We start from the raw sequence: 57,671 nt of genomic DNA, 5'->3' as shown, positions 1-57,671 counted from the left end.
CAGGCTGTTCGTGAAGTCTTCACTTCAATCTGGCCTTTCTTGGAAGCAAACCCTAAATACCGTTCAGAAGCTTTATTAGAGCGTTTAGTTGAGCCAGAGCGAGCATTCCAATTCCGTGTGGCATGGACTGATGATAAAGGCCAAGTTCAAGTAAACCGAGCTTTCCGCGTGCAATTCAACAGTGCAATTGGTCCTTTTAAAGGGGGAATGCGTTTTCATCCATCCGTTAACTTATCGATTTTAAAATTCTTAGGTTTTGAACAGATCTTTAAAAATGCCTTAACCACATTGCCAATGGGTGGTGCGAAAGGGGGATCAGATTTTGATCCTAAAGGAAAATCAGATGCTGAAGTGATGCGTTTCTGCCAAGCGTTAATGGCCGAATTGTATCGTCATGTTGGCCCAGATACCGATGTGCCTGCTGGTGATATTGGGGTTGGTGGCCGTGAAGTAGGATATCTTGCAGGCTATATGAAAAAATTATCAAACCAAGCGGCTTGTGTGTTTACTGGTCGTGGTCTTTCATTCGGTGGGAGCTTAATTCGCCCAGAGGCAACAGGTTATGGATTGGTTTATTTTGCCCAAGCAATGCTTGCAGAGAAAGGGGATAGCTTCCAAGGTAAAACGGTTTTAGTTTCCGGTTCGGGTAACGTGGCACAATATGCGATTGAAAAAGCGATGGCGCTTGGTGCAAAAGTCGTAACCTGCTCTGACTCTGCGGGTTATGTATATTTGCCTGAAGGATTTGATCGTGAAAAATTAGAGGCTTTATTAGAGCTTAAAAATGTAAAACGTGGTCGAGTAGAAGAATTTGCAAAACAATTTGGTCTTCAATATTTTGCAGGTAAACGCCCTTGGGAAGTGAAAGCTGATATTGCCCTTCCTTGCGCAACCCAAAACGAATTAGAGATTTCAGATGCGAAAGCTCTAATTGCAAACGGTGTGAAATTGGTTGCTGAGGGTGCAAACATGCCAACTACTATCGAAGCAACAGATGCATTCTTAGAGGCTGGTGTATTATTTGGTCCAGGTAAAGCAGCCAATGCTGGTGGCGTAGCAACCTCTGGCTTAGAAATGGCACAAAGTTCCCAACGCTTATATTGGACGGCAGAAGAAGTTGATGCCAAATTGCATCGTATTATGTTAGATATTCATGCTAACTGCAAAAAATATGGTTCTATCGCAGGTCAACAAAATATTAACTATGTGGTAGGAGCGAATATTGCAGGTTTTGTTAAAGTTGCTGATGCCATGTTGGCACAGGGTGTATATTAATTTAACACATACAACATAAACGTTTCTTATCAACCGCACTTTAATTAGTTAAAGTGCGGTTATTTCTTATCACTTAATTTGATACTACATTTCTATATCTGGAAACAACATTTTAATGACATTTTTAGTCAATCTTCTTGATTTACCTTGATAAGGGAAAATATGCATCATCATCATTGGATTAAAATTAGCTTCAATCACTCCCCAGGAGTTTAAGGATGGTTCAGCTTGCTTTGTTAAATCAGGAATAATTAAATCGACCCCGCAAACTTTAGCCCCCATTGCATGAGCAACCCCTACAGCAATCTGTTTATAACTCTCGTGCATTTTATCAGTCATATCAATAGAATCCCCCCCCGTACTGATATTAGAATTAGCACGTAACTGCACAATTTGGCCAGCCTGAGGTACACTATCTGGTGTTAATCCTTGTTCTTTTAACTGTAATAATTCTATGTCACCCAAAGCGATCTTTTTGAGAGGTGAACGAGAACCATCTCCCCGTAAAGGATCTGAATTTTTTATCTCGACCAATTCACGCACCGTATTCTTTCCATCACCTATAACATTTGCAGGTACACGCAACAACACTGCAAGCGTTTCATCCCCCAAAACAAAGAAGCGATATTCTGTACCAATTAAATAATCTTCAACCATCACTTCTTTATCTTCGCGAAAAGCAATCTCAATCGCTTTGACAAAATCCTCTCTATGTGTCACACCCTGTTTGAAAATTGTGATGCCTAAACCATAATTTGTGGATTTTGGTTTAATAACAACAGCGCGTCCTTCAAATAAAGCATAATGTGCAACGGCCTGTTCAATCGATGTAAACTCCAAGCTTTTTGGTACATTAAAACCAGCCTTTGATAATACTTTCTTTGTCACTACCTTATTTTCCATAATCAATGGAGAGATATATTGATCATGGCTAGTCATATTACCATTTTTAACATATTCAAGGTGTTCACCAAATTTAAGCGCAAGAAATTGATCATTCTCATCTAAAATTTCAGTCGTAACACCTTTTTGAATTAAATCAAATAATAAAGCTTGAGTGGAGAGTTCCATATTATCAAATGCAGATAAAGCATAAAAACGTTTAAAAGCTTGAGCTTTATATTGCTTCGCAAGTTTTACCCCCAAGGCTTTATAACTTCCCTCCTGCTCAATCGCTTTGAGCAATTTTCCATTTACTGTTAGACTTGGTTCTGCCAATTGTGCCAGTTTTTCTTCCGAAATTTTAACCGCTCTTTCATCTGCATTGATAATTTTCAACATATCAATAATTTGGCTTAATATTGCTTCACCTTCTTCTCTAAATGCTGTTTGCTCACGAGGGTCTTCAAGAGATACTTGATATAATCTTTGTTTACCAAGCTCTACTTCTTTTTGACCACTTGTCTCATCAAGCCATAACATTCCTAATAAGAAAATATGAATAAATTTTGCATCATCTAGACTGATACCATATGGCTCAAGTGGATTCAAATCAAACAAACGAAATTCTGCATATTGAACGCCTTTTTCTAGCAATTCACGAGCTTTTTTCGAACCTCGTAAACGAACATTAGAATAAAATTCTTTTTCTGCAATCAAATGACCAGATTTAACTTGAAACTCTAATGTTTCTACATAATTTTCAAGGTTATCATGATTCACCACAACATTAGATGAATTAACGTAACCATAAGGACTAGAACGTAAACTACGTACTAACAGCCCCTCTTTCAAAGGAAAATTCAGTACGCCATTTCGAGAAAAATAATTTGCTTCCACTGTCGGACTTGCTGCAAGTAAATAAACTAAAATCCACTGATAGCGTAGAAAATTATTAGCCAATTTCATATATAAGGCATTTTGAAAATCTTTAAGATGAGTATATTCATCTTGCAACAAGAATATAGCTTTCACAAATTCAGATGACAGTTGGAAATTGTAGTGAATTCCACTTACCATTTGCTTGTATTTACCATATTGTTTAGACAGATGCTCGCGATATTCAACATCTTCCTGTTTATCAAGCTGCGCCTCTTGAATCTCATTTTCTGATGGTAATCCCGCTGGCATACTAAATGGGAAAATGTATTCATTTTCAGGTAAAGAACGCAACACCACCTCATGAATTGCAGAAAGCCAACGTAGGCTATCTTCCAGTTTAGCATTTGGTGGCGTAATCAACTCAAGCTGGCTTTCGGCAAAATCTGTTTGAATATAGGGATGATAAGAACGATTACCAAATACACGTGGATGAGGCGTCGTTACAATATTTCCCTTATCGTCAATACGTTGACTTTCCTTTTCTAAACCAAATTGACCTTGCTGAAAAAGTAAACCTAGTTGATATTGTTTAACCCATTGTTGTAATTTCATTATGTACCCTTTCAAATAAAACTTTTGTTGAAATAATATCACACTAAAAGAGTCTGCTTTATGTTGAAATGGAACTGAATAGATGATTTAGTTATATAAAAATTAACTAAATAAACTAAAAGGGCCAAGTTCCTCAAATAACAGAACTCAGCCCTTAAATTATTTTTAATCTTCTATTTCATCCGTTTTCTCATTCGAATATTTATCATTTCGACCACAACGGAGAATCCCATTGCAAAATAAATATAACCTTTCGGGATGTGAATATCTAAACTTTCTGCAATTAAACTAATTCCCACTAAAACCAAGAAAGCTAAAGCTAGAATTTTCAACGTTGGGTGTGTATCTACAAAATCGCCGATTGGTTTTGCCGCAAACATCATCACGCCAACGGCAATAATAATCGCCAAAATCATAACCGGAAGGTGGCTTGCCATACCTACCGCAGTAATCACGGAATCTAAAGAAAATACAATATCTAGCACTGCAATTTGAATTAATACGCCAAGATAACTCACTTTATTTTTTCTTTCCGATTCATGATGGTCTTGATGATTGATTGCTTCTTTAATTTCGCCTGAACTTTTTACAATCAGGAATAAACCACCGATTAATAAAATCAAATCACGCCCAGAAATTTCTTGATTAAACACAGTAAATAACGGTGCAGTAAGTTTCATCATCCAAGCAAGTGACATTAAAAGTAAAATTCTTGTCAGCATTGCTAAACCAAGTCCAACAATACGACCAGACTGGCGTTGGCTTTCAGGTAAACGCCCAACTAGGATACTAATAAAAATAATATTATCGACCCCTAAAACGATCTCCAAAGCAGCAAGTGTCGCAAGTGATATCCACGCTTCAGGATCGGTAATCCATTCAAACATAATTTTTCCTATAATAGAGTTAAATAAATCCGAAAGTGCGGATCATAATGGCTTTATGATGAAAAGCAATCGTTATTTACATTTAAGAGATAATTGATTAATCGTTTTTGAGCGTTTCAAAAATCGTTTCGGCAAGTTTAAGGGAAATTCCAGGTACAGAGGCTATTTCATCTAAGGTCGCCTTTTTCACACCTTGTAAACCACCAAGATATTTCAGTAAAGCCTGACGACGTTTAGCGCCCACGCCTTCGGTGGTTTCTAAACCACTTTGTGTAAAGGCTTTTTGACGTTTTTTACGGTGCCCGCTTATTGCGTGATTATGGCTTTCATCACGGATGTATTGAATCAAATGCAATGCCAAACTATCATCAGGTAAATGAATTTCGCGGTCTTGTTTGCTGATGATTAGTACCTCCTGCCCTGCTCGACGATCCACACCTTTTGCTACGCCAATTAAGTGCGGTCTATTTTTATCCCATTTTACTTGAAGATGTTGGAACACATTCAATGCACGATTTAATTGTCCTTTTCCACCATCAATAAAAATAATATCGGGAATTTTATCTTCTTCTAAATCACGCTCATAACGTTTCTGCAACGCTTGTTCCATCGCAGCATAATCATCCCCGCCAGTAATCCCTTCAATATTAAAACGACGATAATCAGATTTTAGTGGACCTTCTTGATTAAAGACAACACAAGATGCTACTGTTTGATTTCCCATCGTGTGGCTTATATCGAAACATTCCATACGCTTAATTTCAGGAAGATTTAACAGCTCACACAACGCTTGATAACGCTCTGATATTCGTGAAGATTGTTTAAGTTGTACATTTAAAGCCGCTTTAGCATTAACCTGTGCGAGCTGTAAATATTTACTCTTATCGCCTTTTACACTTTCTTGAATCGTTACTTTTCTGCCCGCTTGATCAGTAAGAAGTTGCTCAAGCTCTGATTTTTCAGCTAATTGACGATCGACAATAATACTATTCGGGATACTTCGTCCTTGATGACCTTGTAAATAAAATTGCCCTACAAAAGTTTCTGTAAGTTCCGATAAATCCGTATTTGCGGGTACTTTTGGGAAATAACTGCGATTGCCGAGTACTTTTCCTTGACGAATAAACATCACTTGTACACAGGCTAAACCGTGTTGGTAAGCAATAGACATAATATCCATGTCATCTAAACGCTCATTGGATACAAATTGTTTTTCAATAACCGAACGCACCGCCTGAATTTGATCACGATAACGAGCTGCCTGTTCAAAATCTAAATTTCTGCTTGCCTGCTCCATTTTACCGATTAAATAATCTAACACCTGTTGATCTTTGCCTTGCAAAAATAAGCGCGCTAATTCAACTTGTTGATTATATTCTTCATCGGAAACATATCCCTGTACACAAGGCGCGGAACAACGCCCAATTTGATACTGCAAACAAGGACGAGAGCGGTTGGAATAAACAGAATTTTCACATTGGCGAACAGGGAAAAGTTTTTGCAAAAGCGATAACGTTTCACGCACGGCTCCCGCATGCGGATAAGGCCCGAAATATTCACCCGCAAATTTTTTAGAGCCACGATAGGAAGTGATTCTTGGATGACGTTCTTTGGTTAATAAAATAAATGGATAGGATTTATCATCACGCAATAATACGTTATAACGAGGCTGATAAAGCTTGATGAAATTATGCTCTAGCAGTAAAGCTTCCGTTTCAGATGAAGTTAAGGTGGTGTCAATATGATGAATTGACGCTACCAATGCCTCTGTTTTTTTACTGCTCAGATTTTTACGAAAATAGCTTGAAAGACGTTTTTTTAGATCCTTTGCTTTCCCAACATAAATAACCTGATCTTTATCGTCATACATACGATAAACACCAGGTTCATGAGAGACATCCGCTAAGAACTTTTTAGCATCAAACATTTTAATTCGCCGCTAAAATTGCCCGCACTTTTTCCAAATCTTCAGCGGTATCAACTCCTACTGCAGGCACTTCTTTCGCAAGCTCCACATGAATGCGTTCGCCGTTATATAACACGCGAAGCTGCTCAAGTTTTTCTAGATTTTCAAGTTGAGTTGGTGCCCATTGCACATATTGTTTTATGAAACCCGCACGATATGCGTAAATGCCAATATGACGTAAGTAAGCGTCCGCAAGCTGTACCTTCTGAACATCCTGTAAATTCATAAACTGATCACGATCGTAAGGAATAACCGAACGGGAAAAATACAATACATAGCCATCTTTATCTGTTAACACTTTTACTGCATTTGGATTGAATAATTCCTCTGCATCATGAATTTTTACCGCAAGGCTTGCCATATTGACATTAAATTTTGCTAAATTATCTGCCACTTGTCGCACGATAACGGGAGGAATCAAAGGCTCATCGCCTTGAATATTGACAATGATTTCATTGTCAGGAATCGCTAATTTTTCTACAACTTCCGCTAAACGTTCTGTACCAGAATTATGATGAACCGAAGTCATACACACTTCCGCGCCAAAACTTTTGGCAACATCAGCAACATTTTCATTATCGGTGGCAATAATCACTCGGCTCGCCCCAGACTGCAACGCTTTCTCAAATACATGTTGAATCATTGGCTTACCTGCAATATCAGCAAGAGGTTTTCCAGGTAAACGACTTGATGCAAAACGAGCGGGGATAATCACGGTAAATGACATAATTTATTCCTTATTCTTTAATATTTCAGCTTTATCGGCAAGCAACACTGGCACACCATTTTTAATAGGATAAGCAATCTGTTCATAACAACAAATTAATCGTTGATTTTCTTGATCATATTGCAATCGAGCTAAACAACGCGGGCAAGCTATCACTTCAAGCAACTGAGGATTAATCTTTTCAGACATTTCTATATTGCTCAACAAGTTTGTCTATTTTGGCCCAAAAGAGCGGTAAATTTTCACTTTGTTTTTCAGCCTCAATAATCTCCGCATCGACAGGGACATACCACCAATTATCTTTGGCAAAAGATTGGCATTTTACGGCATCTTTTTCCGTCATAAAGAGCGGTTGATTTTCAGAAAGTTTTTCTAATTGAGACGCTTCAAAATGTTGATGATCTTGAAATGCTTGAGTTTGCTGTAATTGAATCCCTAACTTTTCTAACATAGTAAAAAAACGCTGTGGGTTGCCAATCCCTGCAATGGCAACACCAGATTGAAATTCCTTTAATTGGCGTTTTTCATTAGTTTTTAAATTAATCGCGAAATGAGGCACAAGACGCATAACCACATCTGAATACTGATTTTGTCCACCATTAGTGATCACAAAATCTACGGATTTTAATCGACTTGGTAATTCACGCAATGGGCCAGCTGGTAATACAAAACCATTTCCCAACGCACGCTCAGCGTCCATTACGACAATTTCTAAATCACGCTGTAATTTATAATGCTGTAAACCATCGTCAGAAATAATAATATCGCACTCTATTTGGCTTAAGAGTAATTCAATCGCTTGCTGGCGATTCGGGGAAATCACTACTGGCGTATTGGTGCGTTTCGCGATCAATACTGGTTCATCACCACCTTCAATCGGATTTGTATTTTCAGTGACGAATAACGGATACGTTTTAGATTTACTGCCGTAACCACGAGAAATCACACCTACGCGCAAACCTCGTTTTTTTAATTCTTCCACAATCCAAATAACCACGGGCGTTTTGCCATTTCCACCAACAGACAAATTTCCCACAATTATCACTGGTTTTGGTGCGCGATAAGAAAACTTGAGCCCCAAAGAGAATAAGGCGCGACGAAGTTGGCTAATCAACCAAAACAATAAAGAAAAAGGCGATAAGAGCCAAATAAGTTTAGAGTTGGAATACCAGAAGGGCATAGAAAATCCTTTCTAATAAGTTCGGATAAAATAACGCGAGTTTTTCAACTCGCGTTTTCGATAATCAAAAAATTAGCCACTAAACTGCATACTGTGTAATTGTTTATAGGCGCCATTTTGTTCAAGCAATGCCTTATGGTTACCGCGCTCACGAATTTCTCCGTGATCAATCACAAGAATTTCATCCGCATTTTCAATGGTTGATAAACGATGGGCGATTACGATAACAGTACGATCTTTCTTCAATTCATCTAATGCAGATTGAATTGCTCGTTCTGACTCTGTATCTAGTGCAGATGTAGCTTCATCTAAAATTAATACTGGCGAATTACGCAATAAAGCACGAGCAATCGCTAAACGTTGACGCTGCCCACCAGATAAGCTCGCACCGTTTTCACCAATGACCGTATCAAAACCTTGTGGTAATTTTTCGATAAACTCTAAAGCATAAGCCGCTTTTGCTGCAGCAATAATTTCTTCACGAGAATACTTATCCTGCGCTGCATAAGCAATGTTATTCGCAATGGTATCGTTAAATAAATGGACTTGTTGAGAAACCACAGCGCAGTTTTCACGTAAATTGGATAAACGATAATCTTGAATATTTACACCATCCAGTAAAATTTCACCTTGCTCAATATCGTAAAAACGGGTCACCAAATTAGCAATGGTTGATTTACCCGATCCAGAACGTCCCACCAAAGCAACGGTTTTTCCTGCTGGCACGCTAAAAGAAATATTATTTAATGCAAGTTCATCTTTTCCTTGATATGCAAAACTCACATTCTTAAATTCTAATTCGCCTTTCGCGGGTTCAGCTTGGTAAGTGCCATTATCTTTTTCTGGTTCTAAATCTAAAATGGCAAATAGTGTTTGACATGCTGCCATTCCACGTTGGAATTGAGAATTTACGTTCGTTAAAGATTTTAATGGACGCATCATCGCCAACATAGATGAGAAAACCACCGTAAAAGAACCCGCACTTAGGTTATCTTCCGCAATCAACGGAGTCGTCGCTAAAAACAATACTGCCGCCAAAGCAAGAGATGCAATAATCTGCACAACAGGGTCGGAAATGGAATCAGCAGTAACCATTTTCATACCTTTACGACGCATATTGTTACTAACTTCATTAAAACGCTCTTCCTCGACAAGCTGACCACCAAACGAAAGCACGACTTTATGTCCTTTCAACATTTGCTCGGTCGTTGCTGTTAATTCTCCCATTGAATCTTGTAAATTCTTACTCAATTTACGGAAAATTTTTGACACGATAGTGATCAACACCGCAATAATTGGCCCGATAACAAATAAAACAAGGGTTAATTCCCAGCTTGTATAAAACATTACGGCCAATAGCGAAATAATATATGCCCCTTCTCGCACAATAGTAATTAAGGATCCTGAAGAAGAACTTGCAATCATCTCAGAATCATAAGTAATACGAGAAAGTAATTTGCCTGTTGAATTTCTGTCAAAGAAACTCACTGGCATAAACATCAAATGTTTAAACAAGCGGCGACGCATTGTCATGACAACTTTGCCTGATACCCACGCCAAACAATAATTAGAAATAAAGTTGGTAATGCCGCGTAAAATAATCATTCCAACGACGACAAAAGCCATAATTTTCAAAAATGAATTATTTGCCTTGCCAAAACCATCGTCCAACAAAGGTTTTAACAAATAAATCAAGCCTGAATCAGCCAATGCATTCAAAACTAATGCAATACCCGAAACAACAAGCCCCGCTTTAAAAGGTTTAATTGTTGGCCATAAACGCTTAAAAGTTTGTAAGGTTGAAAAATCATTTTCTTGTAATTTTTGCTCTTGCATAATCGCTATCTAATGGTAAAAATTGCGCGCATTGTACCTTTTATTCGCTCGAGAATCCAATTACACGCGCATACCAAGGGGAAAATTCTGTGCGTGCTTGTTGGATTTCTAATCGATCTTTAAAAAAATTTACCCGAACTTGCCCTGAAATAGCGGTATTTTCTACCGCACTTTTATAACGATGTAGCCTTTCCATAACCGAATAATGAGGGAATTTCCACGGATTCCAACGCCCACTAGAAATAATCGCTATATCTGGTCTAACCTGAGAAAGCAAGTATTCACTTGTCGATGTTTTACTACCGTGATGTCCTACTTGTAACACATCAATTTTTCCTAAAGTGCGGGCAAAAATTTGCTCATTTTTTGTTTCAGCATCGCCAGTTAGCAAAACTCGATGCTTTCCATCATCGACTAAAGTTACACAAGAATGGGGATTATCTGCTCGCTCCACAATAGAATATGGTGAAAGTATTTGAAAATGTAGCCCTTGCCAATCCCAATGACGTCCAGCAGTACAAAAAGTGCGGTGATTTTCCCCATATTTTTTTTGTGAAGGGGTAATAAATTCCACATTCGGATACGCCTTTAAAATTGTCGAAGCACCACCTGCATGATCGTTATCGTCGTGGCTCAAAATCAACTTTTCCAAAGTAATCCCTTCTCTATGTAAATAAGGCAAAATTTCTAATTCAGCCATATTTCCTCCTTGCCATGCAGGGCCTGTATCATAAAGAATCCCTTTGCCATTTTTCACAATCAACGTAGCTAAGCCCTGTCCCACATCTAAAGTATCTACCTGCCAAATTGGCTTGCTTAGTTGCTTGAACAACAAAATCATAAAACATAGCGACATAATGCCGAAAGAACATCTCAAAACCTTGATTCGATCATTTTTTGGCAAAGGTTTACTGAGATTTAATGTAAAAAATCTTGCCCGTTTTATTTGCCTGATTGATGATAAAACCTTGGGTTCTCGGTAAATACTCCAAATAATTAACATAAACATGCCACAACAAAGTGCGGTTAGAACCAGCGCTAAATTAAATGAAACACTGAACCAATTTCCTTGAAAAAGAGAAATTAACCAAGTAATTCCTTCGGCTAACTTATTCGCAAGTTGCCAAGAAAAAACCGCACCGTTGGTAAAAACAGCAAATAAAATCAAAGGAACAAGCAAAAAACTATAAAGTGGTACGGCAATAAGATTGGCTAAAAACCCGCTCAACGATAAGCCATTAAATAAAAAAAGTTGCAAAGGCGTAAAAAAGAGCAATAACCCAAATTGCAAATCAAATAAACTCAAAATCCACCGCACCTTTGATGAAAAGGGACGATTTTTCCATTGAAAAACTGAAAAAGGCACATAACGATACCAGACAATCAAACAACCAACTGCACCACAAGAAAGCCAAAAACTGACAGAAAGAGGCATTAATGGATCGCAGAAAAGCAAGAATCCGACAACCAGCATAAAAAGCTGAAGGGGTGAATAATGTCGCCTCATTATTTGAATGAAGAAAACGAAAACAAGTGCTGAAATGGCACGAAAAGTTGGCACGCTAAAACCAGCCAAATACGCATAAATTAAAGCAAATAAAACACCAAAAACTAAAGGAAAATAAGGATGAATAAAACGGGTGGGGAAAAATACTTGCAAAACACGCGCCAAGTAAAATCCAATTCCCATAGCCAACCCAATATGTAAGCCAGAAATAGCAATAAGATGTGCGGTATTGGTTTGTTGGTAAATTGACCAAGTAGTTTTATCTAACCAAGCCCGCTCACCAAAAGCTAATGCAATTAATAAACCTTGCAGTGATAACCCTTCCGTTTGCTTCTTTACTTGTTGCAATTTTTCTGCTCGCAATGATGAAAAATCAGCAATTTTTACCGCACTTTTTACAGTTCCGACAGCCGTAATCTCCTTTGAAAAATACCATTGTTGCCGATCAAATCCACCAAAATTTAATCTCGCAGAAAGGGGACGTAAAGAAATTTCCGCTTGCCAAATTTCTGATAATTTAGGCACCTCTTTTGCTTTCCAATTTAAAAAAATTCGTTGCTCTTGTAAGTTATCCGCCAATGTTGCTGTGGCGATAAGCGTTTGATAATCCTGTTGGTGCAAAATTTCTTGAATCTCAAAAGTCACCACTTGTTTTTGAGCGGTAATACTTTGAGCCTGTTGTAACAAGCTAAGTGCCGAATGGTGTGTATAACCTAGAGAAACAACAAAAAAGGCAAGATAAACTAAAACGTTTCTACGGAAAAAAATAAAAAGAAAAATCAAAACAAGCGCAATAACGAGAGCAACTTGCCAAGGCAATAGCAACGGTTGCGGTAGAAATAACAACGTTAAATCCGTAACAATTAACAAGACAGCTAAAGTTATTAAGTTTAATTTCATTTTTGTAAAAGATTAATCATAATCTCTCTAAGCCTAGGCTAGTTTTATTTAAATATGCAAACGGTTGCTTTAGATTTTGCGATCTGTATCGTAAAAATAAATTTTTCAGGAAAATTTACTTGCTAAAACAAACAACTTCTGATATTTATACCGCCCTCAAAAATTGGGTTCCTAAAAGTGCTGTCAGGAACAAACTAAAATAACAAGACAGGAAGTCGTGAAGTTCACGCTTAAATTCTGTATGTATTAGGAGTGAGAGATGTCAAAAGCATCGTTGAGCTTGCTAGATTTAGCAGGCGTAAAGCCTTATCAAATGAAAAAAGATGAAGAATATATGAGTGAAGATCAAATTCTTCATTTCAGAAAAATTCTTAATGCTTGGCACGAGCAAATCGTGGAAGAAGCTTCTCGCACCGTTGCACATATGCAGGATGAAGTGACCAATTTCCCCGATCCCGCAGACCGAGCAACTCAGGAAGAGGAATTCAGTCTAGAATTACGTAATCGTGATCGCGAACGTAAACTAATGAAAAAAATTGAAGCAACCTTGAAAAAACTTGATACCGATGATTTTGGTTACTGCGATTGTTGTGGTGAAGAAATTGGCATTCGCCGTTTAGAAGCACGCCCAACAGCAGATCTTTGCATTGATTGCAAAACTTTAGCTGAAATCCGCGAGAAACAAGTCGCTGGTTAATTCATTCTATTGAAAAATACAAAAGTGCGGTTAAAATTAGCCGCACTTTTTTGCATTTAAAAATGCGGAAAAATCCCCTTGCCTTTTTCTTTACAGAAAAAGAGCTAAGCCATTTATTTCCAACAAAAAAACGGAGTAAATTATTCTTACTTATATCAAAAATTTGTTTGGCAAGAAGACAAAAAAATCAAAAGAGGTTGCCAAAACAAGTGCTCATTCTAAACGAGTTGAGCGTTCTAATAGTCAAATGCCAAAAGCGCGGCCAAAAAAATCAGAACAAACACACCGCTACGATAAAAATGTGATTAAAGCGGCTCAATTTGATATTTCACCGCGTGATTTTAGCCGTAATGCTCTCACCGTAGTGGAAAAACTGCAACGTCAAGGTTTCGAAGCTTATATCGTCGGAGGATGTATCCGCGATTTATTGCTCGGTAAAAAACCAAAAGATTTTGATGTTGCAACAAACGCCCGTCCTGAGCAAATCCAAAACATTTTCCAACGCCAATGTCGTTTAGTGGGCCGCCGTTTCCGATTAGCACATATTATGTTTGGTCGAGATATTATTGAAGTTGCCACTTTCCGTGCCAATCACAGTGATGCTCGCAATGAAAATCAAGCGAAACAGAGCAATGAAGGCATGTTACTGCGCGATAATGTTTACGGTACTATTGAACAAGATGCAGAACGCCGAGACTTTACGGTCAATGCGCTATATTACAATCCGCAAGACAATACCTTACGTGATTATTTTGATGGTATTCATGATCTCAAAGCGGGAAAGCTACGCTTAATTGGTGATCCAGTTACGCGTTATCAAGAAGATCCTGTGCGTATGCTACGCTCAATTCGTTTTATGGCAAAACTTGATATGTTCCTTGAAAAACCGAGCGAACAACCAATTCGTGAACTTGCGCCTTTATTAAAAAATATTCCGCCAGCCCGCTTATTTGACGAAAGTTTAAAATTATTGCAGGCGGGACAAGGGGTAAAAACCTATCGTTTATTACGCCAATATGGTTTATTTGAACAACTTTTCCCTGCATTAAGCGCATATTTTACAGAGAAAGAAGATAGCTTTGCAGAACGCATGATCGTCACCGCTCTTAATTCTACGGATGAACGCGTTGCGGATAAACTTCGTATTAATCCTGCATTCTTATTTGCAGCATTTTTCTGGTATCCATTACGCGAAAAAGTGGAAATTTTGAAAAATGAAGGTGGTTTAAATAATCATGATGCTTATGCTTTGGCGGGGAATGAAGTTTTAGATTTATTCTGTCGCACTTTGGCTGCACCACGTCGTCATACTGCGGTCATTCGGGATATTTGGTTCTTACAACTGCAATTATTAAAACGTACTGGTTCAGCACCAATGCGTACCATGGAACATCCAAAATTCCGTGCTGGCTTTGATTTACTGGCGATGCGTGCGGAAATTGAAGGTGGCGAAACGATTGAATTAGCCAAATGGTGGCACGAATATCAATTCAGCAATGGTGAACAGCGCGAACAGTTGATACACGAGCAACAACGCCTACATCCCAAACCAAAGAAAAAATACTACCGCCCACGCCGTCGTAAAACAACGCGCTCAGCAGAATAAGGGAAGAGATGATTACTGCATATATTGCCCTTGGTAGCAATTTAAACACACCAGTAGAACAATTACATTCTGCGCTTAAAGCAATAAGTCAGTTACCCAACACGCATTTGGTAACGACGAGCGCTTTTTATAAAAGCAAACCGCTCGGCCCACAAGATCAACCCGATTATGTGAATGCCGTTGCAAAAATTAAAACCGAGCTTAGCCCGCTTGCTCTATTAGATGAATTGCAACGTATTGAAAATGAGCAAGGTCGAGTACGTTTACGTCGCTGGGGGGAGCGTACATTAGATTTGGATATTTTGCTTTACGGAAACGAAATCATTCAAAATGAGCGCTTAACGATTCCCCATTATGATATGTATAACCGTGAGTTTGTCATCGTGCCGTTGTTTGAAATCGCCTCGGATTTGGTCTTACCTAACACTCAACCGCTAACAGATTTGGTCAAACAATTCGATAACCATGAAATGATAAAATTAAATCCCTAGAAATTTCACCGCACTTTTATGAACCTAAAAAGTGCGGTAGAATCTGCCCACATTTTTCTTCATTCATGACCCGTTATGGAAAGCTTAACTCAATATATCCCTGATGAATTTTCTATGCTCCGCTTCGGCAAAAAATTCGCAGAAATTCTTTTAAAATTGCATACAGAAAAAGCCATTATGGTTTATCTTAACGGTGATCTTGGTGCAGGAAAAACAACGCTAACACGCGGAATGCTGCGAGGTATCGGTCATCAGGGTAATGTAAAAAGCCCAACTTATACGCTGGTTGAAGAATACAATATTGCAGGCAAAATGATTTATCATTTTGATTTATATCGTTTAGCAGATCCAGAAGAACTCGAATTTATGGGCATTAGAGATTATTTTAATACGGATAGCATCTGCTTAATTGAATGGTCTGAAAAAGGCCAAGGCATATTGCCTGAAGCGGATATTTTAGTAAATATTGATTATTACGATGATGCACGAAATATTGAATTAATCGCACAAACAAACTTAGGTAAAAATATTATAAAAGCATTCTCTAATTAATTTATTTATGAAAACAAAAATTTTATTTTTTCTTTTTTTCTCAACGTTTAGCTTCTCTCTTTTTGCAGCCCCAATTACGATTGCGATTGATCCAGGTCATGGGGGAAAAGATCCCGGTGCAATCAGCCGAAATTTGGGCATTTATGAAAAAAATGTCACTCTTTCGATTGCAAAAGAGTTAAAAGCCTTACTCGATAAAGACCCAAATTTTCGTGGCGTATTAACGCGCAGCGGTGATTACTATATTTCCGTGCCTGAGCGTTCAGAAATCGCACGTAAATTTAAAGCGAATTATCTCATTTCCATTCATGCGGATTCATCCGAATCACCTGAACGTCGCGGTGCATCAGTGTGGGTGTTGTCAAATCGTCGAGCTAATGATGAAATGGGTCAATGGTTAGAAGACGATGAAAAACGCTCCGAATTACTTGGTGGCGCAGGAAAAGTGCTTTCGCACAATAATGATAAATACCTAGATCAAACTGTACTTGATTTACAATTTGGTCATAGCCAACGTACAGGTTATGAACTTGGAAAACATATTTTAAGTCATTTTTCTAAAGTGACGACTTTAAGCCGCAGCGTTCCTCAACACGCAAGCCTTGGCGTTTTACGTTCTCCAGATATTCCTTCCGTATTAGTGGAGACAGGTTTTCTATCAAATTCTGATGAAGAACAAAAACTTAACTCACCAGCTTATCGTCGTCGTATCGCCTATATGATTTATGAGGGATTAGTGGTTTTCCGCGGCGGAAAAGCTAAATCTTTTATAAGTGATGATATTGTTCAGAATAGCAAACAAAGTGATACAAAAAATACTGAAAAAAATGACCGCACTTCCGATAAAAATACTAATGAGAACAGCGTAAAAGATAGCGGACTTCGCCATACAGTCAAAAATGGGGAAAGTTTAGGAAGCCTTGCGAATAAATATGATGTCAAAGTAGCAGACATTGTGACGTTAAATAAATTAAAACGCGAAGCACTTTGGATTGGTGAAACCATCAAAATTCCAGATAATGGAAAAACTCAGAAAGCACAAAATGAAAAAATAAATTCATCAAAAAATAAAGAAAGTGCGGTGAAAAAGACAGAGAAAACGACTGAGAAAACCAATACTGTAAAAGTAGAAAAATCAGAAAATAAAACGGATAAAAATACATCCTCAAATAAAACGAAACAAGAGGAAATCTCATCCACTAAAAAATCTGATGAGAAAAAAGAAATTCCGCTTTACCATGTCATTCAAAAAGATCAGACAATCTATGCTGTATCGCGAGAGTACAATATTTCAGTCAACCAAATTTTAAAACTGAATCCAAAATTAAAAGATGGTAAAGCCCTGAGCGGACAAAAAATTAAATTAAGAGAAAAATAAATGCCAATTAAAATTCTTTCCCCACAACTTGCTAACCAAATTGCTGCTGGTGAAGTGGTAGAACGCCCTGCGTCTGTGGTGAAAGAATTAGTGGAAAATAGCCTTGATGCAGGTGCAAATAAAATCCAAATCGATATCGAAAATGGTGGGGCAAATTTAATCCGCATTCGTGACAACGGCTGTGGCATTCCAAAAGAAGAATTAAGCCTGGCGTTAGCCCGACATGCTACGAGTAAAATAGCCGACCTTGACGATCTAGAAGCCATTTTAAGTTTGGGGTTTCGTGGCGAAGCATTGGCGAGTATCAGCTCGGTATCGCGCTTAACGCTTACCTCTCGCACAGCAGAGCAAACTGAAGCGTGGCAAGTTTATGCGCAAGGCCGTGATATGGAAACCACGATCAAACCCGCATCACATCCTATCGGCACAACAGTTGAAGTTGCCAATCTTTTTTTCAACACGCCAGCCCGCAGAAAATTTTTGCGTACAGATAAAACAGAATTTGCTCATATTGATGAAGTCATTCGTCGCATTGCTTTAACAAAATTCAATACGGCATTTACATTAACGCATAATGGGAAAATCATCCGTCAATATCGTCCTGCCGAAGAGCTCAATCAGCAACTAAAACGTGTTGCAGCTATTTGTGGAGATGATTTTGTCAAAAATGCCTTACGAATTGATTGGAAACACGATGATTTACACTTATCGGGCTGGGTAGCCACACCAAATTTTAGCCGAACTCAAAATGATTTAAGTTATTGCTATATTAATGGTCGAATGGTGAGAGATAAAGTGATCAGCCATGCTATTCGACAAGCCTATGCACAATATTTACCAACCGATGCTTATCCTGCATTTGTGTTGTTTATTGACTTAAACCCGCATGATGTGGATGTCAATGTTCATCCAACCAAACATGAAGTGCGCTTTCACCAACAACGCCTCATTCATGATTTTATTTACGAAGGCATCAGCCATGCGCTAAACAATCAAGAACAGCTTAATTGGCACACAGAGCAAAGTGCGGTAGAAAATCACGAAGAAAATATGGTGCGTGAACCCCAACCAAATTACAGCATTCGTCCTAATCGTGCAGCTGCGGGGCAAAATATCTTTGCGCCACAATATCATGAAAAACCACAGCAAAATCAAGCGCACTTTTCTAACACAGCAGTGTTGCCAAATCATGTAAGTACTGGTTATCGAGATTACCGTTCTGATGCACCGAGTAAAACTGAGCAACGTTTATATGGTGAATTGTTACGTACATTACCATCTACAGAGCAAAAGGATATATCGAATACTGCACAACAAAATATTTCAGATACAGCTAAAATCATCTCAACTGAAATAATTGGGTGCTCATCACATCTGCGCGCCCTTTCACTTGTTGAGAATCGCGCGCTGTTATTACAACAGAACCAAGATTTCTTTTTGCTTTCATTGGAAAAATTACAACGCTTGCAATGGCAATTGGCTTTACAACAAATACACATTGAACAACAGCCTTTATTGATTCCAATTGTGTTTCGCTTAACTGAATCACAATTTCAAGCATGGCAACAATATTCAGATGACTTCAAAAAAATTGGCTTTGAATTTATCGAAAATCAAGCACAATTACGCTTAACCTTAAATAAAGTGCCAAGTTTATTGCGTACACAAAATCTACAAAAATGCGTGATGGCAATGCTGACTAGAGAGGAAAATTCATCACCATTTTTAACCGCACTTTGCGCACAATTAGAATGCAAAGCCTTTAATGCTTTAGCGGATGCACTTAATTTATTGAGCGATACAGAACGTTTACTCACGCAAACAAATCGCACGGTATTTACCCAGTTGCTAAAACCTGTTAACTGGCAGCCTTTATTAAACGAAATTTAGATTCTTCATGAAACCAACCGCAATTTTTTTAATGGGCCCAACAGCCTCCGGTAAAACAGATTTAGCCATTCAACTACGAAGCTCGCTTCCAGTCGAAGTGATTAGTGTGGATTCAGCGCTCATTTATAAAGGAATGGATATTGGCACAGCGAAACCATCAAAAGAAGAACTTGCCCTTGCGCCTCACCGTTTGATTGATATTTTAGATCCATCAGAAAGCTATTCCGCAATGAATTTCCGCGATGATGCACTACGCGAAATGGCGGATATTACCGCACAAGGTAAAATTCCGTTACTAGTGGGCGGCACGATGTTGTATTACAAAGCCTTAATCGAAGGGCTTTCCCCCTTACCTTCTGCTGATGAAAATATTCGTGCCGAGATCGAACAAAAAGCAGCTCAACAAGGTTGGGCAGCATTGCATACAGAACTCGCCAAAATCGATCCTATTTCTGCCGCTCGAATTAACCCTAGTGATTCTCAACGAATCAATCGTGCTTTAGAGGTTTTTTACATCACAGGAAAATCACTCACAGAACTGACGGAAGAAAAAGGCGAAGGCTTGCCTTATGATTTCATGCAATTTGCAATTTCGCCGCAAGATCGTCATATTTTGCATGACCGCATTGAACAACGCTTTCATAAAATGATTGAACTGGGCTTTCAAGCAGAAGTGGAAAAACTTTATTCTCGCGGAGATTTAAATATTAATCTACCATCAATTCGCTGTGTGGGCTACCGTCAAATGTGGGAATATTTACAAGGCGATTACGATCACGAGGAAATGATTTTCCGTGGTATTTGCGCAACGCGCCAGCTAGCTAAACGCCAGCTCACTTGGCTACGAGGTTGGAAAACGCCAATACAATGGCTAGATAGTTTGCAACCTCAACAAGCGAAAGAAACCGTATTACGTCACTTAGATTCCTATCAAAAAGGTTAGAAAAAATGACCGCACTTTCTGCCCTCATTGAACAAAAATTACAATCTCTTGGCACAATTCTGTGCCAATCTTTTCCAGAACTATCGCCAGAAAAAATTCACGACGCCATTCAAAAAAATTTAAACCATCCTGAACTGCCTATTTACCAATTAGGCTATGCTATGACAATGTCTGACTTTGTGGAAAAAGTCTTGCAAAAATACCCGCACTTAGGGAAACAATGGTGGGAAAAATCGCCCTGTTTTGCAGATTGCTCTACGTATATTGAACGTTTGAATAGAGAGTTAGCCAATGTACATGACGAAACCGCACTCTATCAAACATTACGCCAATTCCGTAACATTGAAATGGCAAAATTAAGTTTTTGTCAAAGTTTGAATCTTGCCACTGTAGAAGAAATTTTTGTTCAGCTTTCACAACTTGCAGAAAGTTTAATTATCGCTACCCGCGATTGGCTTTATCATCAAGCCTGTACGGAGATGGGCACGCCAATGGATGAACAAGGCAATCCGCAACAGCTTTATATTCTAGGAATGGGGAAACTAGGTGGCTTTGAACTCAATTTTTCCTCAGATATTGATTTAATTTTCACTTATCCATCACAAGGGGAAACATCCATTGAGAATACGGATGCTCGACGTTCTGTGGATAATACAAAATTTTTCACACGTTTAGGACAACGCCTTATTTCTGCCTTAGATGAATTTACCTCTGATAGTTTTGTGTATCGAACCGATATGCGTTTACGCCCATTTGGCGACAGCGGTGCGCTTGTTCTCAGCTTTGCGGCAATGGAACAATATTATCAAGATCAAGGTCGAGATTGGGAACGCTACGCAATGATTAAAGGGCGAGTATTGGGCGCACAAACAAAGGATCCCAACGTATCTAAATTGCAAAAAATGTTACGCCCTTTCGTGTATCGCCGTTATATTGACTTTAGTGTGATTCAATCTTTACGCGAAATGAAAGGCAAAATTGAGCGAGAAGTACGCCGTCGTGGTTTAAAAGATAATATTAAACTGGGTGCGGGTGGTATTCGTGAAGTCGAATTTATCGTGCAAGTTTTTCAACTCATTCGAGGCGGGCGAGAAATCAATCTGCAACAACATTCACTCTTAAAGATCTTGCCTGAAATTACCAAACTAGGATTAATTACCGAGCAACAATTCCACGATTTACGTGAAAGTTATATTTTTTTACGTCGCGTAGAAAACATTCTACAAGCAATTAACGATCAACAAACTCAAACATTACCAACCGATGAAATAGATCAAATTCGTTTAGTCGAGGCGTGCAAAACATTCACTTGTTTAAATGAAAATAATCAAACCATCGAAAAACATTATCCAATAGAAAATTGGGACGATTTTTACCGCACTTTACAACAAAAACAAGAAAAAGTGCGGGCGGTATTTACTCAATTAATCGGTGATGAACAAGATGAACCTTCACAAACTGATAGCCAATGGCAAGATTTTTTAGAAGCAGATTTTGAGGATATTGAACAGACATTATTAGAGAGTGGTGTATCAGAAAATAATATTGACGAAGTTTTAGAAAAGCTTGCTCAATTCAAAGACAGCCTAAATCACAGAGTGATTGGTTCACGTGGGCGTGATGTTTTGAGTCATTTAATGCCAACAGTACTTGCACTCATTTTTGAACAAGAAAATTACCGCACTTTGCTTCCCCGCATTCTAAATATTATTGAGAAAATTTCGAGTCGCACAACTTATTTAGAATTATTATTGGAAAACCCTCGTGCCCTTCAGCAAGTTATTGAACTTTGTGCACAGTCTCAACTTATTTCAGAACAACTTGCTCGCCACCCTATTTTATTAGATGAATTGCTTAATACAGAAGCGCTACGCCATCCGTTGCCATTTACCCAATATCCTACAGAGTTACACCAATATTTGCTTCGTTTACCACCTGATGATGAAGAACAACTTATTGATGCTTTACGTCAATTTAAACAAGCAACCCTATTAAAAGTGGCCGCGGCAGATATCTTGGGAGCATTACCGGTGATGAAGGTAAGCGATCATTTAACCTATCTTGCCGAAGCGATTATTGAAGTTGTTGTGAATCTAGCTTGGAAACAAGTTTCGTCTAGATTTGGTGTACCTGAACATTTACAAAATGACGAAAAAGGATTTTTAGTGATTGGTTATGGAAAACTGGGGGGGATTGAACTCGGTTATAAATCTGATTTAGACCTCGTATTTTTGTACGATGCCGTAGAAAGTCAAACAACAGGTGGCAAAAAAGTGATTGATAGCAATCAATTTTATCTGCGTTTGGCGCAAAAGATTGTAAGTATTTTCAGCATAAATACTTCCTCTGGCGTACTTTATGAGGCAGATATGCGCCTGCGCCCTTCTGGCGATGCTGGCTTAATTGGCTGCTCTCTTTCTGCATTTGCCCATTATCAATTAAATGAAGCTTGGACATGGGAAAAACAAGCGCTTGTGCGTGCTCGCCCTGTATTTGGTGAATCATCTCTTAAAGCTAAATTTGAGCATATCCGCCAACAAGTACTTTCTGCATCACGAGATATTGAGCAATTAAAACGAGATGTTGTGGAGATGCGAGAAAAAATGTTCACACATTTGTCCCATTCAAAAGATGGTGAATTTAATCTTAAAACAGATCGCGGTGGTATCACTGATATAGAATTTATCGCTCAATATTTAATGCTTGCCAATGCCCCACAAAATCCACAATTGACAAAATGGTCAGACAACGTACGTATTTTCGATGATATGGCTGAGGCTCAAATTATTAGCCAAACAGAGTGCGACACATTAAAACAATGTTATGTTGATTTACGCAACGCTATTCACCATTTAAATTTGATAGGTAAATCCTCCGTTGTGGATGAAACTGAATTTGTCAAAGAGCGGTCATTTATTCAAACATTTTGGGATAAGCTATTTAGTTCATAAAATAGTAATTAAATCCCATTTTAATGAACTAAATCTAGCATTTCCTGCGCATTGGCTAAGGCTAATTCGGTAATTTCACTTCCGCCCAAGAGTCTTGCCAAGGCTGGTACACGTTCAGCTTGTGAAAGTGCGGTCATTTGTGTTTCAGTTTTATTATCCACAGTAAATTTTTCCACATTGAACTGATGATGGCCATGACAAGCAACCTGTGGCAAGTGAGTTACGCATAATACTTGGCAGCGTTCACTTAATTGACGTAAAAGTTTTCCGACAACACTTGCTGTTTTTCCGCTAATGCCCACGTCCACTTCATCGAAAATTAACGTTGGAATAGCCGATTGATCAGAAGTTAAAACTTGAATCGCCAAAGAAATACGAGAAAGCTCACCACCAGAGGCAATTTTAGCTAACGGTTGAGGTTGTTGCCCTAAATTACTACGCAAAGTAAAAACCACATTATCCGCACCGTTTGCTCCTACTTTATCTAAATCCGTATTCAACTCTACATAAAATTCAGCATTTTCCATTGCAAGTTGTTTTATCGACTGCGTGACATTCTGCGCTAAGCGAGCTGCAGATTGCTGACGACTTGCAGTTAATGCTTTAGCCGTTGCTTGCATTTGTTCAAATGCGAGTTTTTCTTGCTCAATCAACATCTCTTCACTTTCAGAAAAATCTAAAAGTGCGGTTAATTCTGCTTTTAATTTTTTGTGATGTTCCACAAGATCTTCAGGCTTAACTTGGTGTTTACGAGCAAGTTGTAAAGCCTGACTAATTCTTTGTTCGATTTCCTGTAAAAGTTGAGGATCTTGCTCGATATTACTCGATAAATTTCGTACTTCACTGGTTGCTTCTTGCACTTGAATCAACGCATCATTCAACATACTTTGCACTTCAGAATATTGCGGATCAAGTTCAGCTAATTCATCAATATATTGTGTTGCACGATACAGCAAGCTATCGATATTTACCGTGTCATTTTCACTTAAAATTTGCAGGGCTGATTGAGAAAGTTGAGTTAGCTGTTCACTGCTAGATAAACGACGTTGTTCATCTTCTAATTCCAAATATTCATTTGGTCGAAGATTAAATTCATCTAATTCATCCACTTGATACTGTAAAAGCTGTTTACGTGCCTCATTTTCTGCCACTTTTTGTTGAAAGGTTTTAACTTGATTTTGAAGATTTTTCCATGCTTGATAATCTTCACGCATTTTCCCAAGTAATTCAGGATGAGCGGCAAAATTATCAACTAACTGAAGCTGATAGTCATTTTTTAGCAATAATTGAGAAGCGTGCTGCCCATTAATATGAACAAGATATTGACCAATCTCTTTTAATTGAGACGCGGATACAGGAGTACTATTAATAAAAGCTTTAGAACGTCCGTCGGCATTAATCACACGACGCAAAATACACTCAGAGGGATTATCTGGATCTTGCAATTCCTGCTCATTCAACCATTGATAAGCAGGATTATGCGATTCTAGTTGGAAAGTTGCACAAATTTCTGCACGTTCTTGCCCTCCGCGTACCATTGAGGTTTCTACTCTTTGTCCGAAACATAAACCTAAAGCATCAATGGCGATAGATTTTCCAGCCCCAGTTTCCCCAGTAATTACAGACATTCCTTTCGCCAATTCGATATCAAGCTGGCGAACAATCGCAAAATTATTGATAGTAAGTTGAGTAAGCATAGCAAAATCCTTTAACTGTATATCAATCATATTACAACTGATTTAATTTACAGTAAAGGATTTTTTTACAGTGTTTTAACGATACACTTCGACTATGCTTTTTTATAAAAATCAAAATGATTTCAACCAACCTAATTTGGTGCTTAATACATTGTAATAATTATAATTTTTTAGATGAAGCAATCTGAGTTTATGCTCACTTTTTTGAATATGAACCACGTCATCAGGCGTAAAAGGTAAGGCTATTTGACTATCACAGCCCACTTCCAATTGAGATGTATTATGCTCAGCAAAACGAATCGATATTTTACTATCACCATCAATAACAAGAGGACGAGAAGTTAATGTATGTGGAAACATAGGCACTAGCGCAATCGCATTAAGATTGGGTGTCAAAATCGGGCCACCAGCAGAAAGAGAATAAGCCGTAGAACCTGTTGGAGTAGAAACAATTAATCCATCAGAACGTTGTGAAAATGCAAACTTATCATTGATATACACATGAAAATCGATCATATGCGCAATTTTTGCAGGGTGAATAACCGCCTCATTCACAGCATTCCCAGTCGATACAATTTCACCTGCACGCTCAATTTTTGCTTTCAATAAAAAACGTTCTTCCACGAAGAATTCACCACGTTCTAAACAAGCTTCAAGTTGAGCATAGGCATTTTTCGGGTCAATATCTGTTAAAAATCCCAAATTACCACGGTTGATACCAATCAATGGAATATCATATTTTGCTAATACGCGAGCACGTCCCAACATATTACCATCCCCACCAATCACGATAACCAACTGTGCTTGGCAACCAATTTCATCAAGTGTTGCAAGATTTTCTGCAGGAAGCCCTAGTTTTTCAGCAACATCTTTTTCCATCATTACTTGATAGCCACGTTCCGTTAACCAGTGAAACAAATTTTTGTGCATTTGTAAGTTAATGTCATTTCGAGGTTTTCCTACAAGTCCAATGGTTTTAAAGGAACGATATAAATTATTCATAAAATAAACCGCACTTGAATTTAACATTTTCGCCATTATATAGTTTTTTGTTAGACTATAGCTAACGACTATGGCGAATTTTGTATTTACGGAGAAAAAAATGTCAGAACAAGAACAAAAAGTTGAAACCCCAGAAGTAGAAAAGCAAGAAGACGCTGTTGTGGAAGAAACACAACAAACAGAGCCTTCTCAAGAACTTGATCCTTTAGAAGAAGCAATTGCCCGAGTGCAAGAACTTGAAGAGCAACTAAAAACTCAAATAGAAGAAGCAGCAAATAAAGAACAGGATATTTTACTTCGCTCTCGTGCTGAAATTGAAAATCTTCGTCGTCGAACTGAACAAGACGTTGAAAAAGCACATAAATTCGCATTGGAAAAATTCTCAAAAGACATTTTGAATACTATCGATAACCTAGAGCGCGCACTTGCCACTCCAGCAAATAAAGAAGATGAAAGCGTAAAAGCCTTATTTGACGGCGTAGAACTAACCTTAAAAGAATTAGTTTCAACCGTTGGTCGTTTTGGCGTGGAAGCTGTGGGGGTTGTCGGTGAAGCATTTAATCCTGATTTACATCAAGCCATTTCAATGCAACCTGCTGAAGGCTTTGAAAGCAATCAAATTAGCGTCGTATTGCAAAAAGGCTACACCTTAAATGGTCGAGTCATTCGCCCAGCGATGGTAATGGTGGCAGCTTAAGCCATAAGATAAAAAAGAGCGGTCGATTTTTCGGCCGTTTTTTATATCCATAAATAAAAATTATATGATTAATTTTATTGTTCCCCCTCCCCTTCCGTTTTAAAAATGAAAACTTTGATCTCGCTCACAAAATCAAAAAATATTTGAGAAAAGTTCTCAACAACTTAATTTGATATTTTTCTAATAAAATCAATCTTTAACAAAATTATCTTACGATAAAAGGTCTAAAAACACTACATATTGTGTGTTGATTATCTTTTTAGATCTATATATAGTGCACACCTCATTTCAAAACACTATATATTGGAGCTATATTATGAGTAACTTTAGGGTCATCAAGCGCGATGGTTCTCGTGCAGAGTTTGAGATTCAACGTATCATCAATGCCATTAAAAAAGCCGCAAGTGCAGTCAATATTTCCGATGAATTTTATTGCCACCAAATTGGGCAAGAAGTAGGAAATGAAATTTTCACCCATCATCAAGGCGAGATTGATATTAATCAGATTCAAAAAATCGTTGAAGATAAATTGATGGCAAGTCGTTATCCTGAGGTTGCTCGTGCCTATATCGAATATCGTCATGATCGTGATTTAGCCCGCGAAAAACGTAGCCAGCTAACAAAAGAAATTGAAGGCTTGATTGAACAAAGCAACGTAGAATTACTTAATGAAAACGCCAATAAAGACGCCAAAGTGATTCCAACGCAACGTGATTTGCTAGCTGGTATTGTGGCAAAACATTATGCCAAACACCATATTCTTCCGCGCGATGTGGTGGAGGCTCACGAAAAAGGTGAAATTCATTATCACGATTTAGACTACGCACCATTCTTCCCAATGTTTAACTGTATGTTAGTGGATTTAAAAGGCATGCTTTCTCATGGTTTTAAAATGGGTAATGCGGAAATCGAACCCCCAAAATCTATCGGCACCGCAACGGCAGTGACAGCACAAATTATCGCCCAAGTGGCCAGCCATATTTACGGCGGCACAACCATTAACCGTATTGATGAAGTGCTTTCCCCTTATGTGCAAATCAGTTACGAAAAACACCTCAAACATGCCCAAGAATGGAACGTGCCTGATGTTGAAGGTTATGCAAAAGCATTGATTGAAAAAGAATGTTTCGATGCCTTCCAATCTTTAGAATATGAAGTGAATACACTACATACTTCAAATGGGCAAACGCCATTTGTGACCTTTGGTTTTGGTTTAGGTACAAGCTGGCAATCCCGCTTAATTCAGCAAGCTATTTTGAAAAATCGTATTCGTGGACTTGGAAAAAATCATAAAACGCCAGTCTTTCCAAAACTTGTTTTCACCATTAAAAAAGGCTTGAACCAAACTCAAGGCGATCCGAATTACGATATCAAACAACTCGCATTGGAATGTGCATCAAAACGTATGTATCCAGATATTCTCAATTACGATCAGGTTGTCAAAGTCACGGGATCTTTTAAAGCCCCTATGGGATGCCGTAGTTTTTTAGGTGCATACGAAGAAAACGGTCATGAAATTCATGATGGGCGTAACAATCTTGGCGTGGTAAGTTTGAATTTACCGCGTATCGCGTTGGAGTCTAAAAACGAAGAAGATTTCTACCGCACTTTAGATGAGCGTTTGGCTATTGCGAAAAAAGCATTAATGACGCGAGTTGCCCGCCTTGAAAATACCAAAGCACGCGTTGCTCCTATTCTTTATATGGAAGGCGCATGCGGCGTGCGGTTAAAAGCGGATGAAAATGTGGCACAAATTTTCAAAAATGGACGCGCCTCTATTTCGCTCGGCTATATCGGTATTCATGAAACCATTAATGCACTGTATAACAAAGGGCATATTTTTGATGATGAACAATTACGCGAAAAAGGCATTGCGATTGTTCGCCACCTTAGTGAGGCAGTTAAACGCTGGCAAAAAGAAACAGGCTATGCCTTCAGCCTTTACTCCACGCCAAGTGAAAACTTATGCGACCGCTTCTGCCGTCTAGACACCAAAAAATTTGGCGTGATTGAAGGCGTAACAGATAAAGGCTACTACACGAATAGTTACCACTTAGATGTAGAAAAGAAAGTGAATCCTTACGACAAACTGGATTTCGAAATGGCCTATCCCCCACTCGCTAGCGGCGGTTTTATTTGCTACGGTGAATATCCAAATATTCAACACAACTTAAAAGCATTGGAAGATGTGTGGGATTATAGCTACGATCGCGTGCCTTACTACGGCACAAACACACCGATTGACGAATGTTACGAATGTGGTTTCACCGGTGAGTTTGAATGTACCAGCAAAGGTTTTGTCTGCCCTAAATGTGGCAATCACGATAGTACAAAAGTGTCTGTCACTCGCCGCGTCTGTGGCTATCTAGGCAGCCCTGATGCCCGCCCATTTAATGCGGGAAAACAGGAAGAAGTGAAACGGAGAGTGAAACATTTATAGAAGTTCGGCTAAATTTAGCCGATAACTTAGTACATTTCTTGAAAATAATGGGGCGTTCAATACGCCCTTTATTACTCCTATTAGCTTTTCGATATTTTTATCAATAATAAATCTCTATCTACCTCAATCCCTTTGGAATCCTTAAACTAATAATTATTAAGAATAAAGAGACGGACTATGACAACAGCAGAACATTTCAATAACTTCGCATTATTACCGCCAATATGCTTTTAATGCGACCGTGAATCTCAGCGGAAAAATGGAGAACTGACGAGCCTTGTACTCATATTAAATGCTTAATTAATGTAAATGATAGGAGAAAAATTATGTGGTTACCTGCAGCAGAATTAATCGTTGTTGCTGTTGTAACAGAGATGGTTGAACGCCTTATGGAGAATTAGTGCCTCTCAGCTAGGCAAGTTCTGTAAACTTACTACATCAATATTAGCCAACAAAATAGGAGGAAGAATATGTTTGAACGCTTACTTCTTGTCGCTCGTGCTACAGCCATTGCAAGAGCAGGAGAAAACGCATCTAAAGATTAAACTTTGGCTGTATGCGGTGCCGAAAACCGCTATTGTGTCATAATGAATTAACATTATAGAAATGCTACTAGTGTATTAAAAAACTCTGCTAAAATGGACCGCACTTTTGGCTGAGTTTTGAAAAAAGAAGAATGATAAAAATTATTCAATATTTAATCAAATCAATACCCAACTATTCAAATATCAGAAAAAGTTGGGAAATTGCTCAGGGAAGCCTTGCCACACAAGGCTCTAACACCCCACAGCAGTCGAAAGACATTGCACCGTTCCAAAGAGATTGAAACATATCAGAAACCAAAATAAAAATTAAGATTAGGTGGATTTTATAATGGATAACGAAAATCTAAATTCATGCATCAATCCTGCAACAGGACTTCCTATGGTTGGAGATGTTGATATTAAAGGAAATCTTTATGGTACGGGGTCATTTAATTTTAATGATATTTGTCCTCAAAACTATGAAGAGGATAAGGATAGTAACGAAAATGAAAATGATGAAGATATAAGCAATTTAGCATTTGCTATTTTCATCCTTTCTCTCATTTTATTTATGGGATTATTCTACTACATCGTATTTAAATAAGGAGATCATTATGTCAGGTGTAAATAAAGTCATTATTATAGGCTTTTTAGGTAGCGACCCAGTCGAAAGACATTGCTCTGTTCCAAAGGGATTAAAATTAAGCTTTTTACTTCTATCTTAAAATTATTGCTAGCTTTGGCATTCCTAAAAATCTCCGCTAAAATAACCGCACTTTTATCGTCTCTTCAAGGAAAGCAATATGTCAGATATTCTCAATAACCTTATTCATCTTCTTAAACTTGAAAAAATTGATGATTTAATCTTTCGTGGAGAAAGCCAAGATTTAGGTTTTCGCCAAGTATTTGGCGGGCAAGTTGTGGCTCAAGCATTATCAGCAGCAATGCAAGTGGCGCCAGAAGATCGCATTTTACATTCTTGTCATGCCTATTTCCTTGCTCCAGGAGACAGCCAATATCCGATTATTTACGATGTGGAAACCTTGCGTGAAGGGCGTAATTTTTCTGCATTACGCGTAAAAGCCATTCAACATAAAAATACCGTTTGTCATGTAACCGCCTCTTTCCAAGTGCCAGAAAAAGGTTTTGAACATCAAAATACGATGCCAAATGTTGGCACGCCTGAAGACTTTACAGATGAAAATGTAATGCTACAAAAAGTGGCTCAAACCTTGCCAGAACCACTCAATGAAAAATTTTCGGCAGAGCGTCCATTTGAGGTACGTACCAAATATTTGAATAATCCATTTAATGGGACAAAATTGCCAGCCGAACAATATTCTTGGTTTAAAACCAATGGTGAAACGCCGCTTGATATGAAAATTCAGCAATGTTTATTGGCTTATTTTTCCGATTTTCACTGTATTTTGACCGCACTTCATCCGCATGAAAAAGGCTTTTTACAAAAAGGAATGAAAGTAGCAACCATTGATCATAGTATTTGGTTCCATCGTCCGTTTGATTTAAATCACTGGCATTTGCACGCAATTGAAAGCAATAATGCGTTTGGAGGCCGTGGCTTAGCACGCGGGCAGATTTTCTCGCAAGATGGTCAATTAATCGCGACAACACAACAAGAAGGCTTGATCCGTTTTAACGAATAAGAGAGAAAAAATGACCGCACTTATTACACAATTTTGGCAACAAGTTGAAACCGCACTAAAAACAGCGAATCCACAAGAAAAATGTAGTTTAGTTAATGATCTCTACGATAATCTTCTGCCACAAATTCAATTGATTAAATTAGAAGATTTTCCTGAAGTCGTGCCGCAAAATAATATTGCTGCTTTTCCTGAAAAACCGCTCTTAGTTGCACCAAAAGATGTGCCAAAACGTTCTTTTGCCACAGAAGAAGGCTATGCTGCCACATTGCACGCTATCGCACATATTGAATTTAATGCGATTAATTTAGGCTTAGATGCGGCTTGGCGATTCGGGCGTAATGCACAAGAAGAACTTGGCGAAGGTTTGGCTTTTGTGAAAGATTGGCTGCGTGTCGCTCGTGAAGAAAGCACGCATTTTTCCTTAGTCAATGAACATTTGAAAACATTGGGCTATCAATATGGTGATTTTGAAGCTCATGCTGGATTATGGGAAATGGCGCAAGCCACCGCTCACGATATTTGGGAGCGAATGGCGTTAGTTCCTCGTGTATTAGAAGCAAGAGGCCTCGATGCAACACCTGTTCTGCAAGAGAAAATCGCACAACGTAAAGATTTTGCCGCTGTGAACATTTTAGATATTATTTTGCGCGATGAAATTGGCCATGTGTATATCGGAAATCATTGGTATCACGCACTTTCTAAAAAACGTGGTTTGGATGCGATGAAATGCTTTACTGAGCTGTTACACAAATATCGTATTGTAATTTTTAAAGGTGTCATTAATACCGATGCTCGTATTCAAGCAGGTTTCACGCAGCATGAGTTGGATTGGATTTATGAAGTGGAACAAACATTAAAATCTTATATGAAAAAATAAATATCTTGATGTCTTAGACTTTTATCGTTTGTGCTATTTCTTATTTCCTCATAATGATCTTCAAACTGGAAAACAGAACGCTCAACCCGGCCATCATAAAATAACTACAACAAACAACCACTCAAATTAAAATGATAGGTGATATAAAAAAGCCATACAATTTGTAACTGTATGGCTTTATAGAATATAAAATTAAATGTGTTGATTAATAAAATTTGCCAATTGTGTTTTTGGTAATGCCCCAACTTGAGTAGCAACAACTTGACCATTTTTGATCAATAATAATGTTGGGATACTACGAACACCAAATTGTGCTGGCGTTGTTTGGTTATCATCCACATTCATTTTTACAATTTTTACTTTACCTGCAAATTCAGGAGCAAGCTCATCTAAAACAGGAGCAATCATTTTACAAGGACCACACCACGGTGCCCAAAAATCTAATAATACAGGGATATCTGAATTCACAACGATACTTTCAAAGTCAGCATCATTAATATGTAATACTTCGCTCATTTTTATTTCCTTATTTTATGAATAATGTTCAACACAAGAACATTTTTGATTTACTAGTGAGATAAAGAATAACACCGTTTTAACAAATGTAAACTTATTGTTTTAATTGTCAAAAACTAAATAGCAAGTAAAATCTCACTTCATCCTTATTATTTCAAATTAGAAAATGCCTGTAATAAGTCCGCTTTAATATCTTCTACATCTTCAATACCGACTGAAAAACGCAGCAAGGTATTCGTAATTCCACGGGCTACACGCTCAGATTCTGGAATATCCATATGGGTTTGCGTTGCTGGATAAGTAATAAAACTTTCTGTGCCGCCTAGACTTTCTGCAAAAGTAATCAATTTGATTGATTTTAAGAATGTATTAACCCAAGCTTCATCTTGCAAACGGAAAGACAACATCCCACCTTTATTTGGATAAAGCACCGATTCCACTTGTGGTTGAACTTTTAAAAATTCTGCAATGGCTTGTGCATTTTCTTGATGGCGTTTCATACGCAAAGAAAGGGTTTTCATACCACGAATAGTCAGCCAAGAATCAAAAGGTGAAAGCACTGCACCCGCACCATTTTGAATATAAGCAATGCGATCGCAAAGTTCTTGCCCTTTCGCAATAATCAAACCAACAAGTGCATCATTATGGCCAGCAATATATTTAGTCCCGCTGTGAATCACCACATCTGCGCCTAAATCTAATGGACGAGAAAGCACTGGCGTTAAAAACGTATTGTCCACGATCAACATCAAGTTATGTTTTTTCGCAAGTTTTGCAATTTCAACCACATCGCATTCTTCCATTAAAGGATTTGATGGGGTTTCAATAAAAATCGCTTTAGTATTTGGGTTAATTGCCGCCTCAATTTCAGAAGCAGATGCTGTATTGACATAAACAGGCTTTACACTATTGTTATTTTTATAAGAGAAATCTAATAGTCGATAAGTACCACCATACACATCGCTAGAAACGATCCATTCATCTGGGGCAGCGAAAAGCGTCATCAAAACTTGAATTGCAGCCATACCAGAAGAAAAAGCAAAACCACGATCTCCATTTTCTAATTTAGCTATCGTTTCTTCTAATACTGTGCGAGTTGGGTTTTTAGTCCGCGTATAGTCAAACCCTGTACTCTCGCCAATTCCATGATGCCCATAAGCAGTAGAAAGAAAAATTGGCGCAGAAACAGAACCAGTTCGCTTATCACTTCGATTACCAGCTTGTGCTAATAAGGTATCAATTGCATATTGTTGTATCATAACATCCTCTAAAAACAATAAAAATTCACCGCACTTTCATGCTATAAAATATACTGAACATTTTGGCATAAAGGGAAAAGTGATAAAAGCAGAAATTATATAATTGAATAAATTTCTATTTATTCATCATTTTGTGAGAATTATTTAAACAAAGTGAATCTTTTTTAAACGGTTAAAAAAAATTTTTTACTCTATGATTGACAGCTTTTTAAATTTCCGTAAAATGCGCACCACTAACAGCGAATGCGGGAATAGCTCAGTTGGTAGAGCACGACCTTGCCAAGGTCGGGGTCGCGAGTTCGAGCCTCGTTTCCCGCTCCAATTCGTGGCGTGTTAGCAAAGCGGTTATGCACTGGATTGCAAATCCATGTAGCTCGGTTCGACTCCGGGACACGCCTCCATAATACGCAAATGTTAGTTGTCTATATGCCCGAGTGGTGGAATCGGTAGACACAAGGGATTTAAAATCCCTCGCCTTTCGAGGCGTGCCAGTTCAAGTCTGGCTTCGGGCACCATTTAAATACCAATCCAAAGATTTTAAAATTTACTTTAAAATCATCTAATTGGGTCGTTAGCTCAGTCGGTAGAGCAGCGGACTTTTAATCCGTTGGTCGAAGGTTCGAATCCTTCACGACCCACCAATATTAAAAACTTACAACGCTTAAAATTTTATCTTGCGATTACACAAAAAATACTAAATATATTATTCATATTCTATTTAAAATAAAAAAATAACTGCACTTAGTTTCCTAATATGCAGTTATCTTCGTATTAGCTAGAGAAATTAACGTACCTGACCTAATGGAATCTCTGCGTCTGGTTCATTTGTAATGCGATTACGTAAATCACGACGAATCACTTCAATAGTCCAGAACCAGAAAATATGTCCCACTAATTCTGAAATATGTTCATATAATGACCACTCTGCAACTGGCGGTGTTAAACCTAATGCAGGGACAGTAATATAGTGAACACAAATATTGGCAATAATACCAGCTCCGATACCCTGCCAAAATTTAATTTTAGGGAAGCGTTCTGCAACTATACAATAACCAATAGCAAATACTAAAGAGAAAATAATATGCGTGACACCAATCCAGTTAAATGCATGATCCGCAAATATAAATGCAGCTTGAGTCGGGTCAATACCAATGTAATCACGTAAAAAAACATGTGATGGATTTAGAAATGCACGTGAGCATACAGAAAGAATCTGGTCTTGACTTAAACCTGTCACATCCACTTTACAAGCTGCGGCAAAGAAATCAATTGGGCTGCGTGGTGGAAATGGATGCTCAGCCCCCCATTTTACAAATGCAGAAATAATTCCTGCGATGATGCCGACAAAAATAGCTACGCCATAACGACGACGATTTGCAGGGCTTTGAGTAAAAATACCTGACATATTTTGCTCCGAAATTAAGAAAAAATAACCGCACTTGCTATACAAAACTCAGTCATAACCAAAATGCGAAACAAATTTTGTTTTAATAACAAAATCTAGGTAGAAATGTTAAAGAATTTAAAAGATTAGCCAAGTGCCAACTATAAACAACAAATAATTTCACTTATAATGACTCAAAATATTCATTGAGAAGTACTATGTTAGAAATGTTGAGAAATTGGTATATACGCCGATTAAGCGATCCTCAAACAATGGGATTACTTGCTATTTTATTGTTTGGCTTCCTTGCTATTTATTTTTTTGGAAATCTAATCGCACCGCTGCTTATTGCTATCGTATTAGCCTATTTACTCGAAATGCCAATTCGTTTCTTAAACTTACGTTTACGCTTTCCAAGGATCATGGCCACTATTCTTGTCTTTGGTAGCTTTATCAGTATCGCTACCATATTCTTTTTAATTCTTGTTCCAATGCTTTGGAATCAAAGTATTTCCTTATTAAGCGATTTACCTGCGATGTTTAATAAACTCAATGAATGGTTACTTAATCTACCTGAGCATTATCCAGAACTCATTGATTATTCTATGGTAGATTCCATTTTTAATTCTGTACGAGAAAAAATTCTTGGTTTTGGTGAATCGGTGGTGAAACTGTCTTTAACATCAATTATGAACTTAGTTTCTCTCGGTATTTATGCTTTCTTAGTACCACTAATGATGTTCTTCATGTTAAAAGATAAAAAAGAACTTTTACAAGGAGTGAGCCGATTTCTGCCAAGAAACCGTCATTTAGCTTCCAAGGTTTGGATAGAAATGCAACAACAAATTTCTAATTATATTCATGGTAAATTATTAGAAATTTTGATTGTAACTTTAATTACTTATATTATTTTTCTTATTTTTGGCTTGAATTATCCACTTCTCTTGGCATTTGCTGTAGGGCTTTCAGTGTTAGTGCCTTATATTGGAGCTGTACTTGTCACCATTCCTGTTGCCTTAGTCGCATTATTCCAATTTGGTGTAAGCCCAACATTTTGGTATATCATCATTGCTTTTGCCATAAGTCAACTTTTAGATGGCAATTTACTTGTTCCTTATTTATTCTCTGAGGCAGTAAACTTACATCCATTAGCGATCATTATTTCAGTATTAATTTTCGGTGGATTGTGGGGGTTCTGGGGCGTATTTTTTGCCATTCCACTAGCAACTTTAGTGAAAGCAGTTCTAAATGCTTTACCTGAAGATTAATATGAAATATTCAGATAAAGGAATAATTTAAAACAGTTTATTTCATTACTATGCGTTTTTAATTACCCTCTAGGATGAAATTTTTCATGCAATCGTTTCAATCTCTCTTTTGCCACATGAGTATAAATCTGTGTTGTGGATAAATCTGTATGCCCTAGCAACATTTGCACCACACGTAAATCCGCACCGTGATTCACTAAATGGGTGGCAAAAGCATGGCGAAGAACGTGAGGGGAAAGTGCATCAGCATCAATCTCTGCGAGAATGGCATAATGTTTTACACGATGCCAGAAAGTTTGACGAGTCATTTGCTGTGCACGCTGACTTGGAAACACAACATCAGAACTCTGCCCATTTAATAGCACAGGACGACCATAAAACATAAATTGACGAACCCAATAGGCAGCTTCTTCTCCCATTGGCACAATACGCTCTTTGTTCCCTTTACCAATCACTCGCACCACGCCTTGTTGCACGCTCATGTTTTCAATCGTCAGCGAAACTAACTCCGTTACACGAAGCCCCGTTGCATAAAGCAACTCTAACATTGCTTTATCGCGTAACTCCAAAGGCACGTCCACATCTGGCGTATTGAGTAAATCTGATACTTGTTGCTCAGTTAAATATTTTGGCAAGCGACTGGGTAATTTAGGCGAACTTAGCACCGCACTTGGATCATCCACTCGGTATTTTTCCCGATATAAATATTGGAAAAGTTTACGCATCGCACTTAACATTCTCGCGGTGCTCGTGGCTTTGTAACCTTTCTCCAAACGTTCCCTCAGAAAACCTTGCAAATCAACAGCATCTAAAGTTTCCAAAGACAAGCCGTTTTTATCCAACCAATCACAAAGTGCGGTTAAATCCAAACGATAAGATTGAACGGTATTTTCTGAAAGCCCTTTTTCAATCCAATATTCGTTAAGAAACAAATCAATGAGCGCAAGATTTTTCATATTACTTTTCTACAAGGCAAGCGATGCGTCCTATTTATGCTGAACAATCAAAAAGGCATTTAACTTGCGTGGAATCACAAAAAATGCGGCTGCCGCGATGATGCTCATAAATACAAATGTCATCGCTGGCAACGTTGGATAAATCATACCAGCAATCGCAGTGAAAATAGCAATGAGCACACCATTCGATAAACCATTATACAAACCTTGTAACTTCGCAATATGGCTTTGCGGCTGGGTGGTGATATAGCGAACAATCGCATAATGGCACACGGCATAAGTCAAACTATGCATAAGTTGCAATAAGAATATCAACCAAAAATCTTCAATATATCCCATTACAGCCCAGCGTCCAACGCACGCAAACGCAGAAATATAAAGTAGCACACTAATAGAAATATTTTGAAATAAGCGACGAGAGAAGAAAAATAATACAATTTCTGCTAATACGCCAATGCCCCAAAGTAAGCTAGTTTGAGAAACGGAGATCCCAATACTTGTCCAATAAATCGTGCTATACACATAATAAGCCGCATGAGAGCCTTGAATGAGTCCCACTGCAATCATGACGCGCAATGTAATAGGATTTTTCAGTAACGCAATAAAACCAATATTATTTTGAGCGCCACCTTCAGGTATCTCATCTTTTGGAGGAATAGTTGGTTTTAAAAGCTGAATGATGGTATAGAAAGATAAAAGTGCGGTTAAAATCCACACGATATTTTGCTCGCCGACCCAGCCAATCATGCCGCCGAACACCACTACGCCAAGGATAAAGGCAGAAGAGCCAATCAAACGTACTTTGCCGTAATCTAAGCCGATTTGTCGTTGCCAAGTGGATGCCAACGAATCCCCAATCGGCATTCCAGCTGAATTCACAGAAGCATACAAACCAATAGCAATAAACAACAACCAAAAATTATGCGCAACTAAACTCATAGCCACCATAATAATGGCCGATGCTAACGCCAATAGACGTAAGGAATTAATAATATGATTGGCTTTTTTAATTAGCGATGAAAAAAATAATCCGCCCGCAAATCGGAAAATATAAGCACTCCCGATCACCAAACCAATCATTTCTTCACCATATTGTTGAGATTTCAACCATGCTGGGAAGAACGGCAAAAACACGCCATAAGCGCAGTAATAACCTAGAAAGCTCAGAGCGAGCCAATAAAAAGGACGAACTTGCATCAAAATAAAGTTTCCATTTCTTGTGAACGAGACGAGCAAGCCTGCATAGCTTGCTCTATTGTTTGAGTAAAATGTTGTGCGTCAAATACTGCTAACGCAGCCGCAGTGGTGCCACCTTTCGAGGTAACATTTTCACGCAAAGTTGAAAGTGCAATTTGCGGATTTTCAGTCACCATTTTGGCTGCACCAAGCATGGATTGCTGCACTAATTCACGGGCAGTTTTCTCATCAATATTCATTTTGATTAAGGCTTGCTGCATCGCTTCCAGCATCAAAAAGAAATAGGCTGGGCTACTGCCTGAAGCGGCAGTTACTGCGTGCATTTGAGTTTCATCATCCACCCAAACTGTTCTTCCCACTGCCTCCAATAAATCTTGCGCAAAAGTGCGGTGATTTTCGCTCGTATTTTTCGGTGCAAATAAACCAGCCATGCCTTCCCCCACCAACGCGGGCGTATTTGGCATGACGCGCACTATCGATTTTATACTTGGAATTAATGCGTTCAAGCGTTCAGTTGAAATACCCGCAGCAATGGAAATTAATAATTTATCGGAAAAATCCACCGCACTTAGTAACGAACAAACTTCAGCCATCATTTGAGGTTTTACCGCAAGCAATACTACTTCCGCTTTGATTACACTTTCCGCATTATTTTCTGAAGTTGCCACGCCAAGATTGGCAAAAAATACCCTTTTTTCCTCATTCGGATCATTCACAATAATTTGCTCAGCAGGATAACCCTGTTTCAACAAGCCAAGAATAATAGCCTGCGCCATATTGCCGCCGCCAATAAAGGCAATCAATTTGTGTTGCATCGTTTTTCCTACTTTTATGGGCTATAATGTCGCACATTCTACCCTATATTGAAGGAAGTGTTACGATGTGGTTCAAAAATTTAATGACTTATAGACTAACTAAACCGCTAGATTGGGATCTTGCACAGCTACAAACTCAACTGGAAGATTGTCAATTCCACCCTTGCGGTGCTCAAGATCAAAGTAAATTTGGTTGGTCTGCTCCATTAAGAGGTTCTGATTTACTCTATTTTTCTGTAGGAAAGCAAATTCTATTAGTGGCGAAAAAAGAAGAAAAAATCTTGCCGGCAAATGTGGTCAAACGTGAACTAGATGAACGCATTGAAAGCCTTGAACAAAAAGAAAATCGCAAACTTAAAAAGGTAGAAAAACAAACATTAAAAGATGATGTTGTGATGAATTTATTACCTCGTGCGTTTAGTAAAAATCAGCATACGGCGCTATGGATTGATACGGAAAATAATCTTGTTCATGTTGATGCCGCATCGAGTAAACGCTCGGAAGATGCACTTGCATTACTGCGTAAATCCTTAGGATCGCTTCCTGTCGTGCCTTTAGCCTTTGCTAATGAACCCAGCACGATTTTAACAAATTGGATCCTTCAAGATAGCTTACCGCATTGGTTAATTGCATTAGAAGAAGCCGAGCTTCGTGGCAGTCAGGAAGACAGCGTTATTCGTTGTAAAAAACAACCCTTAGAAAATGAAGAAATTCTCGCACTTCTGCAGGATGGCAAAAAAGTAGTAAGTAAATTAGCCTTAGAATGGGAGGATACCTTAACTTTCGTTTTTAACGAGAATTGCACCCTCAAACGTTTAAAATTTGCAGATAGTGTACGCGAAAAAAATGATGATATTCTGAAAGAAGATTTTGCACAGCGTTTCGATGCAGATTTTGTACTGATGACAGGTATTTTAGCCAAACTCACCGAAAATTTATTAGGTGAATTTGGCGGAGAAAAAACTAGATTATAAAGATATGCGGCTAAAAAATGCCGCAACTTTATTTTTTAATGTTAGTAAATAACTTTCCTATAAAAATGCTCACTACAAGCATCACGAATGCCGGCACTAACCATGCCATTCCTTCTGATGAAAGAGGAAAATCTTTCAATAATATGTTAATGCTTTCAGGTAACATTTGTACATTATTTAAACTATCACATAAGCTAAAGCATAGTGTGACAATTAAAGAACTATAGTAAGTCAATTTGATTGATGGTAATTTATTACGTAAAAATTGCAAAAACACTAATACAATCGCTATAGGGTAGATCAATAATAGGGCCGGAATCGTAATACGAAGTAAATCAGTTAAGCCATATTGAGAAACAGTGATTGTCATTGCAGTAAAAACTGCTACCCAAAACGGATAAGAAAAACGTACTGAAAATTTCGCAAAATAATCAGCTGAAGCACTCGTTACGCCAACAAGAGTAGTTAAACTTGCTAGTACGATAATTCCCGCCATAATCCAAGTACCTGCTGAACCAAACAATGCCCCCACATAACGTGAGAAAACTTGTCCACCATTTGTTACACCTTCAGCAACCGAGGCACTTGTTGCACCAAGGTAAAAGAGTGAAAAGTATAATCCAGCAAGCAAAATGACTGAAACAAAACCTGCTAAAATGGTATATCTCACAATATCTTTTGTATGAACCACATTTTTTGTGGCAAGTGCACGTGAGACAATTCCTCCAAATGCAATGGCAGCAAGCACATCCATAGTTTGATAACCACTTGTTAAACCGATGAATAAAGCCTGACCTGACTCATAAGCTTTTGTGGGAGCCTGAATCTCGGATAATGGAGAAATAAAAACTGTCACCGCTACCACAACTAATAACACCAATAATGCTGGCGTCATAAATTTACCTACACTTGAAATAATCGTGTTTGGACGAATCATAAATCCCATCGCGATTAAGTTAAAAACAAGAGAAAAAACAAATCTAACTGTTAAATTATCCTCCATCAATCCTAAAGGTAACCACGCCATTTCATAAGCAACATTTGTAATTCGCGGCATGGCAAAGGTAGAACCAATTGTTAAATATAAAATAACAAGAAAAGCAGTCCCTGCCCATTTAGGTAAATCTTTCGTTAATTCTTCACCTCGCCCTAAAATAGAAACAACAACCAATGTAATAAAAGGCATAAAAACTCCAGTTAATACAAATCCAAAAGAGGCGCTAGCCCAATTGTACCCTGCAGTAAAACCTTCCATTGGTGGAAAAATAATATTCCCTGCTCCTAAAAATAAAGCGAAGATCATCATCCCCAAAACAATAATATCTTTACGTGAAAACATAATTTCTAACCCAAAAATAAAAAGGCGTGCATTCTACAATAATTTATTACAATGCACATAAAATCTCTATTTAATAATACGAAAAATGAGATATTCATCACAATATAATTCATGTTATCAGCAATTCATACAAAATGCTGGCAAAATCTTTCTCTCGTTCCCCATTTCATATAAAAATATGATAGTATGCGCTCTTTGTTAATTTTTTGTTATTGATTTTTGAAGGGGGATTACGTGTTACAACTTATCCAGCGATTTTTAAAATTAGAATCTGCCGGTGGAATTTTATTACTTTTATCTGCTGTAGCTGCAATGTTATTGGCCAATTCACCATTAAGTGAACAATATAACAACTTCTTAAATTTACCCGTAAGCATACAAATTGGCCATTTTGCAATCGATAAAACATTAATTCATTGGATCAATGATGGCTTTATGGCTGTATTTTTTATATTGGTCGGTATGGAAGTCAAAAAAGAATTATTTGAAGGCTCACTTTCTAGCTATCAACAAGCTATTTTCCCTGCTATAGCCGCAATAGGAGGAATGATTATTCCTGCTATCGTATATTGGTTCATTGCTAAACAAGATCCTAGTTTAGTAAATGGCTGGGCGATTCCTATGGCAACAGACATAGCCTTTGCTCTTGGCATTATGGCATTGCTAAGTAAACAAGTTCCACTTCCACTCAAAATTTTCTTGCTAGCGCTCGCTATTATAGACGACTTAGGTGCTATCGTTGTCATAGCCCTATTCTTTTCACATGGATTAAGCGTGCAAGCACTCTTCTTTTCAGCTATCACTATTATTGCATTAGTTTTATTAAACCGATTCAAAGTTTCTGCACTATGTGCCTACATGGTTGTTGGGGCAATTTTATGGGCTTCCGTTTTAAAATCAGGCGTTCATGCAACATTAGCAGGCGTAATTATTGGCTTTTGTATCCCATTGAATGGAAAAAATGGAGAAAAGCCACTACATGATTTTGAACATATTCTCGCACCTTGGTCGTCATTTATTATTCTGCCTCTATTTGCTTTTGCTAATGCTGGAGTAAGCTTTGAGGGACTCGATTTCACAATGCTCTCTTCCCCGTTACTATTAGCTATTGCACTTGGCTTAATTATAGGTAAACCAGTAGGTGTTTTTAGCTTTAGCTATATCTCCGTAAAATTAGGTTTAGCCAAATTACCTAACGGTGTTAATTTTAAACAAATTTTTGCCGTTGCGCTTTTGTGTGGAATTGGCTTTACAATGTCAATGTTTCTCGCAAGCCTTGCATTTGAGGCTGACGCGGGTGAAACTATAAATACTCTATCAAGATTAGGTATTTTATTAGGATCAACTATTTCTGCCGTCATCGGCTATTTTTGTTTAAAACAAACTACAAAGCCTTAGCATTATAATTGCAAAGTGCGGTGATTTTTCACCGCACTTTATAACACAATACCACTATCCGCCTTTGTAAAATTCATTACAAATAAACTTTTGAAAGTACGCACATGATACTCCCCTGTTAAAACACGACGAGTAAACGCATGATAACTTTCCATATCTTTAACATGTAATAGCAACATAAAATCATAATCTCCAGAAATTTCATAACAACTGACAACATCTGATTCTTGTCTCATTTTACGCTCAAACTGCTCTTGATAATAAGAATGTTGATTGTTCATTTCCACCATCACAAATACACTAATTGTCCGTCCTACAGCTTTAGGAGAAACAATAGCCACTTGTTTAGTTATCACGCCTTTTTCTATTAAAAATTGAATTCGTCGTTGGCAGGTTGCAATAGAACTATTAACATTTACGGCCAATTCTTTTAAAGGTATTGTTGCATCTTGTTGTAATGCATTTAGAATATCTCGATCTAATTTATCAAGGGAATTCATAAAAATTTTCTCACAAATCTAGCTAAATAGATAAAATTTATCACAAAACCTCATAAATTAAGAATTTTTATTTCTATAACAACCTATAATAATTTCATCTTCAATGATGGAGTTTTCAATGAAATTAATGACTCAAGGCATATTGCTTTGCATCTTTTCTCAACTTTTATTTGGTGTCCTTTATTTATTCAGCTTATGGTTACAACCATTAAGTGGAACTGACGTTTTCGCGTGGCGAATGGTAACAATGATATTTGGTCTATTATTGATTTTATTTCCAACAATTGGTTGTAAATCAATTTTACATTTAATGACCAACATACTTGGCTATAACTGGAAACGTTGGATACTTTTCTTACTCGGTACATTTGATGCTGGAAGCCAATTTTGGCTCTTTATGTGGGCACCGCTTAATAATGAAGGTGTAAATATTGCTATGGGATACTTCCTTTTTCCGCTTGTGATGGCTCTATTGGGAAGAATTTGGCTTAAGGAACAATTATCATCCACTCAAAAAATTGCTTTATTACTTGCCGCTTGTGGTGTATTCCATGAACTCTGGCATACACAAAGTTTTTCATGGACAAGCCTTTGGGTTTGCGCAGTATATCCCTTCTATTATTTAAGTAGAAAAGCCATGAAAATTCCTGCCTTGCAAGGCATTACCCTTGATGTCATCTTAATATCCATTCCTTCTATCATTTATTTATCTTACCAAAGCGATAGTTTGTCTTTGATTCTTCATAATTTTCACTACTGGTACTTATTACCAGCACTAGGAATTGTCAGTGCAGTTTCACTTTCTGCAAATTTAAAATCTAGCCAGCAAATTCCTGTTAGCATTTTTGCCGTATTAAGCTATATCGAACCAGTCTTATTATTTTTAGTTGCAGTATTTATTTTAAATATTCCAATGACGATTGACTACTTCACCTACGTTCCTATTTGGCTAAGCTTAGGCTTGTTAGGATTAAATGGATTAATAAAAAAGCGAGGTAATTATTAATTACATTATATGATTACTTACTATCAGCTTTGTTCCTTTATAACAATAGAATTCCCCTTATAGGATCATTTCACACTAGCCTGTTTTAATCCTTTCGGCTAAAATCGCGCCATTTCTATTTAAATGAGGAGAAAATCTATGAACTTCCCGAAAATAGCTGAACAAGTGATTGAAAAACTTGGTGGTAAAAATAACATTGCTACAGCAGCTCACTGTGCAACACGTTTACGTATCGTATTAAACGATGAAAGCAAAGTGGATAAAGAAGGTATCGAAGCAATTGAAGGGGTAAAAGGCCAATTCTCTGTGGCGGGTCAGTACCAAATTATTTTTGGCTCAGGTACGGTCAATAAAGTTCATGAACAACTTACTAAACAACTTGGTATTGGTGATGTAAGTAAAGCTGAAGTTGCAGAAGCTGCCTTAGGCCAACAGAATTTACTACAACGTATAGTAAAAGGTTTAGCCGATATTTTTGTCCCAATTATTCCAGCTATCGTTGCCGGAGGTCTATTAATGGGACTTTATTCAATGCTAACCTCTATCGGTTTCTTTTGGGATAATCATTCTGTTGTCACAAAGTATCCTGAAATATCTGATTTAGTTGATTTCATCAATACAATTGCAAATGCACCGTTTGTATTCTTACCTGTATTACTTGGTTTTTCAGCAACACGTAAATTTGGTGGAAATCCCTTCTTAGGCGCAGCATTAGGTATGCTTTTAGTCCATCCTTCATTATCTGATGGCTGGAATTATGCAAAAACATTGATGGAAGGAAATATTAAATACTGGAATGTATTTGGTCTTGAAATTGAAAAAGTTGGCTATCAAGGAACAGTTATTCCAACAATTATCTCAGCTTGGGTATTAACAACATTAGAAAAGAATTTCCGTAAATTTATACCATCTTATTTAGATAACTTAATCACCCCAATGTTTTCACTTTTTATTGCGGGTTTCCTTGCATTTACGGTAATTGGTCCATTTGGTCGAGAGGCTGGCTCTCTTATTTCAGCCGGATTAACTTGGTTATATGATACATTAGGTTTCTTTGGTGGAGCGATTTTCGGTACTTTATATGCACCAATTGTCATTACAGGTATGCATCAAACCTTTATCGCAGTAGAAACTCAATTGCTTGCCGAAATCGCACAAACTGGAGGAACATTCATCTTCCCGATTGCAGCAATGTCAAATATTGCACAGGGCGCAGCTTGTTTGGGTGTAGCCTTAGCATTAAAAGATGCCAAAATTCGTGGATTAGCTGTACCTTCAGGTATTTCTGCATTATTAGGTATCACAGAACCCGCTATGTTTGGCGTAAATTTACGTTACCGCCAAGCATTTATTGCTGCGATGATTGGTTCTGGGTTAGCTAGTGCATTTATTGCATTCTTTAACGTAAAAGCGATTGCATTGGGTGCCGCTGGTTTCTTAGGTATCCCATCTATCAAACCGGACAGTTTGGCAATGTACAGTATAGGAATGGTTATTTCATTTGTTGTAGCATTCAGCTTATCTTTCTTATTTGTAAAACGTGCACATACTAAATAACCTCATTACATCAAACAAATCACAATAAGAATCAAAAAGATAAATTTCTGCTAGAAATATATCAAAAAATAACCGCACATCGGATCAAAGTGCGGTTATTTTCTTAACGTTTTTCCAAAATTGGTTTAAGGAATCTGGCAGTATGAGATCCTTCGACTTTAGCGACTTCTTCGGGCGTGCCAGTAGCAATAATTTGTCCGCCACCGCTTCCCCCTTCAGGACCAAGATCGATAATCCAGTCTGCCGTTTTAATCACATCAAGATTGTGTTCAATGACGACAATAGTATTTCCTTGATCGCGTAATCGATGCAGTACTTCAAGTAATTGCTTAATGTCAGCAAAATGCAAACCAGTTGTCGGTTCATCTAGAATATACAAGGTTTTACCCGTATCACGTTTAGAAAGCTCAGTCGCTAGCTTAACGCGCTGCGCTTCACCGCCTGAAAGTGTTGTGGAAGATTGGCCTAATCGAATATAGGATAATCCCACATCCATCAAGGTTTGTAATTTTCTTGCAATCATTGGAATCGCATCAAAAAACTCGCGAGCCTCTTCCACCGTCATATCCAAAACTTGATGAATCGTTTTGCCTTTGTAACGAATTTCTAAGGTTTCGCGGTTATAGCGTTTACCTTTACATTGGTCGCAAGGGACATAAACATCGGGTAAAAAGTGCATTTCAACTTTGAGTACACCATCGCCCTGACAAGCCTCACAGCGTCCACCACGTACGTTAAAGCTAAAACGTCCTGGATTATAACCGCGCGCACGTGCCTCTGGAACGCCTGCAAAAAGTTCACGAATCGGGGTAAATAAGCCTGTATAAGTAGCTGGGTTTGAACGTGGCGTGCGTCCAATCGGGCTTTGGTTAATATCAATAACTTTATCGAAATGCTCTAATCCCTCGATAGACTGATAAGGTGCGTAATCCGTCTTTTCCGCTCGATTTAACGCATTTTGCGCAAGTGGAAATAAAGTATCATTAATGAGTGTTGATTTTCCTGAGCCTGATACACCAGTTACGCAAGTAAACAAGCCAACGGGAATATCTAAATTTACATTTTTTAAATTATTGCCTGATGCCCCTTTAAGTTTGAGCCATTTTTTCTTATCAAGTGCGGTGCGTTTTTTAGGAATGTCGATTTTATCTGCGCCCGATAAGAATTTTCCTGTGATGGAATTTGGATTCAGCATAATTTCATCAGCATTTCCTTGCGCAATAACTTGCCCGCCATGCACGCCTGCTCCAGGGCCGATATCAATAATATGGTCAGCTGCACGAATCGCGTCTTCATCGTGTTCCACGACAATTACCGTATTACCAAGATTACGCAGATGAATTAATGTGTTAAGTAAGCGTTCATTATCACGTTGGTGCAAGCCAATAGAAGGTTCATCTAATACGTACATCACACCAACAAGCCCCGCACCAATTTGGCTAGCAAGGCGAATACGTTGTGCTTCACCGCCTGAAAGAGTTTCAGCAGAACGAGAAAGAGAAAGATAATTCAAGCCAACATTGACTAAAAACTGCAAACGCTCACGAATTTCTTTAAGAATTTTTTCCGCAATTTGCGCTTTTTGACCAGTGAGAGAAAGTGCGGTGAAAAATTCAAGCGTTTCACCAATACTTTTTTCCGCGATCATCGGTAAATTCGTTTTTTCGATATACACATTACGCGCTTCTGGTCGTAAACGAGATCCGCCACAGTCTGCACAAGGTCGATTGCTAATATTTTTCGCTAATTCTTCCCGCACCGACATTGATTCCGTTTCTTTATATCGGCGAGCCATATTATTCAAAATTCCTTCAAAAGGATGCTTGCGAATAACCATATCGCCACGATCATTCATATATTGGAATTCAATTTCATCTTTACCTGAGCCATGCATAATGATGTGTTGAATTTTCTTTGGCAAAGATTCATAAGGGGCTTCAACATCAAAATCATAATGTTTCGCCAATGAGGTGAGCATTTGATAATAATAGAAATTTCGACGATCCCAACCTTTTACCGCACCACCAGCAAGGGAAATGGTTGGATTTTGTACCACACGATCTTCATCAAAATATTGCTGCATCCCCAAACCATCGCAAGTAGGGCAAGCTCCGGCCGGATTATTAAAGGAAAATAAACGAGGTTCTAATTCTGGCACAGAATAACCGCAATGCGGACAAGCAAAATTTGCCGAAAAAACTAATTCTTCCGCTTTCGGATTATCCATATCTGCCACAATCGCGGTGCCACCTGAAAGCTCTAATGCGGTTTCAAAAGACTCAGCTAAACGTGTTGCTAAATCTGACCGCACTTTAAAGCGATCCACCACCACTTCAATAGTATGTTTTTTCTGTAATTCTAATTTGGGCGGATCAGATAAATCGCAAATTTCGCCATCAATACGTGCACGAATGTAACCTTGTGCAGCAATATTTTCTAAAATCTTAACGTGTTCGCCTTTTCGATTTTTGACAACTGGCGCAAGTAACATCATCTTGCTGTCTTCTGGCAAACTTAATACTTTGTCCACCATTTGACTAATCGTTTGTGCCGTTAATGGAACATCATGATCTGGACAACGAGGTTCACCTACTCGAGCAAACAATAAACGTAAATAATCATAAATTTCGGTAATTGTTCCCACCGTAGAACGTGGATTGTGTGAGGTAGATTTTTGTTCAATGGAAATTGCAGGGGAAAGTCCCTCAATAGAATCCACATCAGGCTTTTCCATTAAAGATAAAAACTGACGTGCATATGCTGAAAGAGATTCAACATAGCGGCGCTGCCCTTCTGCATAAAGTGTATCAAACGCTAAAGAGGATTTTCCCGAACCTGAAAGCCCAGTAATCACCACAAGTTTATTGCGTGGAATAGTCAGATTAATATTTTTCAGGTTATGGGTTCGAGCCCCGCGAATATCGATATTTTCCATAAAATAACTCAAAAGAATAAAATAAGTTTAAATTCTGCGATCATTATCGCATATTTTAATATCTGTGCAAATATCCAGTTAAAATATATAGATCTTTTGAAAAATTTCAGGCAAAATAACCGCACTTTTTTAGATAAAAAATGAGGTTTTTTTTATGGCTGGAGTTAATAAAGTCATTATCGTGGGTCATCTAGGTAATGATCCTGAAATTCGTACCATGCCAAATGGCGATGCCGTAGCAAATATTAGCGTAGCGACTAGTGAAAGCTGGAACGACCGTAATACTGGCGAGCGCCGTGAAGTAACGGAATGGCACCGCATCGTATTCTATCGTCGTCAAGCGGAGATTTGCGGTGAATATTTACGCAAAGGCTCTCAAGTATATGTGGAAGGTCGTCTAAAAACGCGTAAATGGCAAGATCAAAATGGTCAAGATCGTTACACCACAGAAATTCAAGGTGATGTAATGCAAATGCTTGGTGCGCGCAATCAAAACGCAGGTGGCTACCCTAGTGATATGGGAGCTGCACCACAACCCTCTTACCAAGCTCGTCAAACTAACAATGGTGGTAGTTATCAATCATCTCGTCCAGCGCCACAACAAGCTGCACCACAGGCTGAGCCACCAATGGATGGATTCGATGACGATATCCCATTCTAATTAAAATAATTTGAAAACCATCTTTTGATGGTTTTCTTTTTTCTCTGGGTTTTCATTGAGATAATTTTCTAAATCAGGTAAACTACCGTCCCGTCTTTGATAGCTAGTTATCTTCGATTTTTGACCACACTTTTGGTTGATTTTGTCTGTAAGATGATTAGCTATAATCATTTATATCCCAATACAGATTAGGTTCCCTATGGCTACAAATTATATTTTCGTCACTGGCGGTGTGGTTTCATCGTTAGGTAAAGGCATTGCGGCAGCATCATTGGCGGCAATTTTAGAAGCACGTGGTTTAAACGTAACTATTATGAAATTAGATCCATATATTAACGTGGATCCAGGTACGATGAGCCCAACCCAACATGGGGAAGTTTTCGTCACTCAAGATGGCGCAGAAACAGATTTAGACTTAGGTCACTATGAGCGTTTTATCCGCACAAAAATGACTAAACGTAATAACTTCACCACAGGTAAAATTTATTCTGAAGTATTACGTAAAGAGCGTCGCGGCGATTATCTTGGTGCAACAATTCAGGTGATTCCACATATCACCAATGAAATTAAAGATCGCGTCATTGCTGGCGCTCAGGGTCATGATATTGTGATTGTTGAAGTGGGAGGTACCGTTGGGGATATTGAATCACTCCCATTCTTAGAAGCGTTACGTCAATTAGCCGTTCAAGTTGGTCGTGAACACACGTTATTTATGCACTTAACTTTAGTGCCTTATATTCCAACGGCGGGGGAAGTAAAAACTAAACCAACTCAACATTCTGTAAAAGAATTGCTTTCTATTGGTATTCAACCTGATGTGTTGATTTGTCGTTCCGATCGTATGATTCCGCCAAATGAGCGTGCGAAAATTGCTTTATTCTGTAACGTTCCGGAACGCGCAGTCATTTCATTAAAAGATGTAAATTCGATTTATCAAATTCCCGCATTATTAAAATCTCAAGGTTTAGATGATTTCGTCTGTGAACGTTTCCGTTTAACTTGCCCTGAGGCGGATCTGTCTGAATGGGAGCAAGTGCTTTACAAACAAGCTAATCCAGTGGGTGAAGTGACCATTGGGATGGTGGGTAAATATACTGAATTACCCGATGCCTATAAATCAGTAAATGAAGCATTGAAACATGCAGGTTTAACGAACCGTTTAAGCGTTAACATTAAATATATTGATTCCCAAGATGTTGAAACTAAAGGTGTTGAAGTATTAAAAGGAATTGATGGCATTCTTGTTCCTGGTGGATTCGGTTATCGTGGTGTGGAAGGTAAGATTCGTACTGCACAATATGCACGTGAAAACAAAATTCCTTACTTGGGCATTTGCTTAGGTATGCAGATCGCGTTGATTGAATATGCACGTAATGTAGCGGGTTTAACTAAAGCCAATTCATCTGAGTTTGATAAAGATTGTGAACAACCTGTGGTTGCATTAATCACGGAATGGCAAGATGCAGATGGTAATACAGAAGTGCGCACCGATGAATCTGATCTTGGCGGAACAATGCGTTTAGGCGCGCAACAATGTCATTTGGTGTCAGGCAGCCGTGCTCGCGAGCTTTATGGTAAAGAAACCATTGAAGAGCGTCACCGTCATCGCTATGAAGTGAACAATACTTTGCTCCCACAAATTGAAAAAGCAGGATTGAAAGTAACGGGCTTATCTGCAGATAAAAAATTGGTAGAAATTATCGAAGTGCCAAATCATCCTTGGTTTGTCGCTTGCCAATTCCATCCAGAATTTACTTCTACGCCTCGTGATGGTCATCCGTTGTTTGCAGGCTTCGTAAAAGCAGCTTATGAAAATCACAAACAATCTGTGAAGTAATGGATTAAATTAGAGTAAAAAGAGCGGTGAGAAACAACAAATTTTTTCACCGCTCTTTTATTTTGTAAAAATAGATAAAGATCAAAGCATACGCATTTTTTACAAGACAAAATCTCAAAATAGCTTTATCATATCGCCTGTTTTAGGCTCGCCTAACCCGTTTTAATTAACTTAATTGAGGAAAATAAAAATGGCAAAAATCGTTAAAGTGATTGGTCGCGAAATCATCGACTCACGCGGAAATCCAACTGTTGAAGCTGAAGTCCATCTTGAAGGTGGTTTTGTTGGTTTAGCTGCGGCTCCATCTGGTGCATCAACTGGTTCTCGCGAAGCATTAGAATTGCGCGATGGTGACAAATCTCGTTTCTTGGGTAAAGGCGTATTAAAAGCTGTAGCAGCAGTAAATGGCCCAATTGCTGAAGCAATTCTTGGTAAAGATGCGTCTAACCAGGCTGAAATCGACCAAATCATGATCGATTTAGACGGAACCGAAAACAAATCTAACTTTGGTGCAAACGCAATCTTAGCGGTATCTTTAGCAAACGCAAAAGCCGCTGCAGCATCTAAAGGTTTACCACTTTACGCTTACATTGCAGAATTGAACGGCACACCAGGCGTTTACTCTATGCCATTACCAATGATGAACATCATCAACGGTGGTGAACACGCAGACAACAACGTTGATATCCAAGAATTTATGATTCAACCAGTGGGTGCGAAAACATTACGTGAAGCACTTCGTATCGGTGCAGAAGTATTCCACAATCTTGCTAAAGTATTAAAATCTAAAGGCATGAGCACAGCAGTTGGTGACGAAGGTGGTTTCGCACCTAACTTAGCATCTAATGCAGACGCTTTAGCATGTATCAAAGAAGCAGTAGAGAAAGCAGGTTACGTATTAGGTAAAGACGTGACTTTAGCGATGGACTGCGCATCTTCTGAGTTCTACAACAAAGAAACTGGCAAATACGAAATGAAAGGCGAAGGCCGTTCATTCACTTCTCAAGAGTTCACACACTATCTTGAAGAATTAACTAAACAATACCCAATCGTGTCTATCGAAGATGGTCAAGATGAATCTGACTGGGAAGGTTTCGCATACCAAACTAAAGTGTTAGGTGACCGCGTTCAATTAGTGGGCGACGACTTATTCGTAACTAACACCAAAATCTTAAAAGAAGGTATCGAAAAAGGTATCGCAAACTCTATTTTAATCAAATTCAACCAAATCGGTTCTTTAACTGAAACTTTAGCAGCAATCAAAATGGCTAAAGATGCAGGTTACACCGCTGTGATCTCTCATCGTTCAGGCGAAACCGAAGATGCGACTATCGCTGATTTAGCGGTTGGTACAGCAGCAGGTCAAATCAAAACGGGTTCTATGAGCCGTTCTGACCGTATTGCGAAATACAACCAATTAATCCGTATCGAAGAAGCATTAGAACGCGCGGGTACTCCAGCGGCATTCCCTGGCTTAAAAGCGGTTAAAGGTCAAGCGTAATTCACGCTGAATTTACTGTAAAATCTCACCGCACTTTGTATAAAAGTGCGGTGTTTTTTTAGGGAGTTTTTATGAATACTCAATCTAATTCATTGCTTACTGAACCTTGGTTATCTTGGGCGATTGAAATTCAAAGTATTGCACAAAGTGGCTTGGCTTATTGTAAAAATATTTATGATATAGAACGCTATGAGCGTCTTCGAGATTTAGCAGCTGAAATGATTAGCCATAAAATGGCAATACCAAAAGAAACGGTTAAAAATCTTTTTTGTAATGAGGATGGCTACCAAACTCCAAAAATAGATACTCGGGCAGCGATTTTTCAAGACAATAAAATTTTGTTAGTGCTAGAAAATGATGGACTTTGGTCATTGCCTGGCGGATGGGTTGATGTATTGGAGACACTTCATAGTAATACAGTAAAAGAGGTGTATGAGGAAGCAGGGCTTGATGTGAAGCCAACTTTTATTATTGCGATTCACGACCAACATAAGCATAACTATCCACCTTTGGCTCATCGTGTACAGAAGGCTTTTATTATGTGTGAAAGATTGTCAGGTGAATTTAAGAAGAACAGTGAAACGTTGGAGTCTGCTTATTTTTCCTTGGATAAACTTCCACCAATGAATGATGCAAAAAATACGAAAGCTCAAGTAGAGCTTTGTTTTCAAGCATATAATAGTCGCCATTGGATTACACAATTTGATTAGGAAAGATTATGTTACATTTAACTTTAGAGGATGAACTCTTTTTAGGAACGCCAAAGCAAGTGGGAACGCATTCTACGGTATTTGAGCATTTTGCTGTAATGTTTGAAGATGACGGTGAAACGGGCTATTTTTATGCACTTGATATGCGTCAAAATGCTCAACCGATAGTGGATATGTTGCATGTGTATAATGTTGATTCAACCTCTAATCATCATGAAGCGCGCAAACTTGAAATTTGTTGGGATGAAAGTGGTTATTTAGCATTGTTGCTTATTAATGGCTATCCACATGCCGTATTTGATTTTGCTCGTTTAGTCGGCTATAACAGCAATAAATATCCACAACCAGATTTAATGAGTATGTGGACTCGTGAAGAAATTACTAATAAACAGGCCGAGCAATGGCTAGGCGTGAAAACCATTCGATAAAAATTGAGAACAATGAAAAAGAAAAATCAGATTTTAGTTAGTTTATCTATTGTGGCCTTATTAGGAGGCTGTTCAGAAGAACAAGTACAACGTGATGTATATCAGTCTTTAGACGATTGTTTAGCGGATTGGAAAAAAATTGAGCTTTGTGAGGCAGATAAAAATACCGAGAGTACTCAGAAAACTGAAACCACACCACAGCAGGGGCTTGGTTTAAATATTCGTGATAATGGTGATGCAGAAAGTGCGGTAAAAAATCCAGCTGAAAATAATGTACAAGCAAATCAAAGCGAGAACAATGTCGAATCGACTGCAAAAGCTGAAAGTACCGATCCTTCTTTAGGGGCCGCGATTGCTGGTGGTGTTATGGGGTATATGGCGGCTCGTGCAATTAGTAGTTTCCTTGGCCCAAGTTATCATCCTGGAAATCGAGCGGTCACCACACCAACAGGGCAAGTTGTGCAACCGCAAACAAATCGTTCTGTTGGAAAACCAATGCTTGTGAAAGGAAATGCAGGAAGCATGAATAGCAAACCTGTATCTCGTGGTGGTTTTAGTAGCCCCAATAATACTAATCGTAGTAGTGGGGGCTAAATGAAACGTGTAACTGGGTTTCCTACTCGACCAGATATGGTACAACAGCTGCTTAATGTTGGGTTTGATTATTATAACTTGCCTTCCAGTGATGGATCTCATTATTGGTCTGATAATGTCGCCTATGAATTTACCTTAGCGGAAATTGATCGCATTGAGGATACAACTAATGAATTGCATTCAATGTGTTTAGATTTTGCGGCGGATGAAATTAAAAAAGGCGATTATGAAAATTATCGTTTTACGGAGTTGCAAAAACAGCTTATTGAAACCTCTTGGCGTAATCAAGATCCTTATTTATATGGACGCTTTGATTTTGGCTATGATGGCGACAACCTAAAAATGTTTGAATATAATGCCGATACTCCAACATCTTTGTTGGAGGCTGCGGTTGTTCAATGGCAGTGGTTGGAACAAATTGAGGGCTTGAAACATCGTGATCAATTTAACTGGATTCATGAAGAATTAATTAAACATTTCCAATTTTTGAAACAACAAAGTGGTAAAACAGATTTCCATTTGAGTGCCATGCAAGATGCAGGCCGTGAAGATTGGGGAAATGTGGATTATTTAGCTGATGTGGCTTATAACGTGGGTTGGAATATTCATCAATTAGCGGTGGAAGATATTGGCTATAACAGCGAAACAGAAAAATTTGTAGATTTAAATGATCAGCCTATTGAAATGTTATTTAAATTGTATCCGCTGGAATGGCTAAGCAACGCTGAGTTTGCTCGCCATATTACAACCGCTGAAACACGATTTATTGAGCCTGCGTGGAAAATGCTATTAAGTAATAAAGCGCTATTGGCAAAACTTTGGGCGCATTATCCTAATCATCCGAATTTATTGCCTGCTTATTTTACGCCCTTCGAATTACCAAAAGATTTATCAATGTGGGTGAAAAAACCATTGTTAGGTCGAGAAGGTGCCAATGTATTCTATTATGAGAAAAACAATGGCGTAGAATTTGCAGCGAAAGGAAGCGAACACTCTACGTTTTATGGTAATTCAGGTTATGTTTATCAACAAAAATTTGAATTACCGAGTTTTGATGGAATGTATCCCATTATCGGCTCTTGGGTTGTGGGTGATGTGGCTTGCGGTATGGGATTACGCGAAGATTTTACTGCAGTGACAGGGAATGATAGCCATTTTATACCTCATTATTTTGTACCTTAATGCGTCCTGATTATTGCTAAAATAACCAGAAAATTAACCGCACTTTTGTCTTTTTTGATAAAAGTGCGGTTATTTTTTCACCTAAAAACTATCACTAAAGAGTTATGGTTATTTTATCTGAAAAAATCTTGCAAAATATCAAATTTTGTTAGAATAAATCGTAGCATTTCTTTGAAATGAAAAATTAAAAGAGTAAAATGTCCCTGGTAGTAGAAGTATTTGAAGTTGTAAACATATTAGAAGTATTAAATTTTCATCAATTTTTTTAATATTTGGAGTTTGATTATGGCATCAGAAATTCAAAAACTGTCTTCTGTTGCGCTCACACCTGTTGAAGCAACGGATTGTGCAGAAAGTACAGCTACTTATAAAGCAAATAAACGTCCATTTTTATCGTTTATGTCTGGCATTAGTGCTGGAGCTTGTATTGCTTTAGCTTTTGTATTTTACACGACAACACAAGCTGCTAGTGCCGGAGCACCTTGGGGACTGACCAAATTAGTGGGTGGGTTAGTATTCTCATTAGGTGTGATTATGGTGGTGATATTAGGATCTGAATTATTCACCTCTTCTACTTTAACCTTAGTTGCCCGTATTGGTGGTAAGATAACCACAGCGCAAATGATCCGAAATTGGATTGTCGTATATTTAGGTAACTTTGTGGGCGGTTTATTTATTGCTGCAGTGATTTGGTTTGGGGGGCAAACCATGGCAGCAAATGGCCAATGGGGTTTAACAATTCTTGCAACCGCCCAACATAAAATTCATCACACGTGGTTTGAAGCATTTAATCTAGGTATTTTATGCAACATTATGGTATGTGTGGCGATTTGGATGTCTTATTCTGGTAAGACTGTTACAGACAAAGCTTTTATTATGATTATGCCGATTGGTTTGTTTGTTGCGTCAGGATTTGAACACTGTGTGGCTAATATGTTTATGATTCCGATGGGAATTATTACTGCACATTTTAGTACGCCTGAATTTTGGCAACAAATCGGCGTTGATCCGATGAAATACGCAGATTTAGATTTGTATCATTTCATTGTGAAGAATTTAATTCCCGTAACGTTGGGAAATATTGTCGGCGGGGCAATTTGCATGGGTGTATTCCAACGTTATTTAACCAAAACGCATTAAAGATTTATTTACTTATTTATTAATTAACAAAGGAAATGACTATGTCAGAACTTAATGAAGCGCAAAAATTAGCGTGGGCTAGTTTTACTGGTGGTGATTGGCAAGAAAATGTCAATGTACGTGACTTTATCCAAAAAAACTACACCCCATATGAAGGTGATGATTCTTTCTTAGCGGGTCCAACTGAAGCGACAACAAAACTTTGGGAGACCGTAATGGAAGGAATCAAAGTTGAAAACCGCACACATGCGCCATTAGATTTTGACGAGCATACGCCTTCAACAATTACTTCTCACGCACCAGGTTACATTAACAAAGACTTAGAAAAAATCGTTGGTCTTCAAACTGATGAGCCTTTAAAACGTGCCATTATGCCATTCGGTGGTATCAAAATGGTGGAAGGATCATGCAAAATTTACGGTCGTGAATTAGATCCTGAAGTGAAAAAAATCTT

General features: G+C 38.2%; 48 protein-coding genes and 4 tRNA genes (2 of these 52 cut by a window edge). 33 read left to right on the top strand and 19 right to left on the bottom strand.

Annotated features, from left to right (window positions below):
- Positions 1–1,275 carry the 3' portion of an NADP-specific glutamate dehydrogenase gene (gene gdhA, locus KP712_RS00830; RefSeq protein ID WP_111407177.1) on the top strand. Its footprint begins 75 nt before the window's first position, so only the last 1,275 of its 1,350 coding nucleotides appear in the window; its start codon lies off the left edge, out of view; its stop codon occupies positions 1,273–1,275.
- Positions 1,276–1,359: 84 nt separating this feature from the next.
- Here the strand turns inward: gdhA and gshAB are convergent, their stop codons facing one another.
- From gshAB to KP712_RS00790, 8 genes are all read right to left on the bottom strand, one after another.
- A complete protein-coding gene (gshAB, locus tag KP712_RS00825) occupies positions 1,360–3,648 on the bottom strand; it encodes a bifunctional glutamate--cysteine ligase GshA/glutathione synthetase GshB (protein ID WP_111407176.1) in 2,289 nt (762 codons plus the stop codon).
- Between the two features lie 173 nt (positions 3,649–3,821).
- Positions 3,822–4,535 carry a TerC family protein gene (locus KP712_RS00820; RefSeq protein WP_114891671.1) on the bottom strand — a complete coding sequence of 238 codons (714 nt, stop codon included), beginning with the start codon at positions 4,533–4,535 and terminating at the stop codon, positions 3,822–3,824.
- Between the two features lie 97 nt (positions 4,536–4,632).
- On the bottom strand, positions 4,633–6,462 hold the full coding sequence (gene uvrC, locus KP712_RS00815; RefSeq protein ID WP_215770469.1) for an excinuclease ABC subunit UvrC: 1,830 nt from the start codon (positions 6,460–6,462) through the stop codon (positions 4,633–4,635).
- A gap of 1 nt (position 6,463) precedes the next feature.
- Positions 6,464–7,228: a 3-deoxy-manno-octulosonate cytidylyltransferase gene (gene kdsB / locus KP712_RS00810; protein ID WP_139989876.1), complete on the bottom strand. Its 765-nt coding sequence runs from the start codon at positions 7,226–7,228 to the stop codon at positions 6,464–6,466.
- Between the two features lie 3 nt (positions 7,229–7,231).
- On the bottom strand, positions 7,232–7,405 hold the full coding sequence (locus tag KP712_RS00805) for a Trm112 family protein (RefSeq protein WP_171898282.1): 174 nt from the start codon (positions 7,403–7,405) through the stop codon (positions 7,232–7,234).
- Positions 7,406–7,409: 4 nt separating this feature from the next.
- Complete coding sequence (gene lpxK / locus KP712_RS00800) at positions 7,410–8,408, bottom strand: tetraacyldisaccharide 4'-kinase (RefSeq protein ID WP_215770468.1); 999 nt, start codon at positions 8,406–8,408, stop codon at positions 7,410–7,412.
- Positions 8,409–8,480: 72 nt separating this feature from the next.
- Positions 8,481–10,244, bottom strand: a complete 1,764-nt coding sequence (gene msbA, locus KP712_RS00795) for a lipid A ABC transporter ATP-binding protein/permease MsbA (protein ID WP_215770467.1) — start codon at positions 10,242–10,244, stop codon at positions 8,481–8,483.
- Positions 10,245–10,284: 40 nt separating this feature from the next.
- Positions 10,285–12,651 (bottom strand): DNA internalization-related competence protein ComEC/Rec2, encoded by a 2,367-nt coding sequence (locus KP712_RS00790; protein WP_215770466.1) that lies wholly within the window; start codon positions 12,649–12,651, stop codon positions 10,285–10,287.
- A gap of 259 nt (positions 12,652–12,910) precedes the next feature.
- On the opposite strand from KP712_RS00790, the gene dksA reads away from it, so the two are divergent.
- From dksA to glnE, 8 genes are all read left to right on the top strand, one after another.
- The gene (gene dksA, locus KP712_RS00785; RefSeq protein ID WP_005627987.1) at positions 12,911–13,348 is read left to right on the top strand and encodes an RNA polymerase-binding protein DksA; all 438 of its coding nucleotides are present in this window, start codon (positions 12,911–12,913) and stop codon (positions 13,346–13,348) included.
- Positions 13,349–13,511: 163 nt separating this feature from the next.
- The gene (gene pcnB / locus KP712_RS00780) at positions 13,512–14,954 is read left to right on the top strand and encodes a polynucleotide adenylyltransferase PcnB (protein ID WP_374014722.1); all 1,443 of its coding nucleotides are present in this window, start codon (positions 13,512–13,514) and stop codon (positions 14,952–14,954) included.
- Between the two features lie 8 nt (positions 14,955–14,962).
- Positions 14,963–15,445 carry a 2-amino-4-hydroxy-6-hydroxymethyldihydropteridine diphosphokinase gene (gene folK, locus KP712_RS00775; protein ID WP_215770464.1) on the top strand — a complete coding sequence of 161 codons (483 nt, stop codon included), beginning with the start codon at positions 14,963–14,965 and terminating at the stop codon, positions 15,443–15,445.
- 75 nt (positions 15,446–15,520) lie between these two features.
- A complete protein-coding gene (gene tsaE / locus KP712_RS00770; protein ID WP_215770463.1) occupies positions 15,521–15,997 on the top strand; it encodes a tRNA (adenosine(37)-N6)-threonylcarbamoyltransferase complex ATPase subunit type 1 TsaE in 477 nt (158 codons plus the stop codon).
- Positions 15,998–16,004: 7 nt separating this feature from the next.
- The gene (locus KP712_RS00765; RefSeq protein WP_215770462.1) at positions 16,005–17,375 is read left to right on the top strand and encodes an N-acetylmuramoyl-L-alanine amidase; all 1,371 of its coding nucleotides are present in this window, start codon (positions 16,005–16,007) and stop codon (positions 17,373–17,375) included.
- Positions 17,376–19,265, top strand: a complete 1,890-nt coding sequence (gene mutL / locus KP712_RS00760) for a DNA mismatch repair endonuclease MutL (RefSeq protein WP_215770461.1) — start codon at positions 17,376–17,378, stop codon at positions 19,263–19,265.
- A 7-nt stretch (positions 19,266–19,272) separates the two neighbouring features.
- Positions 19,273–20,208, top strand: coding sequence for a tRNA (adenosine(37)-N6)-dimethylallyltransferase MiaA (gene miaA / locus KP712_RS00755; RefSeq protein WP_215770460.1), 936 nt, complete (start codon positions 19,273–19,275; stop codon positions 20,206–20,208).
- 5 nt (positions 20,209–20,213) lie between these two features.
- Positions 20,214–23,159 carry a bifunctional [glutamate--ammonia ligase]-adenylyl-L-tyrosine phosphorylase/[glutamate--ammonia-ligase] adenylyltransferase gene (gene glnE, locus KP712_RS00750; RefSeq protein ID WP_204714224.1) on the top strand — a complete coding sequence of 982 codons (2,946 nt, stop codon included), beginning with the start codon at positions 20,214–20,216 and terminating at the stop codon, positions 23,157–23,159.
- 20 nt (positions 23,160–23,179) lie between these two features.
- Here glnE and recN read toward each other — a convergent pair whose 3' ends face one another.
- Complete coding sequence (recN, locus tag KP712_RS00745; protein ID WP_215770459.1) at positions 23,180–24,856, bottom strand: DNA repair protein RecN; 1,677 nt, start codon at positions 24,854–24,856, stop codon at positions 23,180–23,182.
- A 111-nt stretch (positions 24,857–24,967) separates the two neighbouring features.
- Complete coding sequence (locus KP712_RS00740; RefSeq protein WP_046942360.1) at positions 24,968–25,858, bottom strand: NAD(+) kinase; 891 nt, start codon at positions 25,856–25,858, stop codon at positions 24,968–24,970.
- 100 nt (positions 25,859–25,958) lie between these two features.
- Between KP712_RS00740 and grpE the strand changes: the two genes are divergently transcribed.
- The 6 genes from grpE (at position 25,959) to KP712_RS00710 (ending at position 32,060) form a co-directional block, all read left to right on the top strand.
- Positions 25,959–26,555 carry a nucleotide exchange factor GrpE gene (gene grpE / locus KP712_RS00735; RefSeq protein ID WP_215770458.1) on the top strand — a complete coding sequence of 199 codons (597 nt, stop codon included), beginning with the start codon at positions 25,959–25,961 and terminating at the stop codon, positions 26,553–26,555.
- A gap of 316 nt (positions 26,556–26,871) precedes the next feature.
- Positions 26,872–28,995: an anaerobic ribonucleoside-triphosphate reductase gene (gene nrdD / locus KP712_RS00730; RefSeq protein WP_204714228.1), complete on the top strand. Its 2,124-nt coding sequence runs from the start codon at positions 26,872–26,874 to the stop codon at positions 28,993–28,995.
- 676 nt (positions 28,996–29,671) lie between these two features.
- Positions 29,672–29,821, top strand: coding sequence for a hypothetical protein (locus KP712_RS00725; protein ID WP_215770457.1), 150 nt, complete (start codon positions 29,672–29,674; stop codon positions 29,819–29,821).
- A 47-nt stretch (positions 29,822–29,868) separates the two neighbouring features.
- Entirely contained in the window at positions 29,869–30,123 is a 255-nt protein-coding gene (locus tag KP712_RS00720; RefSeq protein WP_204714229.1) for a hypothetical protein, read from the top strand.
- Between the two features lie 199 nt (positions 30,124–30,322).
- Positions 30,323–31,183 (top strand): acyl-CoA thioesterase II, encoded by an 861-nt coding sequence (gene tesB / locus KP712_RS00715; protein WP_215770456.1) that lies wholly within the window; start codon positions 30,323–30,325, stop codon positions 31,181–31,183.
- A gap of 10 nt (positions 31,184–31,193) precedes the next feature.
- On the top strand, positions 31,194–32,060 hold the full coding sequence (locus KP712_RS00710) for a ferritin-like domain-containing protein (RefSeq protein WP_215770455.1): 867 nt from the start codon (positions 31,194–31,196) through the stop codon (positions 32,058–32,060).
- A gap of 192 nt (positions 32,061–32,252) precedes the next feature.
- On the opposite strand, the gene trxA is transcribed toward KP712_RS00710, so the two are convergent.
- On the bottom strand, positions 32,253–32,576 hold the full coding sequence (gene trxA, locus KP712_RS00705; protein WP_048954178.1) for a thioredoxin: 324 nt from the start codon (positions 32,574–32,576) through the stop codon (positions 32,253–32,255).
- Positions 32,577–32,725: 149 nt separating this feature from the next.
- Positions 32,726–33,835 carry a methionine biosynthesis PLP-dependent protein gene (locus KP712_RS00700; protein ID WP_215770454.1) on the bottom strand — a complete coding sequence of 370 codons (1,110 nt, stop codon included), beginning with the start codon at positions 33,833–33,835 and terminating at the stop codon, positions 32,726–32,728.
- 245 nt (positions 33,836–34,080) lie between these two features.
- On the opposite strand from KP712_RS00700, the gene KP712_RS00695 reads away from it, so the two are divergent.
- The 4 genes from KP712_RS00695 to KP712_RS00680 all read left to right on the top strand — a co-directional run bounded on the left by KP712_RS00695 (position 34,081) and on the right by KP712_RS00680 (position 34,476).
- A tRNA-Gly gene (locus tag KP712_RS00695) sits at positions 34,081–34,156 on the top strand.
- A 6-nt stretch (positions 34,157–34,162) separates the two neighbouring features.
- A tRNA-Cys gene (locus tag KP712_RS00690) sits at positions 34,163–34,236 on the top strand.
- Between the two features lie 27 nt (positions 34,237–34,263).
- Positions 34,264–34,350: transfer RNA gene (locus KP712_RS00685), tRNA-Leu, on the top strand.
- 50 nt (positions 34,351–34,400) lie between these two features.
- Positions 34,401–34,476, top strand: a tRNA-Lys gene (locus KP712_RS00680).
- Between the two features lie 143 nt (positions 34,477–34,619).
- On the opposite strand, the gene KP712_RS00675 is transcribed toward KP712_RS00680, so the two are convergent.
- Positions 34,620–35,240 (bottom strand): DUF1440 domain-containing protein, encoded by a 621-nt coding sequence (locus tag KP712_RS00675; protein WP_215770453.1) that lies wholly within the window; start codon positions 35,238–35,240, stop codon positions 34,620–34,622.
- Positions 35,241–35,437: 197 nt separating this feature from the next.
- Here KP712_RS00675 and KP712_RS00670 point away from each other — a divergent pair, with 197 nt between their 5' ends.
- The gene (locus KP712_RS00670; protein WP_215770452.1) at positions 35,438–36,487 is read left to right on the top strand and encodes an AI-2E family transporter; all 1,050 of its coding nucleotides are present in this window, start codon (positions 35,438–35,440) and stop codon (positions 36,485–36,487) included.
- A 62-nt stretch (positions 36,488–36,549) separates the two neighbouring features.
- Here KP712_RS00670 and xerD read toward each other — a convergent pair whose 3' ends face one another.
- The 3 genes from xerD to proC are packed head-to-tail and all read right to left on the bottom strand — an operon-like array spanning position 36,550 to position 39,455.
- Positions 36,550–37,443 carry a site-specific tyrosine recombinase XerD gene (xerD, locus tag KP712_RS00665; RefSeq protein ID WP_215770451.1) on the bottom strand — a complete coding sequence of 298 codons (894 nt, stop codon included), beginning with the start codon at positions 37,441–37,443 and terminating at the stop codon, positions 36,550–36,552.
- Positions 37,444–37,473: 30 nt separating this feature from the next.
- Entirely contained in the window at positions 37,474–38,640 is a 1,167-nt protein-coding gene (locus tag KP712_RS00660) for a 3-phenylpropionate MFS transporter (protein WP_215770450.1), read from the bottom strand.
- Positions 38,640–39,455, bottom strand: a complete 816-nt coding sequence (proC, locus tag KP712_RS00655) for a pyrroline-5-carboxylate reductase (RefSeq protein ID WP_215770449.1) — start codon at positions 39,453–39,455, stop codon at positions 38,640–38,642. Before proC ends, KP712_RS00660 begins: the two co-directional genes overlap by 1 nt.
- A 65-nt stretch (positions 39,456–39,520) precedes the next feature.
- On the opposite strand from proC, the gene rdgC reads away from it, so the two are divergent.
- Entirely contained in the window at positions 39,521–40,429 is a 909-nt protein-coding gene (gene rdgC / locus KP712_RS00650; RefSeq protein WP_215770448.1) for a recombination-associated protein RdgC, read from the top strand.
- A 28-nt stretch (positions 40,430–40,457) separates the two neighbouring features.
- Here rdgC and brnQ read toward each other — a convergent pair whose 3' ends face one another.
- Positions 40,458–41,768: a branched-chain amino acid transport system II carrier protein gene (gene brnQ, locus KP712_RS00645; protein WP_215770447.1), complete on the bottom strand. Its 1,311-nt coding sequence runs from the start codon at positions 41,766–41,768 to the stop codon at positions 40,458–40,460.
- Positions 41,769–42,002: 234 nt separating this feature from the next.
- Here brnQ and nhaA point away from each other — a divergent pair, with 234 nt between their 5' ends.
- Positions 42,003–43,166 (top strand): Na+/H+ antiporter NhaA, encoded by a 1,164-nt coding sequence (nhaA, locus tag KP712_RS00640; protein ID WP_215770446.1) that lies wholly within the window; start codon positions 42,003–42,005, stop codon positions 43,164–43,166.
- A gap of 38 nt (positions 43,167–43,204) precedes the next feature.
- Here the strand turns inward: nhaA and KP712_RS00635 are convergent, their stop codons facing one another.
- Positions 43,205–43,666 (bottom strand): Lrp/AsnC family transcriptional regulator, encoded by a 462-nt coding sequence (locus tag KP712_RS00635; protein WP_048954187.1) that lies wholly within the window; start codon positions 43,664–43,666, stop codon positions 43,205–43,207.
- Between the two features lie 118 nt (positions 43,667–43,784).
- On the opposite strand from KP712_RS00635, the gene rarD reads away from it, so the two are divergent.
- On the top strand, positions 43,785–44,672 hold the full coding sequence (gene rarD, locus KP712_RS00630; RefSeq protein WP_215770445.1) for an EamA family transporter RarD: 888 nt from the start codon (positions 43,785–43,787) through the stop codon (positions 44,670–44,672).
- Positions 44,673–44,810: 138 nt separating this feature from the next.
- Positions 44,811–46,229: a sucrose-specific PTS transporter subunit IIBC gene (locus KP712_RS00625; protein ID WP_215770444.1), complete on the top strand. Its 1,419-nt coding sequence runs from the start codon at positions 44,811–44,813 to the stop codon at positions 46,227–46,229.
- Between the two features lie 103 nt (positions 46,230–46,332).
- Here the strand turns inward: KP712_RS00625 and uvrA are convergent, their stop codons facing one another.
- Positions 46,333–49,164 carry an excinuclease ABC subunit UvrA gene (gene uvrA, locus KP712_RS00620; RefSeq protein WP_215770443.1) on the bottom strand — a complete coding sequence of 944 codons (2,832 nt, stop codon included), beginning with the start codon at positions 49,162–49,164 and terminating at the stop codon, positions 46,333–46,335.
- A 154-nt stretch (positions 49,165–49,318) separates the two neighbouring features.
- Between uvrA and KP712_RS00615 the strand changes: the two genes are divergently transcribed.
- The 9 genes from KP712_RS00615 to pflB all read left to right on the top strand — a co-directional run.
- The gene (locus KP712_RS00615) at positions 49,319–49,825 is read left to right on the top strand and encodes a single-stranded DNA-binding protein (protein WP_005638876.1); all 507 of its coding nucleotides are present in this window, start codon (positions 49,319–49,321) and stop codon (positions 49,823–49,825) included.
- Between the two features lie 199 nt (positions 49,826–50,024).
- Positions 50,025–51,662: a glutamine hydrolyzing CTP synthase gene (gene pyrG / locus KP712_RS00610; RefSeq protein ID WP_009500874.1), complete on the top strand. Its 1,638-nt coding sequence runs from the start codon at positions 50,025–50,027 to the stop codon at positions 51,660–51,662.
- A gap of 190 nt (positions 51,663–51,852) precedes the next feature.
- Complete coding sequence (eno, locus tag KP712_RS00605) at positions 51,853–53,163, top strand: phosphopyruvate hydratase (RefSeq protein WP_005635098.1); 1,311 nt, start codon at positions 51,853–51,855, stop codon at positions 53,161–53,163.
- Positions 53,164–53,234: 71 nt separating this feature from the next.
- Entirely contained in the window at positions 53,235–53,873 is a 639-nt protein-coding gene (locus KP712_RS00600) for an NUDIX hydrolase (RefSeq protein ID WP_215770442.1), read from the top strand.
- A gap of 8 nt (positions 53,874–53,881) precedes the next feature.
- Complete coding sequence (locus KP712_RS00595) at positions 53,882–54,301, top strand: DUF2251 domain-containing protein (RefSeq protein ID WP_005636440.1); 420 nt, start codon at positions 53,882–53,884, stop codon at positions 54,299–54,301.
- A 12-nt stretch (positions 54,302–54,313) separates the two neighbouring features.
- Positions 54,314–54,895 (top strand): hypothetical protein, encoded by a 582-nt coding sequence (locus KP712_RS00590; protein WP_215770441.1) that lies wholly within the window; start codon positions 54,314–54,316, stop codon positions 54,893–54,895.
- Complete coding sequence (locus tag KP712_RS00585) at positions 54,896–56,077, top strand: glutathionylspermidine synthase family protein (protein WP_215770440.1); 1,182 nt, start codon at positions 54,896–54,898, stop codon at positions 56,075–56,077.
- A 285-nt stretch (positions 56,078–56,362) separates the two neighbouring features.
- Positions 56,363–57,217, top strand: coding sequence for a formate transporter FocA (focA, locus tag KP712_RS00580; RefSeq protein WP_215770439.1), 855 nt, complete (start codon positions 56,363–56,365; stop codon positions 57,215–57,217).
- 41 nt (positions 57,218–57,258) lie between these two features.
- On the top strand, positions 57,259–57,671 hold the 5' portion of the coding sequence (gene pflB / locus KP712_RS00575) for a formate C-acetyltransferase (RefSeq protein ID WP_215770438.1). Its footprint extends 1,900 nt past the window's final position; 413 of the gene's 2,313 nt are visible here — the first part of the coding sequence; the start codon lies at positions 57,259–57,261; its stop codon lies off the right edge, out of view.

This window comes from Haemophilus sp. SZY H68 (genome assembly GCF_018829685.1).
Lineage (GTDB): Bacteria > Pseudomonadota > Gammaproteobacteria > Enterobacterales > Pasteurellaceae > Haemophilus > Haemophilus haemolyticus_K.
This window is presented reverse-complemented; position numbering and strand designations above follow the sequence as displayed.

Coding starts and splice junctions, on each gene's coding strand:
- folK (WP_215770464.1), top strand. CDS start 14,963: ATGATTACTGCATATATTGCCCTTGGTAGCAATTTAAACACACCAGTA.
- xerD (WP_215770451.1), bottom strand. CDS start 37,443: ATGAAAAATCTTGCGCTCATTGATTTGTTTCTTAACGAATATTGGATT.
- KP712_RS00675 (WP_215770453.1), bottom strand. CDS start 35,240: ATGTCAGGTATTTTTACTCAAAGCCCTGCAAATCGTCGTCGTTATGGC.
- uvrA (WP_215770443.1), bottom strand. CDS start 49,164: ATGGAAAATATCGATATTCGCGGGGCTCGAACCCATAACCTGAAAAAT.
- KP712_RS00600 (WP_215770442.1), top strand. CDS start 53,235: ATGAATACTCAATCTAATTCATTGCTTACTGAACCTTGGTTATCTTGG.
- grpE (WP_215770458.1), top strand. CDS start 25,959: ATGTCAGAACAAGAACAAAAAGTTGAAACCCCAGAAGTAGAAAAGCAA.
- KP712_RS00820 (WP_114891671.1), bottom strand. CDS start 4,535: ATGTTTGAATGGATTACCGATCCTGAAGCGTGGATATCACTTGCGACA.
- kdsB (WP_139989876.1), bottom strand. CDS start 7,228: ATGTCATTTACCGTGATTATCCCCGCTCGTTTTGCATCAAGTCGTTTA.
- eno (WP_005635098.1), top strand. CDS start 51,853: ATGGCAAAAATCGTTAAAGTGATTGGTCGCGAAATCATCGACTCACGC.
- KP712_RS00790 (WP_215770466.1), bottom strand. CDS start 12,651: ATGAAATTAAACTTAATAACTTTAGCTGTCTTGTTAATTGTTACGGAT.
- trxA (WP_048954178.1), bottom strand. CDS start 32,576: ATGAGCGAAGTATTACATATTAATGATGCTGACTTTGAAAGTATCGTT.
- tsaE (WP_215770463.1), top strand. CDS start 15,521: ATGGAAAGCTTAACTCAATATATCCCTGATGAATTTTCTATGCTCCGC.
- KP712_RS00700 (WP_215770454.1), bottom strand. CDS start 33,835: ATGATACAACAATATGCAATTGATACCTTATTAGCACAAGCTGGTAAT.
- KP712_RS00635 (WP_048954187.1), bottom strand. CDS start 43,666: ATGAATTCCCTTGATAAATTAGATCGAGATATTCTAAATGCATTACAA.
- KP712_RS00765 (WP_215770462.1), top strand. CDS start 16,005: ATGAAAACAAAAATTTTATTTTTTCTTTTTTTCTCAACGTTTAGCTTC.
- rarD (WP_215770445.1), top strand. CDS start 43,785: ATGAAATTAATGACTCAAGGCATATTGCTTTGCATCTTTTCTCAACTT.
- recN (WP_215770459.1), bottom strand. CDS start 24,856: ATGCTTACTCAACTTACTATCAATAATTTTGCGATTGTTCGCCAGCTT.
- uvrC (WP_215770469.1), bottom strand. CDS start 6,462: ATGTTTGATGCTAAAAAGTTCTTAGCGGATGTCTCTCATGAACCTGGT.
- pyrG (WP_009500874.1), top strand. CDS start 50,025: ATGGCTACAAATTATATTTTCGTCACTGGCGGTGTGGTTTCATCGTTA.
- dksA (WP_005627987.1), top strand. CDS start 12,911: ATGTCAAAAGCATCGTTGAGCTTGCTAGATTTAGCAGGCGTAAAGCCT.
- KP712_RS00590 (WP_215770441.1), top strand. CDS start 54,314: ATGAAAAAGAAAAATCAGATTTTAGTTAGTTTATCTATTGTGGCCTTA.
- KP712_RS00710 (WP_215770455.1), top strand. CDS start 31,194: ATGACCGCACTTATTACACAATTTTGGCAACAAGTTGAAACCGCACTA.
- glnE (WP_204714224.1), top strand. CDS start 20,214: ATGACCGCACTTTCTGCCCTCATTGAACAAAAATTACAATCTCTTGGC.
- KP712_RS00660 (WP_215770450.1), bottom strand. CDS start 38,640: ATGCAAGTTCGTCCTTTTTATTGGCTCGCTCTGAGCTTTCTAGGTTAT.
- KP712_RS00670 (WP_215770452.1), top strand. CDS start 35,438: ATGTTAGAAATGTTGAGAAATTGGTATATACGCCGATTAAGCGATCCT.
- focA (WP_215770439.1), top strand. CDS start 56,363: ATGGCATCAGAAATTCAAAAACTGTCTTCTGTTGCGCTCACACCTGTT.
- nrdD (WP_204714228.1), top strand. CDS start 26,872: ATGAGTAACTTTAGGGTCATCAAGCGCGATGGTTCTCGTGCAGAGTTT.
- gshAB (WP_111407176.1), bottom strand. CDS start 3,648: ATGAAATTACAACAATGGGTTAAACAATATCAACTAGGTTTACTTTTT.
- tesB (WP_215770456.1), top strand. CDS start 30,323: ATGTCAGATATTCTCAATAACCTTATTCATCTTCTTAAACTTGAAAAA.
- KP712_RS00595 (WP_005636440.1), top strand. CDS start 53,882: ATGTTACATTTAACTTTAGAGGATGAACTCTTTTTAGGAACGCCAAAG.
- mutL (WP_215770461.1), top strand. CDS start 17,376: ATGCCAATTAAAATTCTTTCCCCACAACTTGCTAACCAAATTGCTGCT.
- KP712_RS00720 (WP_204714229.1), top strand. CDS start 29,869: ATGGATAACGAAAATCTAAATTCATGCATCAATCCTGCAACAGGACTT.
- KP712_RS00585 (WP_215770440.1), top strand. CDS start 54,896: ATGAAACGTGTAACTGGGTTTCCTACTCGACCAGATATGGTACAACAG.
- KP712_RS00740 (WP_046942360.1), bottom strand. CDS start 25,858: ATGAATAATTTATATCGTTCCTTTAAAACCATTGGACTTGTAGGAAAA.
- miaA (WP_215770460.1), top strand. CDS start 19,273: ATGAAACCAACCGCAATTTTTTTAATGGGCCCAACAGCCTCCGGTAAA.
- KP712_RS00725 (WP_215770457.1), top strand. CDS start 29,672: ATGATAAAAATTATTCAATATTTAATCAAATCAATACCCAACTATTCA.
- msbA (WP_215770467.1), bottom strand. CDS start 10,244: ATGCAAGAGCAAAAATTACAAGAAAATGATTTTTCAACCTTACAAACT.
- brnQ (WP_215770447.1), bottom strand. CDS start 41,768: ATGTTTTCACGTAAAGATATTATTGTTTTGGGGATGATGATCTTCGCT.
- KP712_RS00615 (WP_005638876.1), top strand. CDS start 49,319: ATGGCTGGAGTTAATAAAGTCATTATCGTGGGTCATCTAGGTAATGAT.
- lpxK (WP_215770468.1), bottom strand. CDS start 8,408: ATGCCCTTCTGGTATTCCAACTCTAAACTTATTTGGCTCTTATCGCCT.
- proC (WP_215770449.1), bottom strand. CDS start 39,455: ATGCAACACAAATTGATTGCCTTTATTGGCGGCGGCAATATGGCGCAG.
- KP712_RS00625 (WP_215770444.1), top strand. CDS start 44,811: ATGAACTTCCCGAAAATAGCTGAACAAGTGATTGAAAAACTTGGTGGT.
- rdgC (WP_215770448.1), top strand. CDS start 39,521: ATGTGGTTCAAAAATTTAATGACTTATAGACTAACTAAACCGCTAGAT.